Here is a 57,671-nt window from a genome sequence, read left to right on the forward strand (position 1 = left end):
ATAGCGTCCCAAGCTTCGAGTTGAAGAATATACGGGCTTACTACCTGCTCTCTACGCAAACTTATAAAATTGTTTGAAAACTACTTGCTTTTAAACGGTATAACTCTCTGCTGCGCAAAGAAGGGGAGACATTGAGGTTATTATTTTACTGTTTTTTACCCTCTTTACTCTTCACCCTCTTTGCGGAGCAGAGAGGGTCGACGCCCGCGCATGCGGGCCGTCGGGGTGAGTCAATCTGCGAGCGACAATACCGATTCAAAGGTTGCGAACGCTTATGGCTCCAATCCTCAATTATCCTCTCCCCAAAAAAACAATTAGCCATTTTTAAGATTTAACCTACATTTACATTGCCATGCTAAAAAAACGCCTAGCTTATACGCTATTATTTGCCGCCATTTTATTTGCCGATTGCGCCTTTGCACAAACGCCTCAGTTGATAGATGCCTTATCGCGCCAGAACCATTGGGTAGATTCTGTCTATAATAAAATGAACAGGCGCAAGCGCGTTGGGCAGCTGTTCTTCGTCCGGGCGCACACCAACCGCGGACAGGCCTATTCCGATTCGGTGAGGAAAGTCATCAAGAAACAGCACATTGGCGGACTGGTGTTTTTCCAGGGCGGGCCGGGCAGGCAGGCCATTTTGGTGAACCAATACCAAAAAGTTGCCAAAGTGCCGTTGCTCATAGCCATGGATGGCGAATGGGGACTGGGCATGCGGCTGGATTCTACCATATCTTACCCCTACCAAATGGCCCTCGGTGCTATACAGGACAACACGCTCATTTACAAAATGGGGCAGATGGTGGCCTATGATTTTAAACGATTGGGCGTACATATCAATTTCGCGCCCGATTTTGATGTAAACAACAACCCCAATAACCCTGTTATCAACTATCGCTCCTTCGGCGATAACAAGTATAACGTGGCGCGTAAAGGCATAGCCTACGCCAAGGGCATGCAAGATGCAGGCCTCATCGCCATAGCCAAGCACTTCCCCGGTCATGGCGATACCAATGTAGATTCGCACTTCGATTTACCTCTGCTGCCCTTTTCCCGCGAGCGGCTTGATTCCTTAGAACTCTACCCCTTCCGCGAGGCAGTAAATGCCGGCATTGGCGGGGTGATGATAGCGCACATGAGCATACCGGTGCTGGATACCACCAAAAACCTGCCCTCTACCTTGTCTAAACCCATCATCACAGGGCTTTTGAAAGATTCACTGGCTTTTAAAGGGCTGATTGCCTCCGATGCTATGGAGATGAAAGGCGTAACCAAATATTTCCCAAAAGGCGAGGCCGACCTGTTGGCATTCCTGGCGGGTATGGATCTGATCGAACTATCCGAAGATTCTAAAAACGCTGCCAAGCTGATACGCAAAGCCGTGCGCCAAAAGCATATCGACTCTGGAGAGTTTGAGGCGAAAGTGAAGAAGATATTGGCCGCTAAATACTGGGCCGGACTGAACAATTATACCCCGGTTGTAACCGATGGCCTGCTGGCCGATCTTAACCGCCCTGCTGCAACCCAATTGGTACAGCAGCTAAGCGATGCCGCCGTAACGCTTATACAAGGCGACAGCCGCACGCTCAAACAGGATACCACCAAAAAAACAGCCATCATCAGCATAGGTGTAACCGAGCAAACTGTTTTTCAGCAGGAGCTGGTTAAGCATTACCCTAACAGCACGCAGTTTTTAGTCGGCAAGAATACCCCTGTGCCGGACCTGAACAAGCTATTGGCATCGCTAAAGCAATACGATCAGGTTTTTGTGGGCGTACATGACACCCGTATACGCCCCGCCAGCAAACTTGATTACAGCAGCGACGTAAGACTGCTGATAGCTGATTTGGCCGCAAAACCAAATTCAGTCATCAGCGTTTTTGCCAACGCCTACGCCATTGCTGGCTTGCCCGGCATTGAAAAGGCCGGTGCCATACTGGTATGTTACCAAAAGGATGAAGCTATGCAGCGCGCCGCGGTTAAGGCCATCAGCGGGCAAATTAAACCAACGGGCAAACTACCGGTAAGCGTAAATACTTTTTATACTACCGGGGCTGGCTCAAATCTTTAATTGATAGCGCATTATCGAAAAATACAGGGAGGATTTTGTAGCACAATTGCCTGTGCGGGCGTAACGGTACTATAAACCTCTTCCATCATGAAAAAAGCTTTACTGTTTTTGCTGCTGCCGGCCATGCTTGCGCTGGCTGCTTGCAACAAAGCCGTTTTGCAGGATAACGGCTGCGTTACAGAATACATTCGTCCGCTGAACCCGGTTGGCGATGCCGCTTACGCCAAAATCAAAACACTGTTCCAGAATAACGGCATCAGTTACCAGGGACTAAGTTTCTATCGGGCTGATTTCAACGACAACATCCCGTTGAATGGCGTAATAAACGTTTACCAGCACACCGTCGCCATGCAATATTTTAACGGCCTGCCCTTGCTTAATGGCGATATTGGGTATCATTTTATGAACGGCGTATTCACTACAACCATTAGCCCCCGTTACAGTAGCATCAACATAGGCACGGGCAAACACTTGCAGCTAAGCCAGGTGCGTAAGCTTTTTTTGGATGAGATACAGAAGGATGGTTTCTATGCCAATCGCTCCTACAAAGATTCGTGCATGTCGGCAGAGTTTGGGTATTACAACGTAACGCCTGATGGGCCCACCCCAACGCCACAATTCATCAAAGCCTGGAAAATCACCCCCTCGGGTTCGGATTACCCGGTAGCGTACTTCAGGGATGATGATGCCGCAATGCTATCGTACTTCAACGGAATATTTACGGTGAATTGATTACTCCTCCAACGCTTTTTTAAACGTGCTATCGTTTTGGTTGATCACACGGTAAAAGGCGCTGTTGCCCCATCTAAAGCGCGCCGCATGGGCCTTCAGCAAAGTTTTTATCAACGCAGCAGATTGCTGCAACTCGCGCGGGTCAACCTGCTCTAAAGATTTGGCCGCGTATTGTACAAAGGCATCGTATTCGGCATTGCTCAGCTGATAATTGTTGAAGAATTTATCTTCGGTGCCATACTTGCTAATAGTGGGCTGCATTTTATCGATAATATAGGCGGTAAACAGTTGCTTATCGCTTATATCTCCCAAAAGCTGCGTGCTTTGGGTAGTATCCGCAGCAACAAAAACATCGGGCATAATGCCGCCCGAACTGAACACCTTCCGGCCGTTGCTGGTATGGTAGGTTGAGGCACCCACGAAGGCGCTATCGGCCAGGCTGTTGCCTGCAGAGAGCAACTCCCCTTTGCGCACCCGGTTGGCTAATTCGTTCCGGTAGCTTTGCACACCGTTTTTATATGATTTCTGTATCGACCGGCCCGAGGGCGTGTAATACCGTGCTACGGTAAGGTTTATGGCCGTTCCATCCCCAAAGGGAAATTGTTGCTGTACCAGACCTTTTCCGAACGACCGCCTGCCTACAATGGTGGCCCGGTCCAAATCCTGCAATGCACCTGCCAATATCTCGCTGGCACTGGCCGAGTATTCATCTATCATTACGGTTAGCTTGCCATGCTCGTAATTGCCAGAGTCGGTTGCAAAGTAATCTGTACGTGGTTCGTGCGCGCCTTTGGTGTACACGATGAGTTTGTTTTTCGGCAAAAACTCGTCGGCCATGGCGGTAGCGGTATTGAGGTAACCGCCGCCGTTTCCGCGCAGGTCTAAAATCAATTTTTGCATGCCATCGGCTTTTAAAGCGCTAAGGGCGCGCCTGAAATCTGCATCGGTGGTAGACGCAAATTTGCTTATCTTGATATAGCCGGTGGTGCCGGTAAGGTAATATGCGTCCAGGCTGCTCTGGGCAACTCGCCCACGTTTGATGCGGTAATCTTTATGCTCTCCGGTATTGGTAATCACATTGAGGGTTATCTCCGAATCCTTTTCGCCGCGGAAAGTTTGGCTGATGCGACTTTGCGTGAGCTTGGTGCCTGAGAATGGTTTGCCGTTTACCGATATGACGCGGTAGCCCGTATTAAGCCCAGCCCTTGCCGCCGGGCCGCCGGGATACATTTGGGTGATCACCAGTGTATCGCGCAGTACCTGGTATTCTACCCCGATGCCGTTGAAGCCGGCACCCAAACGTTCGCTGATGGATTGCGCCTGCTGGGCGGGCAGGTACACGGAATGTGGATCGAGGTTTTGCAGCATATCGTTCACGGTTATGCCCGCTATACTATCGATATCTACCGAATCTACATAATTTTGGTTCACCAGATCGAGCACTTTAGAAATTTTATCGTCGCTGCGCGAAAAACTGAAGCCGAGCTTGCGCCCCGCAACATTGTCTTCGCTAATAAAAATGCCAATGAGGATGCCTATCAGTAGTAAGATGATAGCCCGGAAAATAATACCCGCAGTTTGTTTCATGTAGTGATGCCTGGCAAATTTAAGCAATAAGCTTTATAGCCTATAATTTATGTGTTGTTGTTTGATACCGTTATATACGTATTTATACGGGTTGGGGATGAAAGCCGCGACACCTTTAAACGGGTCTCAGACGCATGACTGCTATGTCCGCGTCGCTAGTGGACTCACCCCCAACCCCTCTCTGCTGCGCAAAGAGGGACATCTTTTATTTCTACTTTTAACCTTCTTTCCGCTTGCGGAGAGAGGGTCGGGCAGCGTAGCGTACCCGGGTCTGCCTGTCGGCAGACAGGGTGAGTCAAATATACGAGCAATAAGAACCGCCGCCAACGATCGTCCCCCGAACCCGTCACGCGAAATAATTTGAAGGCATATCGATGCATCTTCTTTGCTTTGATGTTTTTTATTCAATTTTGTTAAAATTATTCTTGCCCCGCATGGAAATAACAACCGAAAAGGATTCTAAATATAACAACCTGGAGAAAATGCCTTTGCTGGATATCCTCCAAAACATTAATAACGAAGATAAAAGCGTACCATTGGCAGTAGAAAAAGCGATGGAGCAGATAGAAGATCTGGCCACCATCGTAACCGAAAAGATGCGCATCGGCGGCCGGCTGTTTTACATCGGCGCAGGTACCAGCGGCAGGCTGGGCGTGGTTGATGCATCGGAATGCCCGCCAACCTTTGGCGTGCCCTTCGATTGGGTGGTAGGTATTATTGCCGGCGGTGATACCGCGATTAGAAAGGCGGTAGAGTTTGCCGAAGACGATCGCCAGCAAGCCTGGAAGGATCTGTTGGAATTCAACATTAATGAGAACGACGTGGTGGTAGGCATAGCGGCATCGGGCACTACGCCTTATGTTATCGGCGGCTTGCAGATGGCCAACGAGCATAATATCGCCACGGGCTGTATCGTTTGCAATAGCAAAAGCCCTGTAGCGGCAGAAGCGCAGTACCCGGTAGAAGTTATCGTAGGCCCCGAATTTGTTACCGGCAGCACCCGTATGAAAGCCGGCACCGCGCAAAAGCTGGTTTTGAATATGCTAAGCACCAGCGTTATGATACAGCTGGGCCGCGTAAAGGGTAATAAAATGGTGGATATGCAGTTAAGCAACAATAAACTGGTACACCGCGGCACCCGCATGGTAATGGCCGAAACCGGCCTCGACGAGAAAACGGCAGCCAAACTTTTAACGGAAAACGGCAGCGTGAGGAAAGCCGTGGAAGCGAGTAAAAAATAATGTTCAAATTTCAGATGTGCAGATTTCAAATGAAAAGAATTAAACTAGATAATCAAAAAGTCTCCCCTTCCCGGGGAGGTTGGAGGGGGCTGTGCACGAGATAGAACCATATTACAAATGGCGCGATGATTATGTAGCATCAGAAGACGAGTACTCGCCTTTTTATGCTACGCAATACAACGAGTTTGAATTTGATAAACAGATATACAATTACCTGCTGCATCCGCAATGGGATTCGTTCGGATCTAACACGCTTTACTTGAAAGTGCTCTTTGTTGATTACGACCGGGGGTACAGCATCATAGAATTCATTGGCGAATGGAACGATGCCATCAATAACGATATCATGCTGCTGAAGCGCGAGATACTGGAGCTGATGATAGACCAGGGCATCAACAAATTCGTACTGATTGGCGAGAACGTGCTTAACTACCACCATTCAGACGATAGCTACTACGAGGAATGGTTTCAGGATGTGGAGGATGGCTGGATAGCGGGCGTAAATTTCCAGGAGCATGTGATCAAGGAATTCAAGAACAGCAATATCGATTACTATATCAACTTTGGCGGCCAGTTGGATGAGCTGAATTGGCGCACCCTAAAACCCGTGCAGGTTTATAAAAAGGTAGAAGAGCAGCTGATGAAAAGATTGAACTAAGATGGGGAAACCGGTAAAAATTCCAGGCATTATATTTATCGGTTTTTGCGCTGGTAAGCATCGTGTGTTATGTAACCGGTTATACTTTAGTTATCCCGTTATCGCAAAATAACTTAGATAAAACAGCAGGGGCGGTGAAAGCCGGTCAGCAATTAAACCCCTTTGCAGGTTTTGATTTTACAAAGGGCAATTGGCAGGCATTTATTGTAGTTTCCCCTTCAGACTTTACCGACCTGCATCCCTCAATTCAACATCATGGATGCATCAAAACCGGGGACAGGAAAGTTTTGATGCGCATGAAAAAGGACTGGAAGTTCAGGGCTATCGGGGGCGATATGGCCACCTTTCAAAGTACATTCTATGTGGTTAGAAACCATAAGGTGATGTTCGAATCGGGCATCGTGTTAGATAAGCAAAGACAGGGGCTTCAAAACCCACAATACGGCTGGATGGAACCTGTGGATGCAGCTGAAATAATAAGCACTTGTAAGCAATTCAAAGCGGTGTATTGGCCAATTGTATTTTTATAGCCATAAACTACACCTGTTGTTATCAAATTTATAACAATCATATCTTTTGTATCGTTACAACTTTACTACATTCGTATTAAATATATTATAATAAAAAAATGGAAACCAAAACTTCTAATTACTCTTATACAAGCATTAACCATACGGATGATAACGAAACAACATCCCGCAGATATTTGGCGCAAGTGTTTATCTGGATGTTTATCGCAATGGGTGTTTCGGCTGCCGTGGCTTTTACGTTTTACCTCAATTTAAACCTGATGGCGCTTATTATTAGCCCTACAGGTTTTACCCCGCTGGGATATGTAGCTGTATTTGCGCCGCTTGTTTTTTCGCTGGTGATAAACTTCGGGTTTAATAAAATATCGTATCCGGTAATGGTGGTAATATTTCTTACTTATGCAGCAACCATAGGGATTACTTTCAGTATTTTCGGGCTTATCTATACCGGGGCCTCGATATTCGCCATGTTCGTAAGTTCGGCCCTGTTATTTGCTGCAATGGCGGTTGGCGGTTATAAAACTTCGATGGACCTAACCAAGTTTGGTTCTATCATGTACATGATGTTTGTCGGCGCGTTTATTGCCAGTTTTGTAAACTTCTTTTTAGGCAGCGCGCAGTTTGATTATATTGTAAGCTATGTATGGGTTGCTGCCATGATAGGCCTTACCGCCTATTACATGCAAATGTTGAAACGGATTGGTGCCGGCCTTGAGTTTGGCAATGAGGAATCAAAAAAATTGGTGATTATAGGAGCGTTTATACTATACACTACGTTTATAAACTTGTTTATGTCGATGCTGCGCCTTTTTGGCAGAAGGAGATAAATTCCCTCCATACTATCTTAAAGAGCCGCCTTGTGCGGCTTTTTTTTTATTTTATATGTAGTACCCCCTAAGAGAATAAACCCGCACTGTTTCTCCAAATACTTCGTAAATTAAGCGGTGTTCTGATCGATTCGCCTGGACCATTTACCCGAGAGATTGTATTTGAGGGCTTCCGGTTTTCCAATACCTTCAAAAGGATGAGCCCTTATATCTGTAAGCAGCCGATGTATTTTTTTCTGGACAACCTTATTGCCCGATTTCTGCCAGTATTTAAGGTCGTCCTCAGCGTCCCCAAACAATTCTATTTCCATAGATTGTCGAGGTCGACTTTAACGCCTTTACCTTCCTTTGCTGCTTTTTCTCCGCGCTTTATTTTCTCTACAAACGCTTGATTATACGGGCCATTGCCTTCTTTCTCGAAAGAAACTTTAAGAGATTTTAAAAACGCCTTAACAGCCATTGCCTGTTCTTTGCTTTCAGGATATACGATGAGTGTTTCCATATACAAATTTAATACTTTCAGTTGTCAAATTCCTAAAACCGCTTTATAGTCTCCGTTAAATGCGCCAGGTGGTGCCTGCTGTGCCAGGCGTAAAGGGCCAATGCTTTTTTCAGTGTCACGGCCTCGCCCGATGCCGGGTGGTAAAAGGTCATATCCCATTGCTCTTCGGTAAAGCTCTCGAAAAGGGCAACCATATGCATGTGTATGCCCTCCAGCATACGCAAAGATGGTTCTACGGGCATGCGGTAGTCGGGCAGCAGCGCCCAATCACCCTCTTCGTAGGGTTTTATGGTGGGGTTTTCTTCGGTAAGCGCCAGTTTGAAACGGATGAGCGAGTTCATGTGGCTATCTGCCAGGTGGTGTACAACCTGGCGCAGTGTCCACCCGCCGGTGCGGTATTGGGTATCCAGTTGCCGATCGGCAAGGGGCATAATTGCATTACGCACCTTGCCGGGCAGGTTACGTATTTCGCTTATCCATTTACGTTTATCTTCGGGGATATAGGAAAGCGGGGCTACAAATTTGCCTACTGGGTAACGCATCTGCTCGTCTGTCATGGCTTATAAAATTTAGTTTTGGGCAATAATAATTTGATGCATCCATAAGGATTTGCCCTAAATTAGCGTTTTGTACTTGTTTTGTAAACTGATGATAAAAAAATTATTAACACTGCTATTCGTACTAACCTCTGCCACCACTCTTGCCGATACGATAAAAACCGACGTGCTGGTGGTGGGCGGCGGCGCAAGCGGCGTAGCAGCAGCTATACAAAGTGCACGAAGCAACGTTAAAACCATGCTGATAGAGCAAGGGCCATGGTTGGGCGGCAGTATGACGGCCGGCGGCATGTGCATACTGGAGGCCAACCGCAACCTGCCCAACGGCTTTTACGGCGAATTCAGGGAGCGCGTCAAAAACTTTTACAAAGTAAGATTAGGTTACGATACCACCTTTAACGCCGTGCTCAACTTTGAGCCATCGGTTGGGGCATCTATCCTCAAAAAACTGACCGATACTGTCAAAAACCTTACCGTGCGGTTAAGCACGCCATTCACCGCCATTAAAAAAGACGGCACAGGCTGGGAGGTAAGCATTTCCGTAAACGGCACAACCGATGTGATCAAAGCCAAAGCCGTGGTTGATGCTACCGAATTTGGCGATGTGGCCACTCTGGCAGGCGCCTTATTCAATACCGGTTTTGATAGCCGTAAAGAAACGGGCGAGGCGCAGGCCCCGGATAATGCCACCAACCAGATACAGGACATCAGCATGATTGCCATACTGAAGGATTATGGCCGAGCGGCCGACAAAACCATTGCCCGGCCCGAGGGCTACGAGCCATCGCTCTATGCCTGCCTCAAAAAAATCGACATCAAAAAAATGCTGAAGGCCGGCGCACTCATAAACGATAAGTTCATGATGAACTGGAACGATTGCGCAAACCAATACTCGGTAACCTCAGACGACCTCTCGCCCGAAAAACGTGGCGAAACCTTCCGCAAGGCCCGCCTGCATACCTTGGGGGCTATCTACTACCTGCAAGCCGAACTGGGTTACAAAAACCTAGGCCTTGCCGATGAATTCCCCACCCGCGACCACCTGCCGCTTATCCCCCACATCCGAGAAAACAAACGTGCCTACGGCGAAGTGCGCATGGTGCTGGATGATATTTACACACCGTACGACAGGGGTTCACGCCTGTACCGCACCTCTATAGGCATTGGCGACGCTTTACCCGGACAGCATTACATTATACCCGGCGCGCCAAAAATAAAGTACCCGCCTTTCCCGCCGTACTCGGTGCCACTGGGTGCCATCGTGGTAAAAGACGCGGTTAATCTATTTGTAACGGAGAAGGCGATGTCGGTAACGCATTTGGTAAACGGCAGCATTACCGACCCGGCCGTGCAGATGGCCCTGGGGCAGGGCGTGGGCGCCTCGGCAGCCTGGTGCGCGTTCTTCGGCAAGACCACCAAGGAACTGGATGTACGCAAGATACAAGACGAGGTGCTCATTTACGGTGGCTCGGTAATGCCTTTCAGCGATATCCCCAAATCCGACCCGGCCTACCGCGCCGTACAACAAGTGGGTTGTACCGGCATGCTGAAAGGTTTCCGCACGGTAACCGGCACTACCGCACAAATGCTGTTTAAGCCCGATACTACCGTTTATACAGACGAAGTAAAACCTTACCTCAATGAGATATACACCCGCTCGTTCCTGTGGTTCAACAAAACGCAACCGGGTGATGATTTCACCGTTGGCAACCTGTTATCTTACATCAGCGAGATGTCGCTTACCGACCCGGAAACGCTGGAACGTATTATGCGCGCCAACTGGAAAAGCAAGTACAACTTCACGGTAGCATTCGATACCAAACGCCCTGTTACACGCCGCGAGTTTGTAGTGTTGGCCAATAAATACCTTAACCCCTTTGCACGCAAGGTGGATTTGGCAGGGAAGATGATTAATTAATACGCCCCTAAACCGCACTAGGGCGCGAATTTACCATCCATATAGTACCCATCGCCTGGCCGCGTTGTACGAACCCAATATACTTTACGAAATGCAAGGCAGTCGCCTGGATTCTTGCGCGGCTTTGGGCGGGAGTATTACTGACGCTCGGTCGGTTTACCAACCCTAACTAAGTGCTGTACGCGTGTTGCGATGGGTATAAGAGCCAAATACATAAGAGCGCCTGTAGCAACTGCCGCATTCGTATCGCCTAATTGGTAGCCAAAATAAAAAAAATTTCATCCAAAGGGGGCGTTTTGCCCGGTGGGCTAAAATGCCGTTAGCACATTTGGGGCATTTAAGTTTGTTGTGTTTTGTTTCCATAAGGGGTCTTAGTAAACAGTTAAAATTTTGTTCGGATTTGCAGGTAATCAAGACAGCCAAATGCTGTTTGCAGTAGGTGCAGGAATAGTCATCATCCCCGCAGTTTTTTTAATACGTTAACCGTATTTGTTCACAACTGAAGCTGTAGGTCCGGGCACTATAAATATACGCATTTTTCATAATAAGTAATTTATAGCGCATTAATTAATTGTAAACAAATGGTTACACACCATTAATATATTGTGCGATAGGCAAATATTGCGCTTGTTTTGCGCAAAAAAAGAATGTTTATGGGGACAAAAGGAGGACAAATAGCTAAAATGAGTAAAGCGCGGCTATAATGCCGCTACGGCATCTTCTATTTCGCTGCCTTGTTCAACCTCCATTTTTTTGCGCAGGCGTTGCTTGGCTTTTTTTACGCCATCGGTGGTGATGCCCAGCATACCGGCCATCTCGCGGTTGTTAAGGTTTAGCTTAAGCAGGGTAAGCAGGCGTATATCGGTATCGGTAAGGTGCGGGAATTTATTGCGCAGGCGGTAAAAAAAAGCCGGGTGCACCTTGCTAAACAATTTCCTGAATTCGGCCCAGTTCTCATCCGTCATGATATGGGCTTTCATCATATGCTCCAGTTCGCGGGCGTCCACCTCGCTTACAGATCGTAGCTTAAGTTTTTCAAGCTCGCTCTTAAACTCATCTATGAGCAGGTTCTTCTGCATCAGGTTTTCGGTGTAGCCGTGCAGGGCGGCTTTGGCGTTCTTCAGTTCTTCGTCCAGCCTTAATTTTTCTGATGCCAGCAGTGCTTTGTCTTTATTGGCCTTTAGGCGTTGGCGGTTATATATCAGCCCCAGTATCACCATCAATAGCATCAATACGATGATAACAGTATTGCGTTTGTATGCCCCCAATTCGGCCCTGCTTTTAAGGTGCTTTAGTTGCGTCTTACTTTTATCTACTTCCCATTGCAGCTGCACGCGTTCAACTGCGGCCAGGTTGCCGCGTTTCTCCAGGCTATCTTTAGCCAGCACATACTTTTGCTGGTATTGCAAGCCTGTGGCTTTGTTGCCAAGCTTTTCGTTCAGCAAGGCCTTCAGCTTAAAATAATCGGCACGGTACTTTAGCTCGTCGTTACCGGCGCTTAGTAGCAAGGTATCGGCAGTGTTAAGCTGTTGGGTGGCTAATGCAAGGTTGGCACTTTCTATATTTATCCGCACCAAACGCAGCAGCGCAATGGCGGCATTAGGCTTTTGGTTATATTTTAACGATACCGCATAATCTGTTTGTACCAACGGCAAGGCTTTTGCGTATTGCCGCTGCATGAAATACACCGAACCTATATTGCCCGTAGTTATGCCAATCCATGCGCTATCGCGGGCCGCTTTGGCCATGCCCAAAGCTTTTTGGAAATACTGCATCCCCATTGCCTGATGCCCGGTGTTACGGTAAGTAAGGCCGATGGTATTCAACACGTCTATCCGCTCGCGGGATTTGGGCTGCTGGTATTTAAGGGCAAGCATCAGATTTTCACGCGTGGTTTCATAATCGCCTATGCTATAGTAAAAATTGGCTACCTGGTTAAAATAAATGCTTATGCCCGGCACTTTGCCAAAACCAATCGCCCGGAATTTTTCTTGCGAGAACAAGAAGTTGCGGCAGGCAGGGATGTTCTGTTCATATTTACCCAGGTAAACTGCAAAGCGATGCTGGTAAACGGCAGCCTCCAACGGCAAATCGTGTTCCTCTGCAAAATGGATAGCCTTATCGTAATAGCTATTGCTTATGGTGTTGTGCCTGCGTTTTGTAGCGTAATAATCGGCGCGCAAATCCAATACGGCGCACTGCAAAGGCAAATCGGCTGTTTGCCGGGCAATATCGTTAAGCTGGTCCAGGTTTTGCATGGCTGCTGCTTCGGCCAGCATAAGGCAATTGGCCTGGTACAATTCGCGGGCGGTTGCGATGCGCTTATTGGCAGGGGTAGTTTTTATGGATGCGAATAGTTTTAGCCCATCGATGTTGGATTTGCTTTGGGCAAAGGAATGGGCCGCAGGTATCAGCAGCATGCCCGGTATTAGCATCCAAAGCAATAAAATACGTGGCGATAACGTCAACATTATAACTCAAAGAATCAGGGCTTAAATATAGCTATTGTGCTATATCCCTAAAATTAGATTATCGTTAGAATAATACCCCCCTGTGCAATGTCTGGCTTTATACCGTTTCTTTGGGCACTTCGGGCGCATGTATCTGGCTAAGCGATAGTGGTATGAGCACTTTGGTTTTAAGGTAGGTGATGCTTACGATAAGCAACGTCATGCTACCACCGAATATTACTGCAGGTACCGTACCCAGCAGCCTGGCCGCCGTGCCCGATTCAAAGGCACCGATCTCGTTAGAGGAACCGATGAACATAGCATTCACTGCCGATACCCGCCCGCGCATATGATCTGGTGTGAGCAGTTGCATGATGGTTCCGCGGATAATTACACTCACGCTATCGAAGGCTCCTTCGGTAAACAGGAAGAACAACGACAGGTAGAAGCTTTTTGAAAAGCCGAAACCGATAATGGATAGCCCGAAACCGGCAACAGCAATAAGCAGGTTGCGCCATGGCTTGCCCATAGGCGAGAACCGGGCCATGGCCAGCATGGTAAGCACCGCACCCGCCGACGACGTGGCACGCATAATGCCCAGCCCTTCGGGCCCAACCTTCAATATCTCGTTGGCAAAAACCGGCAGCAAGGCTACAGCCCCACCGAAGAAAACCGAGAATAAGTCCAGACTCATGGCACCTACCATCATCTTGCTATTAAACACAAAACGTATCCCTTCTGAAAGGCTTTTTCCGATGCTTTCCTTCGGCACGAACACCGGCGGATAGGACCGTAACAGGTAAACCAATACTAAAGATATCAGCAAGAAAGTTAATATGGCTACAAACGTAACCGTTATGCCCAGGTAGCCATAAATAAGGCCACCCGCTGCCGGACCCAAAATAGAGGCTATTTGCCAGCTACTGCTGCTCCAGGTAGCGGCGTTAGGGTAAATTTCTTTAGGTACGCTTTGCGTGTAGATGACGAACGTGGCCGGGCCGTAAAACGCACGGGCAACGCCATTGCAGAATATCATCAGGTAAATGACGGGTACTATCCAATTTACATCAATGTACTTATCGGCATCTTTAAGCGTAATCAGGAACATTACCAGCGAGGAGAAGAATACGCCAACAAATACCCACAAAAGCATCTTTCGCTTTTCAGATTTATCGGCAATGTAGCCGCCATATAAAGCAGCGCCCACTGCGGGGATGGCCTCGCAAAGGCCCACCAGGCCAAGTTTAAAAGGATCTTTGGTGAGGTGGTAAATATAAAAGCCGATGATAACGGCTTGCATTTGGTAGGCGAACGTAAAGCAGAAACGCATGCCTACGTATGAGCGGAAATCTTTGTACCGCAAGGCGGCGAATGAGTCTATCCGGGGGCTTGTACTATCTCCTTCGGGCATAGATGGGGTGTTTTGATTGAAAGCCGCAAGTTACGAACCTCTGTATTAATAAGGTTAATGTAGCGGGCTTTGTTACTTTATTATAACAAAAAAGGCGCGGTGTGTGCCGCGCCTATCTATTCGTTTTTACAATCCGTGCTGATCTATCAGGTAAACCAGCGAGGCTATGGCTGCTGCACCAAGCTCCAGCTCGCGTTTGTTCACGTTTTCGAAAACATCGTTTGATGAGTGATGAAGATCAAAATACCGTTGTGAATCGGGCCGAAAGCCGATCAGGACAATGGCAGGCCTGGTATCTTTCAGCGGCCCGATATCCGTACCGCCGCCGCCGGCAATAAGGTGATCGGCCTCGTAAGGCTCGAATAAGGATTTATATTTTTCATTAATAGCTTTCAACTGGGTTGCAGGGATGCCCTGGAAACTGAAGCCGCGCGGAGTGAAGCCGCCCTCGTCGGTCTCAATAGCTGCGATATGGTCCTCGTTGTTTTGGGCCGCTACCTCGGCATATTTAAGGCCACCTTTATGTCCGTTCTCCTCGTTCATGAAGAACACCGCGCGTACCGAGTTTTTGGGCTTGTAGCCAACGGCTTTGAATATCCTTAGCACTTCTACAGATTGCATTACGCCGGTGCCATCGTCATGCGCGCCCTCGGCCAGGTCCCACGAATCCAGGTGCCCGCCTACGGTAATGAATTTATTAGGGTTTTCGCTACCGGTGATTTCGCCGATAACATTGTATGATTTTACATCGGGCAAAGTCTGGCAACTTTGTTTAAAGTAGAATTTGATCAGGGGAAGCTTGCGCAACCTAAGCATATTACTCAGCTTATTGGCCGCCATTGTTGATATAGCTGCTGCAGGAATCTTTACACCGCCTTCGGCATAAACGGTGCCGCCGGTATGCGGGAAATCGTCCAATGCCGAACTGATGGAGCGAACGATAGCACCAACCGCGCCGTATTTGGCGGCTGCAGATGGCCCTGCGAAACGCTGAACGCCTGCCGCGCCGTAGCCTGCACCGGTTTCAATAAAACGCTGATCGAATGGGCCATTGAAGAAAACGATCTTGCCTTTGATGACACTTTCACCCAATTGGTCAAGTTCTTTGAGGCTTTTTACTTCGACAATGTTGGCGGTGATGCCTGCTGCGGGCGTACCAACCGACATACCCAACGCCGCGATGGGTACCTTGATGCGGGTTTTGCCATCGATGATATAAGCCTCTTCTTTTGCGCCGCGTACCCAATGCGGCACCATGCACTCCTGCAGGTACACCTTATCAAAACCGTAGGTGTCCATGAGCTTTTTGCTCCATTCTACCGATTTTTGCGCACCTACAGAGCCGCTTAAACGCGGACCGATCTTTTTACACAGGTAGCGCAGGTTTTCGTAACACTGGCCGTTTACCAGGGCTTCATCGTAAAGTTTGCGCAGCATCAACGAATCTTGCTGTGCCTGAGAAGCCGTGGCGGAAGCCAATAAAGCAAAGAGGAGTAATAATTTCTTCATGTGGATGGGTGTTTAATATTTTATATTGATAGATAATTAAGCAACCTGGGGTTGCCAAAAAACAGTTACTTGCTTAATATCCACTTTTTTGCGGGCTTGCGCAAGGTCATAATTTTCCTGGGCGTGCAGCCAAAATTCGGGCGTAGTGTTAAAAGCGGCACTTAGCCGCAGGGCCATTTCCGGAGTAATTCCCTGCTTGCCATTAATTATAGCAGATAGTGTTTTACGGGTAGTGCCTAAACCTGTGGCAACTTGCTCAACTGTAAGTTTTTTTCCTGTCTCTTCATGTAAACCATCTAAAGTTTCCCTGATCAATTCTCCTGGATGCGCCGGATCGAACATATGCATTTCAAAAATCTCCTATATTACTGGTAATCCAAATAATCAACTTCGTGCGCATCTTCATTTATAAACTGAAATATGATGCGGTAATTTTTATCAACTTTAATTGCCCAAAATCCTTTCAGTTCGCCGCTTAGCTGATGCAAGCCATACCCCGGTATATTTACATCCGTGATGGATTTCGCAGCCTGTAATCGGGTTAAGATAAGCCTAATCTTACTCACATGCTGCGGCTGTAATTTTGATGAGTCTCCTCTTTCGTAATAAAGTCTTAGCCCTTTGTGACGTATGGTTACGATCATAAAACAAATGTAACATGAAACGTGTCAGGTGTCAAATAATTTGACGAATTATTTATGATATTTTATCCCAGCTTAACCCGCCGTTTTTTTCCTGTGGCGATTGGTGGAGTATCTGGTGCTCGGGCAGGGCCAGTTGCGGATCGGCGGCCAGGAGATCTTCTACGCATTTGCGTACTTTTGTCAGCAGTTCCTGATCGGTGGTGAGGTCGGCTATTTTTAGGTCGAGCACGCCGCTTTGCTGCGTACCTTCTATATTGCCGGGGCCGCGCAGCTGCATATCTATCTCGGCTATCTCGAAACCGTTATTGGTTTTTACCATGGTGTTGATACGCACGCGGCCATCAGCACTCAGTTTTTGCCCTGTCATCAATATACAGTACGATTGCTCGGCACCTCGGCCCACGCGGCCACGCAGTTGGTGCAGTTGCGAAAGGCCAAAACGCTCGGCGTTCTCGATGATCATTACCGATGCATTGGGTACGTTTACGCCCACCTCTATTACGGTAGTGGCCACCATTATCTGCGTTTCGCCTTTGATGAAGCGCTGCATCTCAAAATCTTTATCGGCGGCAGCCATTTTGCCATGCACCACGCTGATGCGGAACTGCGGCAGCGGGAACTCGCGGCTCATCACCTCGGTTCCGTCTATCAGGTTCTTCAGGTCAAGCTTTTCGCTCTCCTGTATCAGCGGATACACCACATAAACCTGTCTGCCTTTGGCTATCTCCTGTTTCATAAAGCCGAACATGCGCAAGCGTTGGGCATCGTAAAAGTGCTTGGTTTCTATCGGCTTGCGCCCCGCAGGCAACTGGTCTATTACCGATACATCCAGATCCCCGTAAAGCGTCATAGCCAGGGTGCGCGGGATTGGCGTGGCTGTCATCACCAAAACATGCGGTGGGATGATGTTTTTGCGCCAAAGCTTAGCGCGCTGCTCCACGCCGAAACGATGCTGCTCATCTATCACTACCAGCCCCAGGTTTTTGTATTGTACTTTATCTTCAATCAGCGCATGCGTGCCTATAAGTATCTTCAGTGTGCCGTCTTCCAGTTGCTCGTGTATTACGCGCCGTTTTTTTTGCGGTACCGAGCCGGTAAGCAGGGCCAACTCAACAAAATCATCACCCACCAGGCTTTTGATGGTTTGGTAATGCTGGTTGGCCAGAATTTCGGTTGGGGCCATAATGCAGGTTTGAAAACCATTATCAATGGCTATCAGCATGCTCATTAAGGCCACAACGGTTTTGCCGCTACCAACATCGCCTTGTAGCAGACGGTTCATTTGCACGCCGCGCTGGGTATCTACACGGATTTCTTTCAGCACCTTTTTTTGCGGGTCGGTAAGCTCAAAGGGTAGTTTATGGTGGTAAAACTCGTTAAAGTAATGCCCAACCGTGCCAAATACATTACCCTTGAATTTGGCTGTACGGGTAAGCTTGTTCTTAAGCAGCTTTAGTTGCAGGAAAAATAATTCTTCGAACTTTAACCTTAAGACAGCTTCATGCAGTTGCGCGGCATCGTTAGGAAAATGGATGTTGCGGTAACTTTCTGCACGACCGGCCAGCTTAAAGCGGTTGAGCACGTATGCCGGCAGATTCTCGTGGATCTCTCGCGCGTACTGGTCCAGCAATGCTGCGATGAGTTTTTGCAGGCCCTTGCTATCCAGGCTAAACTGCTTTAATTTCTCGGTTGAGTTGTAAGCCGGTTGCAGGGTGAGCGCCCCGCGTTGTTGTGGCGCTTTTGGGTTGTAGGGCTCAATCTCGGGATGGGCCATTTGGGCTTTACCGTTAAAAAAGCCGGGCTTGCCAAACAGCACGTAAACCTGGCCGGGTACCAGACTTTTTTCCACCCATTTTATCCCCTGAAACCACACCAGTTCTATGATGCCCGTATCATCCTTCGCCTGGGCAACCAGGCGTTTGGTATGTTTTTCGCCCATCATTTCTTTCGAAACAAGGCGGGCCAGTACCTGCACATAAGGCAGGTCGGGCTGTATGTCTTTTATCTTGTAAAACCGCGTGCGGTCGATATACTTATACGGGAAATGCTTCAGCAGATCCGCAAACGTATGGATATTCAGCTCCTTTTTCAGCACCTCGGCCCGAGTTAGCCCCACGCCTTTTAAGTATTCGATAGGTGTTTGAAAGTGCTGGCTATTCAATGTTTAGCTGGTTCAGGGTTTCAGGGCAATAACCGATATCTCCACATTAACGCCTTTTGGCAATGCCGATACCTGCACAGTTTCGCGCGCGGGGAAGTTGGCGGTAAAGTAAGCGCCGTAAACTTCGTTTACCTGTGCAAAAGTTTGCATATCGGTAAGGAAGATATTGGTTTTGATCACGCTCTCAAAACCCAGGCCGGCCTCTGTCAATATCGCTTTCAGGTTTTCCATTACCAGTTTGGCTTCATCGATAATGCCGGTGGTAACCACTTCGCCGGTGGCCGGGTTGATAGGCACCTGGCCAGATACGAATAAGAACCCGCTTGCGGCAACAGCCTGGCTGTAAGGGCCTATAGGAGCAGGGGCATTAGTGGTATTGATGATCGTTTTCATTGCGATGTTATATGGGTAATTAATTAGGGGAAAAGGCTATTTCTTGAGGATGTACCATTTAATAAGGATATAGATGATACCCAGCAAAAACATGATGATGGCGATAGCATTAATGGTATGCATCACCTTTAAATTAAAACTGGTTGGCCGGTTAGGGTCTTTTTTCCTGAAGAAATACATGCACAAAATTAATAAAAAAAAGAAAGCTCCGGGTTATCCGGAGCTTTCGCTTAATAATATTATGCTAAAGGAATATTATTTTTTGATGAAAGACACACGACGGTTCTGCACGCGGCCTTCTTCAGTGCTGTTATCAGCAATTGGGTTGGTTTCGCCGTAAGCTTTTACTTTTACGTTAGAAGCAGCAACACCAGAGTTAACTAAGTAAGTTTTTACAGAGTTAGCACGATCACGTGATAATGACATGTTGTGAGCAGGAGTACCTTCAGATGAAGCGTAACCGTTTATCTGTACAGTTGCACCTTTTGCACGCAGGTCAGCAGAAGTAGCATCTAACACCGGGTATGAAGATGTACGTAATACTGAGCTATCAAATTCAAACTGGATATTGCTGTAAGGAATAACGGGATCTGGTACAGGAATAGGAGGAATCGGGTTTATTACGAGAACGCAACCAGAACCATCAACTACGCTACCAGCAGGAGTGTTAGGGCATTTGTCGAACTGATCAGATACACCGTCACCATCAGAATCTTTCTTCAGGTCGTTAACAGCGTTTTCAACGTTAGTTACACGTACTTTCAAAGCAGCAACTTCCTGACGTAAGGTCTCGTCGTACAACTCATCGTACATCATAGCTACAGGGTTAACCCAGTCTAAGTTTGGTTTGCCTTTGCCACCTAAAGTGAACTCTAAACCACCGTAACCGTAAGAGTATTTATCACGGGCTTGTGGTTTTGCTGCTGAGTAAGAAGCATCGAAATTGTTACCATCCAAGAAGTTCATGGTGTAACCTAAGTTAAGGGCAACCGCATCAGTAAGTTTGAATTTAACGCCTACGCCAATTGGGATAACCAATTCTTTAACGGTACGTTTTTTGTTGGTTGCATCAGGAATACCTATCGAAGTAGGGTTTCCGTTAGCATCCGAACGGTAAAACTGGTAGGTGCCTGAATTGTAATCAGCTAATGAAGTAGCAACGCTTGGTTGGTAGAAAGATAAACCACCACCAGCGGTAATGAAGAAGTTGATAGCGTTTTTACGACGGATATAATCGATAGTAGCAACGTTAACCACACCGCTTAAAGTAGCAGAGTAGAATTTGGTTGAATAACCGGCCCTGTTACCAAACGCAGTTGGGTTACCTGCTGCATCTTCGTTGTGCGCACGTACTTTACCGCCATGCAAATCTAACTGCAAGCCGAAAGAATGAGCCAATTGAGACCTGAAAGATAAGCCGTAGCCTAAAGAAACGTCGGCATTGGTCCACTCGTTGGTGCCGCCAATCGCCAAAAATGGCGAAGTAACGCCAGCGTTAACGCCGATGCTAAAGGTTTTGTACTGTCCCCTGCCACCAAATACCTTGGCGGTGGTTGTTCCAGATGACATAGTTGAGTCTGCCGACGTGGTAGTGGTAGTGGTTTGCGCACTCACCATCCCAGCAGTCAACAAAGCAGCAACTGATAATGCAGCTGTTTTCTTTAATGTAGAATAATTCATAGTTTTAAGATTAAACGATTTAATTGTGATTTTTTTCAAAATTAGTAATTATGTTTGAAACGATTACCAAACTTTGTTCCAAAATTCACAATTACTACTACAAATAATAAAAATAAATTGTTTTTATTAAAATAAACATTTTAAAATAATGAAATATATACCTGTAAATGAGCGGCTATTTACAATAAATAGAAAAAGTTTCGTTTCGCGACTAAAGCCCAACGCTATAGCTATTTTCCACTCAACTGACGAATATCCGCGTAGTGGAGATCAGAGCTTCCTGTTTAAACAAAATCCCGATTTTTTTTACCTCTCGGGTATAGATCAGGAGCAAAGTATTTTGGTTTTGTTTCCGGATTGTCCTAATCCGTTATACAAAGAAGTACTGTTTTTAAGACAAACCAGCGAACACATTGCCATTTGGGAAGGACACAAATACACCAAGGAAGAGGCGCGCGCCACATCGGGCATTCAAACGGTGCTATGGCTGCAGGATTATGATTCGGTTTTGCACAGTATTATTAACTATGCCGAAAGCATTTATATCAATACCAACGAGAACGACCGCTACGTGCACACCGTGCCTTATCGCGATTTGCGGATGTACGAAGCGTTGCGTTTAAAATATCCGCTGCACCGTTACGAACGCTCGGCACCCATACTGCGCGACTTGCGTGTAGTAAAATCAGACATTGAAATAGAGCTTACCGCCAAAGCCTGCGGCATTACCCGCGATGCTTTCATAAGAGTACTCAAGTTTACCAAACCCGGCGTTACCGAGTACGAGATAGAGGCCGAGATTATCCACGAATTTGTGCGCCAGCGTGCAACCGGGCATGCATACAACCCTATCATAGCATCGGGCAATAACGCCAATGTGCTGCACTACGTAGAAAACAACCAGCCTTGTAAAGATGGCGACGTAATATTGCTTGATTTTGGTGCCGAATACGCCAACTACAACGCCGATATGACGCGCTCTATACCCATTAATGGCCGCTTTAGCAAACGCCAGCGCGATGTGTACAATGCCGTGTTACGCGTAATGAAAGCCGCCACCGCCATGCTTGTTGAAGGCACCATTTGGAACGAGTACCACGATGAAGTAGGCAAGGTAATGGAAAGCGAACTGATAGGCCTTGGCTTGTTGGATAAGCATGACGTAGCCAAGCAGGACCCTAAAGCACCATTATACAAAAAGTACTTTATGCACGGCACATCGCACCATTTAGGGTTGGATGTGCACGATTATGCCAGCCGCTACAAACCTTTCGAGGTGGGCAATATACTTACCTGCGAGCCTGGTATCTATATCCCGGCAGAGGGCCTGGGCGTAAGGTTAGAGAACAACATCCTCATTACTAAAGGTGGTAATATAGACCTGATGGCCGACATACCGGTAGAGGCGGAGCATATTGAAGAGATAATGAATTCTTAAGTTAAAAAAGGTTAGAAAGGTTAAAAAAGTTAGAATGGTTGGAGTTGTGAAACTTAGTTGATTTTTAACCTTTCTAACTTCTCCAACCTTTTTAACCCTTGTAACCTTTCTCAACAAAAGTATACAGGTTAAACCCTTCCACTTTCAAAGCTTCGGCAATATCTTGTTGGAGCTTTTTTTTGTCTACCCCGGCCATTCGGTTTTGCTGGATAAGGTTGTAGGCTTTTTGGGTCAGTAATAATTCGCGGCGGGCGTTTGTTATGTTGGTACCTGAGTTTATCAGGCCAGCTATGGCGTCTATTCCTTCATCCTTCGTAGCAACTGCGCGTATGATGGGTATAGCCTCGCCTTCCTTTTGATGGATGATTTTTTTGAGGTTGTTGATGAAGAGGTCGGCGCCGTCGCGATCTGCTTTGTTGATGATAAAGGCATCGGCAATCTCCATCAGGCCTGCTTTGATGTTCTGTATCTCGTCGCCCGCTTCGGGCACCAACACTACAAAGGTTGTATCGGCAAGGCCTGCAATCTCTACTTCAGATTGGCCTACCCCTACAGTTTCTACAATGATATGGTCGAAGCCGGCCGCCCGCAGCACATCCGTCATTTCGATAGTTTTTGCGGAGAGGCCCCCAAGCGAGCCGCGCGTAGCCAGCGAGCGGATAAAAACATCCGGGTGATTAAAATGAGGGGCCATGCGTATTCTATCGCCCAGCAGCGAACCGAAGTTGAAAGGCGATGAAGGGTCGATAGCCAAAACAGCTACTTTTTTGCCTTTACCCAGCAGTTTGCTAATGATGGCGTTCACCAGCGTACTTTTGCCTGCGCCCGGCGGGCCGGTAATGCCGGTAACCGGCACACTGGCGTAGTGCAGGGATTTCAGCAAGTCACCAGCACCCGGCAGGTTATTTTCAACCACGGTAAGCTGGCGCGCAACCTTGCGGAAATCGATACTGATTGGAGCGCTATGTTCAATTGCTTTTGCCATGTTAAGCCTTAGCTGTAAAGCAACAAAAATAGATTTAATTAAACAGCTTATATTTGCGCCGATGAAAGTTTCCGGGTTTACATTTATCCGCAATGCCGTAAAGAATGATTACCCCATTGTAGAGGGCATTACGTCGGCGTTGCCCCTGTGCGATGAATTCATCGTAGCCCTGGGCGATAGCGACGACGGCACCGGAGAACTGATAGCGGCCATCAATTCGGCCAAGATAAAAGTAATCGACACCGTTTGGGATACCAGCGAACGCAACGGCGGCAAAGTATTTGCCGACCAAACCGATATTGCCTACAAAGCCATAGCACCCGATGCCGACTGGGCCTTTTACATACAAGGCGACGAATGCGTGCACGAAAAATACCTTCCCACCATTAAAAAGGAAATGGAGGCCTGCCTCAATGATAAAAGCATAGAGGGACTACTTTTTAAATACCTGCACTTTTATGGTTCGTATGATTATTACGGCCAATCGCGCAGGTGGTACCGCCGCGAAATACGCATTCTGCGACACAACCCGGGCGTACAGTCTTACCGCGATGCGCAAGGCTTCCGGCTGGAGGGGCGCAAGCTGAACGTGAAACTGATAGATGCCTATATTTACCACTACGGCTGGGCAAAACCACCTAAGGGGCTCAATAATAAGGTGCGCAACTTTAACCGCTTTTACCACGACGACAACTGGCTGGAGCAGAACGTGCCCGAAACCTTCGAGTTTGATTATTCTAACGCCGACAGGTTGCTTAAGTTCGAAGGCACGCACCCTGCAGTAATGCAAAAACGCATTGCTGCCACGCGCTGGGATATCAATTTCGACAAAAAACAACTGCGCAAAGGCATGGATACCCGCCGCCGGGTACTGCAATGGATAGAAAATGTGTTTGGCTGGCGCATAGGCGAGTATCGAAACTATAAAATCGTAAAATAAATTGAAGTACCTGCTCATCAGCCGTACCGATGCCATTGGCGATGTAATACTCACCCTGCCCATGGCCGCCTACTTAAAGGAGTTGTACCCGCAGGCAAAAGTTTCTTTCCTTGGGCGTGCTTATACGGGGCCGGTTATCAGATGCAACACTTTTGTTGATGAGTTTATAGATTATACGGCGCTTTTGCAGCTGACCGATAAAGAACAACAAGCTTTTTTGCGCGATAAGCACATCGATGCTATTATCCATGTATTCCCAAACAAGCATGTGGCCGCATTGGCTAAACAAGCAGGAATAGGCATGCGGATTGGGACGACCAACCGGATCTTCCATTGGCATACCTGCAATAAGCTGGTAAGGCTTAGCCGCAAAAAATCTAACCTGCACGAGGCGCAATTGAACCTGTCGCTTTTAAGACCGCTCGGGTTCACTCAAGTTCCAACGCTGGCGCAAATTATCAGCCTTAACAATTTTACCCCAACTATCGCCTTACCCACCCGCTTGCAAAACTTGCTGGCAAAAGATAAATTAAACCTGATACTGCACCCCAAATCACACGGCAGCGCTATGGAATGGGGGCTGGATAAATTCAAAGCACTGGCCGAAGCATTGGATGCAGATCAATTCAACATCTTCATCACCGGTTCTGATAAAGAGCAAGCCCTGCTTGCGCCGTGGATTAAAACCCTGCCCGCAAACGTTAACGATGTAACCGGGCAGATGACTCTCGATGAACTGATTGCCTTTATAGCCGCAGCAGATGGCTTGATAGCCGCAAGCACCGGGCCTTTGCATATCGCTGCAGCCAGCGGCGTGCGCGCCATGGGCCTGTACCCGGGCGTTAGGCCCATGAAAGCCCAACGCTGGGGCCCTTTAGGCAAACAGGCCGAATACCTGGAAAGCGCAGGGGCGGGTTTGGAATATATTACAGTAGATGCGGTTGCCGCTAAAATCAGCCGGTGGATATGAGCAGGCCGAAAGTATTAGTGGCTTTTGACTCTATGCGGTACCCCAATACCGGGCTGTTCCATTTTGGGAAGAGCCTGGGGCGGGCGCTGTTGCGGAAGAATGCCGATAAGTTCGACCTGAACTTTTTCCTGCACCCCAAAACTACCGAGTTCGATGCTGATAATGTGCCCATAATACGCCTGCGCAAATACCACAAGCTGTTTTATTTCAATACCCATAAAATCGAGCTTTTCCACTTTACCGATCAGCTACCAAGATTGGCTCCGGCAAAAGTTGGCGGCAAAAAAATACTGACCATACACGATATTAACCCCGTGCACGAAGCGCCGGGCAGCAAAGCCGAAGCCTATTACTTAAAGAAGCTGAGCAGCCACATCCGCCATTGCGATAGGGTGGTAGCCATATCGCAATTTGCTGCCAACGATGTGCTGAAGTATTTCCCGAAGATTAAAGATAAACTAAGCGTGATATACAACGGGGCAGATAAACTACAGGTAACGCCTGGTCATAGCCCGGCGTACGTTCCCAATAAGCCGTTTTTGTTCGCCATCGGTATCGTATCAGCAAAAAAGAATTTTGCTGTGCTGCCCGCCTTGCTTGCCGGAAACGATAGGGAACTTGTAATAGCAGGCATTAAAACACCATACGAAGCGGAGATTATGGCCGAGGCAATAAAGCACGGCTGCGCAGATAGGGTAACCATTACCGGCCCGGTAAGCGAGGCCGATAAAGCCTGGTATTACAGCAATTGCGAAGCCTTTGTGTTCCCCTCGATAGCCGAAGGTTTTGGCCTGCCCGTGATAGAAGCCATGCATTTTGGCAAGCCGGTATTTTGCTCCAATTACACTTCCTTGCCCGAAGTTGCCGGCGATGCAGCCTATTATTTCGATAGCTTCCGGGCAGAAGCAATGCGAAAGGTTTTTAACAAAGGCATGCAGCACTTCCACCAAAACAACGGCGCCGAAAAAGCCATAGCCCATGCCGCCAAATACAATTGGGACTATACCGCGAAACAATATCTCGCCCTATATACCGAATGTTTGGCGGGTAGGTAACCTCCTGTCATCAGACCCGAGCCTGCCTGGTAATTATTATCTAAAGGCCCCACTATCTCAAGAAACCCGGTATCGAAGCGCATCGTCCGGCGAGCGGGTAACGGTAGTGGCACCAGGTGCCTGAACAAGAATTAGCCGGACAGCAAACAGAAATGCTTCAGCAAACAACCAATTCATCATGTTGAATAATGCATTTATGCACCAAAATATATGGCTAAAATGCCTTGGATTACCGGGGGGGAACGGTTTAATGCATGCTCGCGCCATGGCAAGTAAATTTCTAAATAATATAATTTCTTGCATTTCATACCGTGTTTTCACCCTAAATTTAGGGTGAAAACAGGTATTACTACGTATTTTTTTTTCGGAATCGGTGGCCTATCTTTATTGCGCCCCTAGACCTTATCGCAATAATAGATTGCTTAGCAGCAGCGTGCGGTAACAAAACAAAATGGTTATTCGTATTTTAATCGTCCTCATCCTTCTGTTATCCGTTTTAAATATCATTGGCCAACCGGCTAGCGACAAGGTTGCTTCGCAAATAGGAAAGCAACGCTTCACCAATAAAGATGCACCCGCCAGTTTGAGGCCTGTTATAGAAATCTTATCCGGCTTTACCCTTTTGTTGCTCAGCCAAAGTTATCTTAACCGAAGGCTAAAAAAAATAAAAGCAGCATCCGCAAGGTACCGAAACAGCAAACAATTCCTACTCCGCCAAGCCGTAACTGCTACGCCTGTTTTTCCTAATTCCTGGCAACAGGCATAATCACTCTATTGTTACTTTAATTTTTCATAAAACACATCTTTTTACTTGATAAATAAATGAACATTCATTTATATTTGTTGCGAACCATAATATATGCGCATAAGAGACAACAACAAAGAACAACTGGTTAAGGAAAAAGCCATTGCGCTCATCGTAACGGGCGGACTCGAGGGCTTCAGTATGAACAAGTTGGCCAAGGCCTGCGGCATCTCTGTGGCTACGCTTTATATTTATTATAAAGACCGCGACGATCTCATTATCAACATCGCATCAGAAAGCGGCAAGCTATTCAGCGATGCGCTTATCCGGGATTTCGACCCGGACGCTTCTTTTGAGGACGGCCTGCGTGTACAGTGGAAAAACCGTTACCGGTTTATGAAAGAACACCCCCTACTGAATATGTTTTTTGATCAATTGCGGAGTTCGAGCTACCAGGAGAAGTTTCTTGCCGGTTTCCTTACAGAATTCAAGCAGCTAATGGGCAAATTCATGCACAACGTAATAGCGCGGGGCGAGATAGAATTGGTTTCTTTTGAAACCTACTGGTCGGTAGCGTTTTCGCCCCTTTATGCCCTCATCCGATTCGATAATGAAGGTAAAAGTTTGGATGGCAAACCCTTTAAACTTACCGACGACGTGCTATGGGAAACTTTTAGACTGGTTGTGAAAGCCCTTAAAAAATAATTCGGCAGGCTGATACAACGTTTTGCGGCATCAATCGTCAACAGGGGTAAGCGGGAGGAAAAAAGAAAAGAGCATCGTTGTCCAATTGTGAGCGAGACGATAGTTAAAACATAAACTGAATACAATGGAAGATTTTTACCACATACTGCTCTTTAAAACCAATATCAGCAGCGAGGCGGATAAGGCTTCGGTATGCGCCATGCTGGGCAATACGCCCGGCCTGGAAAAATGGAGCGTAGATATTGAGGATGAAGACTGCGTGCTGCGGGTGATATCGCGCACCCTGCGGCACGCGCAAATCATAGAACTGATAACCCAACACGGCTATAATTGCTGTGAATTACTATAGCAACCATGCAAGCACAACAGCCCCCGGTGCCTTTTACAGGCTACCAAAAATTCGTGATATTTGTTTTAGCCATCACCCAGTTTACCGTGATACTGGATTTTATGGTGATGAGCCCACTCGGCGATATGCTGATGAAATCGTTAAGCCTACAGCCGCGGGCCTTCGGCATAGCGGTATCGGCATACGCGTTCAGCGCGGGCATATCAGGCTTACTCACCGCAGGCTTTGCCGATAGGTTCGACCGTAAGAAACTCCTGCTATTCTTTTATTGTGGTTTCATCGTAGGCACCGTATTTTGCGGCATGGCGCATTCCTATGTGGCCTTGGTAGCTGCGCGCATCATCACCGGGCTGTTCGGCGGGGTTATCGGCTCGGTTTCTATGGCCATTATTACCGATATCTTCAGTCTGCAGCAACGCGGCCGCGTAATGGGTTTTATACAGATGGGCTTTGGTGCCAGTCAGGTTTTAGGCATACCTATCGCCCTATACCTGGCCAACCTGTTTCGCTGGGAGGCACCCTTCTGGATGGTGGCGGCCATAGGCACGGCCGCAGTTACAGCCATTGCCATATACCTAAAACCGATAACGGCGCACCTGGCCATTCAGAAAGATAAATCGGCCCTGTTGCACTTGTGGCATACCGCCGCCAAGCGCGATTACCAGGTAGGCTTTGCGGCTACGGCCCTGCTATCTATCGGCGGCTTCATGATGATGCCCTTCGGTACCGCCTTTGCAGTGAATAACCTGAAGATACCCAATGCGGATTTGTTCAAACTGTTCATGGTATCTGGCCTTAGCACACTGGTAATTATGCCCGTTGTGGGTAAGTTGAGCGACAGGATAGACAAGTTTAAGATCTTCATGGCAGCATCGGTATGGACCATGATCATGTGTGTAGTGTACACCAACCTTGGTCCTACCCCGCTTTGGCTGGTAATGATACTGAACGTGCTGATGATGATGGGCGTAATGAGCCGCATGGTACCATCCAGCGCACTCACCAGCGCCATCCCCGATATGGCCGACCGCGGCGCGTTCATGAGCATCAATTCCTCATTGCAGCAAATTGCCGGCGGCATAGCAGCCGTGGTGGCCGGAATGATCGTAACCAAAAAAACAAATTACAGCCCGCTGGTGCACTACGACGTAGTGGGCTACGTCATCGTAGTGATATCGGTATTGAGCATCTTAGGCATGCTGCGCGTGGATAAACTGACCAAGAAAAAGATGGCAAGCAAAAATGTAGTGATGCCAGAGGCGGAAGCGGTGCTGAGCGAGGGGATGTAGTTAAGTAGGAAGTATATAAATCATCCGTCATGCCGAACTTGTTTCGGTACCCCATCATAAGAGTAACCACGATGCTTAACCGCTTTGCATCCCGCCTACCTGCCGTGTGGGGTTCTGAAACAAGTTCAGAATGACGGGAGAGTTTATTTTACGTCTCCGCAGGGACTCTTTGAAAAAGGACCCTGCGGCGGTGGTACATTCGACTTAGTTTGTCTTGGGGCTTTTTTCAGTAATTCACCCGGTACCAATTCGTATCCAATTTATTGTAGCCTTCGCTTTTACCAGCGGCAATCCGTTCTTCTATTTCTTTTATTTTATCGGGATCGTTGGTATACAGAAATGCAGAGTAATGGTCGAGGTATCCGGCGTTAATCAAAAACTCAACAGACACAGTTTTATCGTCTGATTTTTCTACACCAAGGTAATTATTACCGTTTGAGATTGGCGGAAAATACCGAGCCGATAAACGCCCTCCTTCAAGGCTTCCCTTTTTTACCTGCTCCACTATTTCGTTTCTCGTACCCCTTCTTAATTTCCAGTCGAGATATTCGATTAAATCTTCGCTAAGCAATGCTGCTATGCCCAAACCTATACCTACAAAGCAACCAACTCTGATGAATGGCGTATTTGATTCTTTGTGCCGAAGTTTGATGACAAGATAAACGGATAAGGCAAACCCCACCGCCATGTACGGAGGCAGGAATAACATCGCCCGGAAGCCGCTACAATAATAATAGATGAACGGCCCCTGTAGCAGCCCCATCAATAGAATAATACAAGTGATAATGGTTTTGGTTGTTTTCACGCCCTAAGTTACGTTTCTGCCTGCCAAGCATGTCGTAAATTTTAAACTCTTTGCGCGCTCTTTGTGCCAATCCGTTTGCAAATCTTTGCGCCCATTGTGTTTAAAAACCCTTATATTCACGTTTCATAACCTCTATCGCCGCACAATGAAAAAAATACTTATCCTCACCCTTACTATATCTGCCGCTATGGCCGCAAACGCACAGCAAAAATTCGATCCGCCAAAAACAAACGCTATACCCGTTACCGATACCCTGCACAACGTTATCCTTACCGATAACTACCGCTGGCTGGAAGATAAAAAAGATGCCCAGGTTATCGATTGGACCAAAAAACAGCACGATTACGGCGTAGACTACCTGGCGAAAACCCAAAAGGTGCACCCCGACTTAAAGGAGAAGATTGCTGCCTACCTCAATATGGATTACGAAGGCCCGCTGAACAACGTGGGCAAACGCGTTTTCCAAACCGTTAAGCTGAAGGGGGATAAGCAAGGCCGCACCTACACCATCCTCAACGGCAAAAAGATTTTGATATGGGATCCTGTAGTACTTGATAGCACCGGGAAAACATCAACCAGCGGCATCAATTATACTTACGATGGCGAACGTGCGGCCATCAGTGCGCAAAAAAGCGGTGCCGAGGTAAACACTGTTTACTTTATTGATACCCGCACCGGCAAGCAAATACACCCGCCGCTGAACAACGTATTCGGTTTCCAATGGACCAAAGACCAGCAGCACGCCTACATTACCCTGCGCAGCCAGGAAGACGTAGACAAGCAGGCGCCCCTTAAAACCTACCTGCTGAAAATTGGCGACCCGATAGATAAAGCCGTGTTTATAGGTACCACCAAAGATGCTAAGGACAACTACTTTATTTACGATAACCGCTACAGCGATGTTACCTTTAGCGGAGATGGCGACTTCTACTCCAACAGCCTCAAGATACGCCCTACCGGCAGCCTGAAAGATGGCCGCCTGATTTACAGCAGCAAGAAATTCTCTGCCTACCCAGAAGCCATTGGCGATAAGCTGTACATGCTCACCAACGATAACGCGCCCAACTACCGCCTGATGGTGGCCGATAAAGCAAAGCCCGACTACAAATACTGGAAAACCCTTATCCCCGAAGGCAAAACCGTGATAGAGAACTGCGTTTTCACCAAGAACAGCATCATTGTACAGGACAAGCACGACCTGGTGAGCCGCCTCACCATTTACGACCTTAACGGCAAAAAGCTGCGCGCCATGCCCCTGCCCGAGCAAGGCAGCATAGGCAGCGTAAGTTACGACCGCGACCTGGATTCGGTTTATATATCGCTGGTTACTTTTACTTCTACCCCAAAAACCTACGTCGCATCACCCGCCGACTACAAATGGCGTTTGTTTTACCAAAGGCACCTGCCGGTAGATATGAGCAACATTGTAGGCGAGATAAAATTTTACACGGGTAAAGATGGCAGCCGCGTGTCGGCATTCGTAATACACCGCAAGGACATTAAGCTCGATGGCAACAACCCGGTTTTACTCACCGCTTATGGCGGTTTTCAGTCGGGTATAAAACCGCGATACTATGGCTTTTATGCACCTTTCGTAAACGCGGGCGGTATCGTTGTAGAGCCGGGCATCCGCGGTGGCGACGAGTTTGGCGAGCAATGGCACCTGGACGGCATGCTGGCCAAAAAACAAAACAGCTTCGACGATTTTTACGCTTGCGCCGAGTGGCTCGTGCGCGAGAAATACACCAACACCACCAAAATTGTGGCCCTTGGTGGCAGCAACGGTGGCCTGCTGATGGGCGCAGCCGCAACCCAACGGCCCGACCTGTTCAAAGCCATCGTTTGCGAAGTGCCCCTGCTGGATATGCTGCGCTACCATAAATTCCTGATAGCCCGTTACTGGATACCCGAATACGGCGCAGCCGAGAATGCGGAGCAGTTTCAATGGTTGCTGCGTTACTCGCCTTACCATAACATCCGCGCGGGCGTAAACGTACCACCTATGCTGGTAACCGCCGGCGCCAACGATACACGGGTTGACCCTATGAACGCCAAAAAATTCGTAGCTGCCCTGCAAAACAACCCCGGCCAGGTAAGTCCCATCATCCTCCACATGGATTTCGATAGCGGCCACGGCAGCGGCCAAAGCACCCAGCAATCCATAGATAACTGGACGTTTATTTTTGAGTATGTGATGAACCAGTTGGGGATGTAAGAAACGCACGTCCTGCCGAATTTATTTCGGTATCCCATCAGAAAAGTGGCCGGCTTGCAATGTGAGTTAGCACAGTGGCTACTCTTCTGATGGGGTCTTGAAACAAGTTCAAGATGACGAATTTTGATTTGCAAACTGCCACTCCAAACTGCCACTTTTCTCCCCTACTTATACCCCGCCGCCTGCAAATTAAACAACTCTGCATACCTGCCGCCTTTGGCCAATAGCACTTCGTGGCTGCCTGTTTCGGCAATTTCTCCGTTTTGGAGTACGAGGATACGGTCGGCCATGCGGACGGTGGAGAAGCGGTGCGATATCAATACCGCCATGCGGCCCTTGGTGAGTTCGGCAAAGCGTTGGAACACTTCGTATTCGGCGCGGGCATCCAGTGCGGAGGTAGGCTCGTCCAGTATCAGCAGTTGCGCATCGCGCATGTAGGCGCGGGCAATGGCTACTTTTTGCCATTCGCCGCCGGAGAGTTCGGCACCATCAAAAAAGCGTTTGCCCAGCATTTGCCCGTAGCCGCCGGGCAGCCTTTGCGCCAATTCATCGGCGAGGCTTTGTTTAGCTGCTGCCTGTATCAGTTCGATATTATCCTTTTCGGCAATGTTGCCTGCGGCGATGTTTTGCGAAAAGGTCATCTGGTAACGCAGGTAATCCTGGAAGATGATGCCCGTGTTGAGCCGTAACTCGGTGAGGTCATATTCCTTCAGGTCGTGCCCGTCCAGCAATATGCGGCCTTCGGTTGGGTCGTACAAGCGCGAGAGCAGTTTCACCAGGGTGGTTTTGCCTGCTCCGTTTTCGCCTACCAAAGCCAGCTTTTCGCCGGGGAAGAGCGTAAAGTTTAAATGGCGGTTTGCCCAGCGGTCGGAGTGGATGTATTTGAACCCCACATCCTCAAATACAAAGCCCTGCATCACCGGATTGGGGAAGGGCAAAGGCTTTGCGGGCGGATGGATGCGCGGCTTGATCTCGAAGAACTCGAAAAAATCGCGCAGGTAAACCGCGCCTTGCGATACCGCCGTAAAACGGGTGAGGATAGCCTCCAGCAAGGTGCGCAACTGCCGGAACGAGCCCGCCAAAAACGTCAGTTCGCCAATGGTGATATTGCCGGCAATGGTACGGGCGATGATAAAAACGTAAGCGCCGTAATAGCCTGCACTACCCAGCAAGGCAAAAAAAGTACCCCAACCGGCCCGTTTGATCACGATGCGCCGGTTATCCCGGTAAAACATATCCGACAGCGTTTTGAACCGGGCGATGATGAATGCCGATAAATCGAACATCTTGATCTCCTTGGCGGTTTCATCGCTTGCGCCGAGGTAACGCAGGTAATCCAGTTCGCGCCGTTCGGGTGTTTGGCTGCGGCTAAGCGCGTAAGTCTGGTCGTTAAAGTACGATTCGCCCAAAAACGCGGGTAGGATAGTTACCAGCAGCAACAGGATAAGCCAGGGGTTAAAGGCCATTAAGCCTGCCGCCAAAAAGCCCATCGTAATGAGGTCCTGCAATTGGCTCAGCACCTGCGACAGCAATACGGTACGGCCTACGGTTTGCTGCCGGGCGCGTTCCAACTTGTCATAAAAAACGGCATCTTCAAATTGGTCAAGGTCCAGAGTTGCTGCGTGGTTCATGATCTTTACGGAGGTGTGGTTAGCGAACAGGTCGCCCAGCAGGCTATCCATCAGCGTAATGCCCCGGCTCAGCATGTCAGACAGTATCACCAGCCCAAACTCAAGCCCCAGCAATTCCCATACGCGGGTATGCGGCAGGGTATTGTGCGCATTGTTCAGCAGCATAACCTGGTCTATAATTAGCTTGCCTACGTACAAAATCAACAGCGGCAATGCCGATTTGATGAAACGCAGCAATATGTTGGCCAGCATCATGGCCGGGCCGGTTTCATAAACCAGCTTAAAAAAAGCAGGCAAATTGTTTAAGGCGGCTAATCGCTCCTTAAGGGTTAATGTGGGTATTTTCTTTACGGGTGGGCGCTCTTTCAAATATCGATGGATTTACTCGCTTAAATTGACGATAATGATGCCATAAAATTTACTCATCCCGCCATTTTAACATTCCGAAGACACTACATCTATTCACAAAGCTGGAATTTCCTGGAAATCCACAGCGGACAAACACAACTACTCACTATTGTCCACTCACTATTCACCATCACCTACCTCCCCATCATTGCCCGCACCTCATTTTCCGTCCCGGTAAAAGGCCCGGCGATTTCTATCTTCAATCCTGCCATGGCCGAGGCGAATTTGCCTGCATCTTCTACGCTGTCGCCTTTTACGCGGCGGTAAAGGTAACCGGCCATATAGGTATCGCCGCAGCCGGTGGCATCTACCACCTCGGTGGGTTTATAGGCAGGAATCTCGTAAAACTCTCTGTCGTATAAAATCACAGAGCCCATACTGCCCAGGGTTACCACCACTTCTTTTACGCCCCACTCGGCCAGCACTTTGGCACCCTCGCGAATATCGGCTATGCCGGTTAGTACTTCCAGTTCGTGCTCGTTTACCTTCAATACGTCGATGTATTGCAGGGCCTCTTTCTTGTCGGCCCAGTCTATGGCGTGCACGCCTTTATCAACCACTTCGCGCAGGTAGCCTTGCGCATCGCAGGAAACATTGCCCCGGCTAAACAGGTTCTTGATGAGGTCGGTAGGGATATCATCGGCCAGCAGCGGGCCGAGGTGGAAGATAATGGCTTCGGTATCGGCCAGGTCGGCAACGGTAAAAGCATCGGCTTTTTGCAGCACGCGCTGGGTGCGGTTGTCCTGGTTCTCGCCGTAAATATTTTCGAAATATACCGTGTGCTTGCTGGGCAGGGCTTTCACTGCGATACCTAAATCGCGCAGGGCGGTAACGCTTTTCATCTCGGTTTCGGCAAGGGCGGTAACCAGGCTGTACTTCACATCCATATTGCGCATGGCGTGCGAAAAGTAAAAAGCCGTGCCACCGGCCATGTGCATTACGGCGCGCGGGGTTATAACTTTATCGAGGGTGATGTGGCCTATGCAGCAAATATCAAGCATAAAAATATTCAAAAATTGAGGCTTGCAATTTAGGCAATTAGGCGTGGTTATAATATTTAAGTTTTGTCAGCTTTAAAATGTATCTTGAAGCGGCCTAAAAATCTGCTTTTGAAACACCCGTTACCCTTTTTAATCACCTGTTCAGTATTGCTTTATGTAGCGTTTAGCATGCCGTACAGGCTAAAAGCTGCAGCAAGCACTTATGCAGACAGCCTTGCCCGTACAAAAATACCGGCCACGGCCTCCTGCCCGGGTATTGACTGGGCCACCTGGGGCAATATCAACAGCAGTTTTGCTGATGGTAAAATTAACAGCACAAGCGGCCAGGTAACCGTAACGATAGCGGCTGGTTCTAATATAGGCGCAACTGATCAGATATACGATTACCCAAAATTCGCCGCATCACCTGTTCAGGCACCGAACAGCAGAGTTCCAAAAACCAATTGGGGAACCGGCAGTAATGCACGCACCGATGTGTGTTTTTCAAATAAAGTAAATAACCCGGTAATGCTTATCGCCTCTCTGGGCAGCAATGTCAACAACAACCATGTTTCCTTACAGTTCTCCGCACCCTATATTGTTTTGTACGATGGTGGCGGCATGACTTATGATAACAACCTGGGGCTTACCGGTTTTGAAGGCTATGCTATTATTGTTTTCCCGGGCGAACACGATTGCATTGCTATTACATCAAACAATGAGGAAGTTTATTCTAATATTACCTGGGGCTTAAGTCCGGTTACATCACCCGTTACGCTAAATCTCCTTAGCTCTCCCTGTGGTAGCGCTACTTTACAGGCCGTTGGTGGCAATGGCGTAACCTACCAATGGTACGGTGGCGGTGCAACACCAAACGCCGCCACAAACACGGCGTACCAAAGCGGCTATTATGCCGTTGCGGTAACCGATGCCAATGGCTGTACTAATTATGCCGGGCGTGCAATAGCTTTGGCGCAGGCAGGCCCGCAGGCAACCATCAGCGGTAACCCCATAGGCTGTGCCGGTGTTATCCTAAATGCCAGCGCCGGGCAAAGTTTTAAATGGAGCGGCGGACTCAGCCCCACCAGCCAGGAAAATACATTTACGGTAAGCGGTAAGTATTCGGTAGTGATAACACAGGCAGATGGCTGTGTATCCTACGCCGAGCAAGAGGTAATTGTAGGGCCACCCAACTCGCTGATCACCGGCAATAGCACCGGTTGCGGTAGCTTAACGCTCATGGCAAGCGGCGGGCAAACCTACCTTTGGGATGGCGGCAATAACCCAAATTCGGCAAGTAACACCTTTACGCGAAGCGGCACTTATAGCGTATTGATAACCGATGCAGCCGGTTGTACCGCCAAGCTCTCAAAAACCATTACCATACAGGCGCCCGTGGTTGCGATAACCGGGGAAACAACAGGCTGCGACAACGTTACCTTAACTGCCAGCGGGGCAACCTACTATTTATGGGGCGGCGGCTTAACGCCAACCAATGCCACCAATACTTTTACCAAAAGCGGTACCTATACCCTGTTTGCCACCGATGCCAATGGCTGCGGCACCCAAATCACTAAAACCGTTACTGTTGCGAATTCGGGTGTGGAAATAACAGGTAATACACTCAGTTGCGAAAGAGTTACTTTAACCGCAAGCGGCGGCACCTCTTATTCATGGAACGGGGGCGAATCGCCACACAGTGCTGTAAATACTTTTATAGTTGGCGGCTTGTACACCGTTACCATTACCACTGCAAACGGCTGCGAAACCAAACTCACAAAAACGGTTACCATTAGCCCGCCCTACCCCACTTTAATAACCATCAGCGATTGTGGCTCTACTAAAATAACCGCTGGCGGATGGGAAAAATATGTTTGGGACGGCGGCGAAACCCCCATCGGCCCAACCAATACCTTTAGAGACAATGGCATATACCACCTCACCCTCACAGATGCTACAGGCTGCACCACTACCGTCCCCGTTTTAGTTAATGTAGAACCGCCGCTAAACCCTAAAGTGACTATCACAAGCGATACCCAAGTAGCAGTATGCGCAGGTACGCTCATCCGCTTTACGGCAACGGGTATAGATGAGGGCAGAGTGCCGCTTTATGAATGGTTTAGGAACGACACCAAGGTTGGCGAAGGCAAAACTTACAGCGCAACCAACCTAAGCAATGGCGACCGCATTACCTGCCACCTTACGGCCACACGGCAGTGCACCGTACCACCTTTGGGTACCAGCGATCCAATCTTTGTGCAAATTACGCCTACCCCAACCATTGCCTTTAATACGGAGTTTGCTGCGCTTGACGGCAAGGCTGTGCAGCTGGAGCCGGTGGTGACGGGGAACATTGTCAGTTACCTTTGGTCGCCAGCAACGGGACTAAGCGATGCGACGATTAAAAACCCCTTAGCCAATCCCGATGTGGCTACCCTTTACCGGTTAACGGTTGTGGGCACAAGCGGTTGCGAGACATCTGCAGAAGTAACCGTGAATATTGCCCAAAGCATGAATATACCTAACACCTTTACGCCCAATGCTGATGGGGTTAACGATGTTTGGTCGCTCACGTTTATGCCCGCTTTCCCCCGGGCGCAGGTAACCGTATATAGCCGCTACGGGCAACAGGTTTTCCATTCGGTTGGTTACAAAAAACCGTTTGACGGAACATCCGGAGGTAAGCAGCTACCGGCAGGCGTGTATTATTACATCATCGACCTGAAAACCGAAGGCCGAAAGCCACAAACAGGTTACATTACGGTATTGCGCTAATAGTTCTTTAATCATTAATTTAGCCCGTCAACCACATCCGCCGCTAATGAATACCACCATAAAACAGTTCTTGTTAGTTTTTGCTATCGCGATATGCACATTCACGGCAGCTAAAGCGCACCCCCCCGCCGAAGATCCAAACATGGGCATCATCCCCGCCCCCGCATCATTAAAGAAGACCGCAGGGATGTTCCGCTTTAACGGGCTTACCCAGATAAAAGCCGATAAACCTAACGACAAAACCGTTTTGTTCCTGAAAGATTTCCTTAAAAACAACCGGCATTTTAATAATAAAATCTCCAAGTACAACCATAAAACCAAAGCGGCTACCGGGCTGATATTAACCTCTTTTGGTGCCGATAAACTACCTGCCGAAGGTTACAAACTCACCATCACCCCAAAAAAGATAACCATTATTGGCAAGGGTGCAGGCTTGTTTTACGGCGTGCAAACGCTGATACAATTGCTGCCGGTAGCGGTATCAAATACCGAGTTGCTGCCCTGCGTAACCATAGAAGATGCGCCGAGGTTCGGTTATCGCGGCATGATGCTGGATGTGTCGCGGCATTTCTTTACCGTTCCGCAGGTAAAACAGGTGATAGAGATGCTAGCGGCCTATAAGCTCAACACTTTCCACTGGCATCTGGTTGATGGGCAGGGCTGGCGCATCCAAATCAAAAAATACCCCAAACTTACCGAAGTGGGCGCATACCGCTTGCAAACGATGTACGGCAACAACCGCGACTGGCCCGACAGCCTCAGCTATGGCGGTTTTTACACGCAGGATGATATCCGCGACGTGGTAAAATTTGCTGCCGACCGATACATCAACGTTATCCCAGAAATTGAGATGCCCGCCCACTCAGATGCCGCCCTGCGCGCCTATCCCGAACTGCGCTGCGAAGCCGCCGACGCGAAAAACCCGGCCCGCAGCATCAACGGCATCTACTGCCCTACCGAAGCAACTTTTACTTTCTTACAAGATGTCCTTACCGAAGTGATGGCACTCTTTCCCTCCAAGTATATCCACGTGGGCGGCGACGAAGCCAACAAGCAGCCCTGGAAAGAATCGGCATTTGTGCAGGCTTTGATGAAAGAAAAAGGGCTGAAAGATGAGAAGGAGGTGCAAAGCTATTTCATACAGCGGATGGAGAAATTCATCAACAGCAAGGGCCGCATCATGATCGGCTGGGACGAAATACTGGAGGGCGGCCTGGCACCCAATGCTGTGGTGATGAGTTGGCAGGGCGAGGAAGGCGGCATAGCAGCAGCGCGCCAGCACCATAACGTGATTATGACACCGCAAACCACGGGTAACTACTTCGACCATTACCAAAGCGGCTCGCCGCAGGAACCGGCATCATTCGGCAGGTACGCGGTATTGAAAGAAACTTACGATTACGACCCTGTATCCAAACAACTCACACCCGAAGAGCAGAAATATGTAATGGGCACCCAGGGCAACCTGTGGACGGAGTACGTACCCACCATGGCCAAGCTGCAGTACCAGATATTCCCGCGCTTGTTTGCCCTGGCAGAAGTAGCCTGGACCAAACCCGAGAATAAAAACTACGACAACTTTGCCAATGTGCGCCTGGCCAAACATTTCGGCAGGTTGGAGGCGATGGGCTATAATTACCGCGTGCCAACACCTTTCGCGGTTATTGATACCATCCTGTTCGGCAATAAATTTACGTACACGCCAACATCTGTAGTACCCGGCGCACGTATCTACTATACCCTTAACGGCCGCGACCCGCTGGATACGGATTGGGAATACACCACGCCTGTAACCATTACCATCCCCGCCGGCGAAAAGCGGGAATTTAAGGCCCGGGTTATCACTCCAACGGGCAGGCGCAGTATTGCCACCCGCGTGCTGATGGTCAACCGCCCACTTATCCCTGCGACAGCTTATACAAATGGCAAACCAGGCTTAAAATACAAAATGGTAAAAGGCCGCTTCACCTCCCCCGACCAACTGGATTATGTGACTTTGACGGATTCTGCAACCACAGATAAGCTGAATGCCGAGGCCTTGAAGAAGGACAATCCTTACTTTGGTGTAGTATATGAGGGCTATGTAGATATCCCGGAAGATGGGGCATACAACTTCTCGCAGGCATCTTACACCGATACCGAGCTTTTCATCGACGGTGAAAAAATCACCGAAACCGAATACATGTTGCCATTAGCCAAAGGCCTGCACAAAATTAAAGTGAAATATATTTACCAGGCACCCATACAAGCGCCGGGTAGTCGCGCCAGGCAAACGCCGCTGCACATCTACATCATAGAGCCGGGCGATTCAAAAAAAGGAGAATTTGAAGCAGGGAATTTGTTTTATTAAGAGATTTGATAATATTCAAATAAGTGATACGTCGCCGATTAATATTTTTAAGCCTATTAAGCAGCTTGCTATTAAATGCTTGTGGCGGAACAAACGCATTGGATATCCGGTTTGGCAAGGGCGTTAATAAGAGTGATGTAAAAATTAAAATGGAAGTATTGGGCGATGCAGAAATACCGCTAACGCAAATTTACACTGGTGAAAAAGAATTTAAAATTCCAAACGGATATGGGGAAAACGAATGGTACTTTACATACAAAGACTCGTTGAAAGGTTATTTCCGCCATTTCAAAACAAATGCTAATAACACGCATACTTATCGCTTTTCAATTCGCAAAGCAAACAACCATTATTATGTTGATGCGGACATAATAGGGGTTAACGATTTAAAAAAATCTGTACAATTGAAATAATTCAGGCCATTTAGAGCACCTCAATTTTTACACTGAAGCGTGATACACATTGGGGTAAAATAGGTTTCACTATTTTGCCCCGATGCGGTATATGCGGCCTACGGTTTGGTCGGTAAGTGCGTATAAAGCACCATCTGGTCCCTGTATAACTTTACGGAAACGTTGGCCTTCCGCAGCCAGAAGTCTTTCTTCGCCAAACACCTGGTTGCCATAAAGCACCAATCGTACGATGTGTTTGCCCTTTAGTGCCGCCACAAATAAGTTGTTTTTCCATTCGGGTACCTGCGTGCCGGTATAAAAAGCAATACCACTTGGGGCAATGGCCGGGTCCCAATAGTAAACGGGCTGTTTCATGCCCTCTTGTTTGGTGCCGTTGCCAACGGTTTTGCCTACTAGCGGCCCGCTGTTTTCATAGCCGTAAGCAATTACAGGCCAGCCGTAGTTATAGCCCGGGCGGATAAGGTTTATTTCGTCGCCCGCCATAGGGCCGTGTTCGCTCTCCCATAAGTCGCCTGTTACGGGGTTAAAGGCCAGGCCTTGCGGGTCGCGGTGCCCCAGGCTCCATATTTCGGGTAATGCCCCGGGCGTAGCAGCAAAGGGACCGCCGGGCGCAGCTGTACCGTCTTTTTTGATGCGTACTATTTTACCCAATGGCGATGAAAGGTACTGCGCCTGTATCCTTATCACGTCATCATAGCGTTCGCCAAAGCAAGCAAACAGATAGCCGTTTTTGCAGAACAGTAATTGCGAACCCGGATGCTGGTAACCGGTATAAGAAGGATTGGCACGGTAGATAATGGTGACGTCTTCGAATTTTGTTTCGTTGGCAGAGAGCTTTACGCGGGCTATACTGGTTACAAAGCTAGTTGGCGTAATGGGCTCAACAAATGACCAGAACACCAGCCGTGTGCTGGCAAAATCAGGATCGAGCACGATGTCCTGCAAACCGCTATTGCTACGATATTTTACGGGAGGTACCCCATCTATTGCGGCACTAACCACGCCCGCCGTGGTAACGATGCGTATGGTTCCGGGTTTTTCGGTTACCAGCATCCGGCAAAAACGCCATCGACCATGGGAACTTGAGTGAAGAGGTAATGATCTTTATATCCAGAGGTGTAGTAGTATGTACAGCACCCACCCGCGTTTGCAATGGCAAAAACGGCACCTGGTCGGCAGCCACCTTTGGCAATATTTCTACGGATGGTTGGTAGATGCCAAAGGCGGGGCATCAACTTGCACGCGCTCGAATTTTTTAGAGCACGAAGCAAAAGATAGAAAAAGAGTAATTAATACTATTGCTTTTGATAGCTTAATCATAGCGTGATTTTGGCAGGGTTGTGGCGTTTAAGATACACATTATGATTGAATTATCAAAAAATGGATTGCCTAAAATACTAAGCGTAATTAAGCTAATTAATTTGCCTCCTCGCCTGCTTCGCCTTTTCATCCAGTTCCCTTAGGTTCGTATCTATAGGGTGCTCTTTTAGCAACTTCGCGAAGAACATCAGATTGGCAACTAAATACCGTACCGTTTGGTTGGTGAAATAATGCTTTTCGCCGTCGGCTTCCACGTAGTTTTTACCGCGACCGGCAAGACCTACCCAGTAGGCGTTTACGTTTGGCGGTATAGTGAAACCGAACTCCTGCATAGCCCAAAGCACCTGGGCAGCACAGGAATGCGCGCCATCTTCATTGCCGGTAATTAAACAGCCCGCTACCTTATTGTAAGTGAAATATTGCCCGGTTTCTTCATCGGCAAAGCCCTCTTCGTGGAAAATGGCATCCAACCGCTCTATAACCAATTGCGCTGTAGATGCCAGGCGGCCCATCCAGATGGGAGTAGCCAGGATGAAGATATTGCAGTCCTGTATTTTTTTGAGTAGGATAGGCCATTGGTCGCCATCGCCCAAATCGCTTTCGTTGCCAAATTTTACGTTGTAATCCACCAGCCGCAAAACTTCGGTTTCGGCACCCTGCTCCTGCAGTTGGGCCACAGCCTTTTTAATGAGGGCATCGGTATTAGAAAATTTCGGCGATGGTTTTAGGGTGCAGTTAAGGATGAACGCTTTCATAATTATCCGGATTGATGTATTTAAACAACACCTGCCGGATAATTATGTTGGTTGCATCCCGCTAAAACTTATTCGAAATACGACTAAGCCATCCGCCCGGCTTTTTCTACCGGATTTTTGGTGGCGATGGTTAAGTTTTCTGATGATTGGCTTAAGGAAATTGATTAACAATTGGCAGACAACAGTGTATTATTTAGTAAAAACTACTAAATAAATTTTTCAGGCACTATTTCATCAAGGGAATGTTAATTTTAGCACATGGTAACACAAGCACAGGTAGAAGATTTTATACTGAACGGGCATAAGGAATACATACCCCATGTGTCACTGGATTGCGCCATATTCGGCTACCACGAGCAACAATTAAAGCTACTGCTTATACGGCATAAGGCCGTAGATGGCTGGTGCCTGCCCGGCGGTTATATTAAACGTACCGAAAAGCTTGTGGAAGCAGCCGCCCGCAACGTAAAGGAACGCACAGGGGTAGATAACCTGTTTTTGCAGCAGTTTAAAACCTTTGGTGACCCAAACCGGGCCAAATTTGAAGAGTTTGACGAAGACAGGTGGTACGAGGTATTAGGCGTGCGCGTTGGCCGGGGCAACTGGCTGATAGACCAAACCATCTCTGTAGGTTTTTATTCGATAACTGATTTTTCGCGCACGGTTTTGCAGCCCGATATGATGAGCATCGAATGCGATTGGTTTGATATCGACAGCCTGCCGCCCTTGGAGTTCGACCATAATGAGATGGTGCGCGAGGCCTTGCACACCATGCGCATACACCTGTACCATTACCCCATAGGCTATAATATGTTGCCCGAGAAATTTACCCTTACAGAGATACACGCTCTATACGAAACCCTGCTGGGCAAGAAACTCGACATTAGTAATTTCCCCAAGAAGCTGATAGCACTTGGCTTGCTCATAAAGCTGGACGAGAAACGCAGCATAGGCCCGCACCGCTCGCCGCATTTATACCAGTTTAATAAAGAGCGTTACCACGAAGCATTAAGGAATGGTGTTGTGCTGAGCTAACCGTGTTTAAAAAGCCGGTAACGCAAAGCACAAATAAAAGGCAAAGTGCAATCTTTAATCTATCAGCACCAGTATTTTTTGATGAACAACTCATCGGGCGAATCTACGGCCATTTCAGTAGAACTGGCATCTACGCGTTTTTGATAGGTTTTGCGCATGTTCCTGCTGGCTCAGGATGTTCTTTATTTTGGATGCCAGTATTTCGAATTTGAAGGGCTTGGTCATGTAATCGCTGGTGCCTGTACCTAGCCCCTTTATCTGCCTTCATAAATGCAGACGTTATAAACCCGGCAATCGCTCAAGCTATTTTAACGTTTTAAGATAACTAAGCATGTTGCCCGATAGGGGCGCGCCGATGCTTTTGAGTTTGTTGAGGTAATATTTTTTCACCTCGGGCCAGGCATAAAAGTTGGGGTAAACGGGTTTGAGGCCAGCAATAGCGGCATCCTTTTCGTTCAGCAGGCAGCGTAGCAGGTAACCGCCGGTGTTGTTTTTATACAATATCCACTGCACGTTGGCGCTCAGCGGTATCACCTTGGCCGATTCCCAGTTTTTGTTGATGAGCTGGATGTAAGTACCCACTTTATCCGAGCGGTTTAAGCCAAGCAGCGCGGCAAAAGGCGATATGGTTTCGGCATGGGAGAAACGCAGGTTAGCGACGATTTTTTTGCCTGCGACAAAACTATCGGTGGTTTTGAGAAAGTCGGCCAGCAGGGGCGCGGCAATTTTCACCTGTATGCCGTTAATATCGGCACCGGGGCCTTTGGTAAAAAAGTCTTCGGCAACATCAATACGGCTAAGCGTTGCCAATTCATCGCAGGTAAAAAAGCTTTGGAAGCTGAGATCATGATTGGAAAAGCCTGCTTGTTTTACTTCCTGGTTCAATGAATAAACAATGGTAGCAAAGCCAAAAAAATCATTCACAAACTGGCTTTGATTAGCCGCGCTTATGGTTTTCGTGAAATCGGCAGTAAAAAAACGGGCGGTAACGCGTGTATTCAGTTCGGCTATGCTGAGGTAGTTCTTTAAATCGTCTACTATCTTTATCCAACTGCCGTTCTTTTCAAAATCGAGGTAGCCGGGCGAGAGGTCGTAAAAGCGGAGGGTGGTATCATTGATGCCTTTCTCAATGATCGTTTGATTTCTTAGCAATGGCTGCAGGCCTTTCAAAAAAGCATCGGCGCTTTGGCGGGTGCGTATCTCTTTGGTAACAGTTACGGTAACCCTGGGCCTATCGGCAAAAACGGCTGAGTTGTTTTGATACAGGCGCGATGCAATACCCATGAGTTCGGTTACGCCCTCTGTAGAAATATTTTTGGTGTTGCCTTTTTCAACTTTATCCAACGCGAGTACCATTTTCTTTAATTGCTGCCCTAAAACGGTCAGTGCCTTTGCGCTATCGGCCTTTGCAATCAACTGGTAAACATACGCCGAAGAAGGTGCCTTGGTTAAGTGCCGTGCACCATGCCTGCCTACATAATTTACAAATACAGCCTTATAGCCATCCGGTATTTTTACGGTTGTGTTTTTAGGCTGCGTGTATAGTGTTTTCGTTCCTAAAAACACGCTGTCGCATTGCTGGGCAGTAGCGGTGTTGGCTATCAAAAACAATAGCAGCAGTAAGGGTAATCGGATAGTCATAGGGTTTAGCAAATATAAACACAGGGGCAATAAAAAGAGCGGTTTATTCTTCAAATATATAGTGTTTGTTTCAGGAAATATTGTTCATTCCTCTTTAAATAATCGGATTTTATAATCAGTTCCCTCCCCCCTATAAACACCAATGCCCGGCAAAAAGCCAGGCATTGGGTTATGGTTAAATTTTGTTTTTGTTTAGAATGCGTAACGCAAGCCAAACTGCATCTGCCAGCGTGAAGCAAACAGGTCAACAGAGTAAGGCACGCCCGGATCGCTAAAGGTGTATTTAGGATACGTTGTTGATGCCGAACCAAAGGCAGGGGTCGTTTTCGGAGTTAAGCCTATACTCGATGTTGAGTTGAAGGTGTTTGCCGAGAAGTAGTACTGGCCCCAGTGCTTGTTAAGCAGGTTGGTTAAGTTTACGATATCGTATGTGAAAGTAATTACTTGTTTACGTTTGCCGCTGCCGAACTTAAAGTCTTGTGAGAAACGGAAATCTAAGTTATTGTTCCATGGCGTAAACGCAGCGTTACGCTGGGTGAACTGGCCACGACGGGTAGACAGGTATTTATCTTTATCAATAAATGCATCAAATGCTGCTGCCTGCTGCACGGCGGTTGCGCCACCGGCAACATCGCTAAAGAAGTTTACGGTTTCGCCAACCTTTGGTATGTAGGCTAAGCTAACCTGCTGACCTGTACCATCGATAGCATTTGGCAGGAAGCCGTAAGAATACGGGTTGCCCGATTGTGCGCTAAAGAAGAAAGCGAAATTAGAGGTTAAGTTGCGGTTGTTACCCCAGTTAATGTTATAGTTAACTGTTGATACGATACGGTTACGGATATCAAAGTTTGAGTTAGCTAAACCCGGATTGTTTGGGTTAAGCGCCTGGTTTAACTGCCAGTTACTTTCCATGGAGTTACGGATACCGTTGGTGATATCTTTAGAATGGCCATAGGTATAAGCTACCGAAGCATTTAAACCACCAATTTGTTTAGCCACCTGTGCTGTTAAGCTGTAGCGGTAACCCTGGTTGGTGTTTGATAACAGGTAAGCGTTGGTGTATGATGAATTAACTGCCGTATTCACATATATCGGCTGCTGTTTGTTTACATCGTACGGGTAATAGGTTACCTGGTCGGTAGTGTTTACCTGTTGGAATTTCAAATCGCGGATAACTTTGGTATAAATACCTTCCACGGTGAATTTCCATTTATCGGCAGTGCTATAATCGTAAGCAAGGTTACTGCGCCATACCTGCGGCATTTTAAAGTTGTTGTCAATTAAATCTACCTGGGTTGGGCCTGTAGATGCAGTACTAACCGGGTTTAATGTTTGCTGGTTAACAAAATTTAAACCACCGTTGTTAGGCGCTTGCACAGGGTTTGTACCCGGAGTAAATACGTATTTGTTTGAACGTTTATCAAATGCACCGTAAGTGTTACCATTATTATAAAACGCATAACCAAACCATGCAAACGGAACACGACCTGTAAACAAACCGCTACCACCGCGTAATATGGCTGTTTGATCGCCATTGATATCATAATTAAATGATACCCTTGGGTTAATTTGCACATTACCTAAGTAATTGTTTTTGATATCAGCCGGTTTGGTGTAGGTAAAGGTAGTACCGTAGTTAGGGTCTACAGTTGCACCGGTTGTTTTGCTGCTCAATGGCTGTTTAGTAGGTACGTCTGCATAATCAAAACGTACACCTGCAGTTAATTTAAAATTATCTGTCAGCTGTATCTCGTCCTGGCCATAAAGGCTCAACAAGTTAACTTTAAACCTGGCCGATGGATTGGCCATGATATAATCGCGGGTGTTGTTGGTATAGTTATAATTGGCACGTACACGCGATGGGTTGTTGGCCAAGAAGTTTTCAATGCTGCTGTAAGCAACACGGCCGTTCCAGGCGTTTACAAAGTTGTAAGTGATATTATAAAATTCGTTGTGTGTACCGAAGGTAAACGTGTGCTTACCTTTTGCATAGGTAAGGTTATCGGTAAACTCGGTAGTTTTCTGGCGCATATCAAATATGGAGGCCTCCCTATCGGTACCCAGGAAAATGGTGGTACCAGGCGTGCGGCCCGTGATCTCTATCTGCGGCAAAGCAGGGTTAGAAGTTGGGTCGCGGAAATCATGTACGTTTGAATATCCTAATACCAAACTATTGCTCACGCTATTGCTAAACCTCGATTTTAATTCGGCAACAGTTGATGATGAGTTGTTGTGCGATACGTAATCGATACCGCCGAAACGGAAGTTCTGCTGATCGCGCTCTAAGTTGGTTGCGGTAGAGCTAATGGTGTTGTTACGTAAAGTCAACTGGTTTTTATCATTGATGTTCCAATCGATACGGTTAAAGTATTTGTTCGATTTTGAGTAGATCGACGTGTTGTTGTAAGTACCCGGATCAAAGCCGTAGCTGATCATCTTGGCAGAAATGTTCTGCGCATCTGTAAGGCTAAGTATATTGGCCGAACCTGCAGTACCTGCACCGGCGATAACCGGATCCTGGCGGCGGGCAATCTCTTCGTTGGTGAAGAAGAACAATTTGTTTTTGATGAGCGGGAAACCTAAACGGATACCGGTCTGATAATCATGAAACGATGATGGCAAGCTTGAGCCGTCGCCGCCCGATGCTGCTTTAGCGTTGTTTGGGCCTACTAAGAAAGCACCACGGCCGTAACCATAAATAGAACCGGTAACATCGTTGGTACCGCTGCGTGTTACAGCGTTAATACTACCACCCAATACGTTACCAATTTTGATATCGTAAGGGGCAACCAATACCTGTATATCCTGTATAGCATCTAACGATACCGGGCTGGTGCGTGTGCTGCTACCTACCTGGCCCGATGCATTCGACTGGCCGCCTAATGATGGGCTGAAACCGATAGCATCGTTGTTGATAGCACCATCCAGCGTTACGTTGTTGTAGCGATAATTGGTACCCTGAAATGAGTTATTGTTGCTTTGTGGCGTAGTGCGGGTAAGATCCTGCAAACTGCGGTTAATGGTTGGCATGTTGCGTATCTGGCTTTGGCTGATACGGGTAGAAGCGCCTGTCTTGGTAGCACCGCCGTTTGCTACAACCTTAACCTCTTTAAGCGAGGTGGTTTCGTCAATCAGCAAAAAGTTGAAGCTGGCACTTCCCAGTTGCAGGGTAATATCGGTGCGCTCATCTTTTTTGTAACCTATAAATGTAGCAGTTATAACGTACGGACCACCGGCATTAACGTTGGCAATGGTATAACGGCCATCGGTATTGGTTTGCGATCCATAGCGTGTACCAGTACTGGTGTTTACCAATGAAATGGAAACGCCCGGCATCGATAGGCCTTTTTGGTCTACAACCTTTCCGCTAACCACAGCAGTGGTTATTTGCGCGTTTGCCGCAAGGGCAAAAAGTAATGTAATTAATAAAAAGTATAGCTTTTTCATGTGTGTTATTTAAACAGCACAAAGGTTCGGCTATAATGTTACCATAGTGTTAAGAATGAATTAACATTTAACACGTTGTGTAATCCAAAACAGCATATTTGTGTTAAGCCGGTGTTAAATGAGCGTTATTGCTGCAAAATACTCCTGAAAGTGTTATGCAATTGTTAGGCAAACTTAGTTAGGTGGAGGCAATTGTGCAAATGCATGTTGTGTATCGTCCAGGCTCAGGTACAGGGCTTTGGCCAATAGCGGTAACTGCTGCGCATTCAATGCTTTTTTTCCGCATTCAATACGGCTCAGCAGTGCCCTGTCTATCACAATCTTTTCGGCCAGGGTGGCCTGCGAGAGGTTCAGCTCCAGCCGGTGCTCTTTTATATATGCACCAAAATGAGGGTAGTGGCTCAAATCGGGCTTGGTTTGCGGCCCGTCTTCGGCGGTTGCCGATATGCCGGTCGGCATTGGCGGCAATAGCAGGTTGTTATCAAAAAAATGGCTAAAGTTTACCGACATCTGCTCAAACAGCTTCTCATCTATGCAGTACGTCGCTTCAGCGCGCACGTTGCGTACTTTTATTATACCCAAGCCGCGCAGTTCCTGTATGTGTTTGTTGATGGTTTTTGCATTAAGGTTGCTTGCATAAACGGCTTGCTTGGTAAGGCAGTTGCCGTTCTCGGCTATCATGCGCAGAATAAAAACCCGTATGGGCAAAGCAATAGCGCGGGCAAAAGCCGAAATCTGGGTATCTATTTCGCTGAAATGGGCATGCAATAAACTCATTGGGTAGATAGTGGTATTCGGCAACATTAAAAAAAGCTGCCCCATGGTTATCCCGGGGCAGCTTCTTTAAATAATTAGTATTATTATTTTACAGCACCCGGGGTTTCGTAAGGCAACGTTTGCGGGTTGAAATGAGCCCAGCCGGCTGTCCAATCGGTAGTGCCGAAAGCGCCTTTGAAAGTAACTTGCTCAAAGAAAGCATCAGCAACTTTAGCGTTGGTGAAAGCAGCGCCGGTTAAAGCCGGAGAAGCAGCAATCTGTATAAAGTTAGGAACACCAGCCCTGGCAGCAGGAGCTATATCAGCACCGAATTTGTAAGCATCGGTATAAATACCTGCTGCGTAAAGATCAGGAGAGAAAGTGTTTACGGCGGTAAGCAACGGGGTAACAACACCTAAAGCGGTTGCATTAGAGGCTTTGATCTGGTTGCCTTTGCTGTTGCTGCCTGCAATAAGGTTGTTAGCAAATACCGAAGTACCGGCTACTAAGTTACCCGACGCGTTTGCTGGGGCAGTACCGGCTGCATCATCATAAAATACACCTTCGGTATAACCAGCGATAACAGAGTTTAAGATGCTGATAGATGAATTACGACGGATTTGCGCGCCATGCTGAAAGTTAGCATTGATTGATGTAAAATCTGATTTTTCCTTCGGGCCTAAAATAGTCATGTTAGAGAAAACTGCAGAAGTTTGCGGGGTGATGTTTGCACCGGCACCGTTGTTGTCAGATTCGAAACCGTTTGAACCGGAGAAATCTGCAGTTGCAGCTAAGCGCTGTGCTAAACCAAACTGAACTTTACCCGAGAAACCGAAATCTGTATCGAAATCATCATCCCAGCTATCTATAGCTAATAAGTGTTTTGCATTTACAGTACCGCCAAACCATTCGAAAGCGTCGTCGCCAGAGCGATAAACCTCAACGTAATCAATAGTGGTACCAGAGCCAACGCTGCCAAAAGTAAGGCCGTTGATTTCGTTATCGGGGCCCAATGGGATACCGGCGTACTCTATACGTACATATTTTAAAGTACCTGAGTTATCAGCAGCGTTAGTGCCGCCGTATTTACCTTTATCGGTTGCATCAGATATACCTTCTATAGATACCGAAGCACCTGCGTTGTTTGGTGCATTACCCAAAAGGATAATACCGCCCCAATCGCCCTGAGAACGGCCACCGGCTGCAACATTAGACGTAAATACGATTGGTTTATCAACTGTACCAACGGCCTCTATTTTAGAGCCTCGGGTGATGATTAAAGCGCCTTTAGTTGCTTTATCGCCTTTGATTAGGGTGCCTGCCTGTATAGTTAAGGTAACGTTACCAGTAACAAATACATTGCCTTTTAATAAGTAGATCTTATCTGCCGACCAAGTGGTAGCAGTAGTAATATCGCCGGTTACGGTAACAACATTAGATGTTACAGGCGGGTTTACTATCGGTTCGTCATCTACTGTTTTTTTGGAGCAGCTTGTGAAGGCTATGCTTAAGCTTAAGGCTGCCAAGAAAAATACTTTTTTCATTTCTGTTTTTGTTTATAGAATATATTTATTACTGATTTAGGCTTTTAGAAGGTGTAATTGAACGCGAACGAATACGTACTGCCCGGTTTGTAGCTGCTTTGCGGGCCATCGCCGGCATCGTAAACTTTGTTCTTGTTAAAGTCATAGTAGAAGGTGGCACGTTGATTGAAGATATCGCCGGCGTTGAATTTGATCTCGCCTTTGCTCTTCAACACTTTTATGCTCAATTGCGCATCAACCACATCTCTTGGCGCTTCCCAAACGCTTTGGTACTGGGCGCCCGCAGCTACAGAAAGTCTGCGTCCAACACGGTTATAAAGTGCATTGAAGCTCATTTTATTATCCAGGAAGGTGTGCTGCAAACCGGCGTTTATTACATATGGTGCCTGGCCAACCAAAGGGCGTTCACTCTCTAAGAAGTTAAGACGGCCATCGGTTGGGTTTATCGCTGTAGATTTAATAACCGATAAGTTTGCGTAGGCCGATGTGTTTTTAAAGAAATTACTTGCGTTTATAAAATCAAGGGTCTTGCGTATCTCTAACTCGGCGCCATAAACATTGGCTTTATCGGAGTTGAAGTACGTAATTGTGCGGGTTGAGGCAGCATCGTCGTTATAAGCCTCGATAGCGTGGGTGAACTTTTTATAGAAACCCGATACCGAGATAATTTGGCCGGCAGAAGGATATAGCTCAAAACGGACATCAAAGTTGTTGATGCTCGCTTTTTTAAGCAGCGGGTTACCTTGCTGAAAAGCAAGCAACTCGTAATCGTAATACCTTGATGTGGCAAGCTCCCTAAACTCGGGGCGGGCCAAAGTGCGCGAGTAAGAAGCACGCAGGTTTATTTTAGAGGTAAGGGCGTAGGTTAAGTTAGCCGATGGCAACACGTCAACATAATCTTGTTTAACATTGTCTGATGCATTTGCGGCAAGCTTCGGCGTAACTTCTACATTAAATTGTTCTACGCGGGCTCCCCAAACCAACCTCAGTTTGCTACTCAGCTTATTATCCAGCATAGCGTAACCTGCGTTGGTTAACGAGTTGGCGTTGTATGAATCGGGCCGGCCATCAATTTCTTGCAGTTGGTACACATTAGCGTTTATCAAATCGCGGCCGAACAAAGTACTTAGCGGCCTTTGTTTGATGGCATCGGCTGTAGTGGGGTCGTTATCTCTTATTACCGCGCCTAAAAAGCGTGCGTCGTATTCCCTGTTGCGGTACAAAGAACTAAAACCGGCTTTAAAAGTACCTTTTTGCTTAACCATTTTAACCGGCAGCGAGTAGTTCAACGCACCGTTGTAAGAGTCTTCGTTCAGCTTAGCAAATAGGGTAGCATTCTCTTTACCTAAAGAAGAAACGTTGGCCTGGAAAGGGTCGCCGCTGCCAATATTGCGCGAATAACTTGTTTTACGCTGGCCGGGCTGGTCGTTAAGTACGTTGGCGTAACTCGCCTCCCAGTTAATTTTTGAGCCTTTATCGCCTATTGGATGGTTACCTTCTAAAGTTGATTTCAGCAAGGCTTTCTGCAAAAGGTCGAAAGCGTAGTATTTCAGATCTACACCCGAGCCTGTATTGCTACCTGTACGGTACAGAAACTGGTCGTCGTATATCCTGTTGTAAACGTTTTTAAAGGTTATTTTATTCTTACCGTAGGTGTAACCAACGTTCAGCAATGCCCCAATGTTGGTAGAGAATTTGTAGATATCATCGTTATAATGATTATCGTAATAATCGCGTTTTATATCGTTGCCGATAGTTTGCGTATTACGGTAGGTTAAGGCCAATATAGCGCCAAAACGGTTGCCGCTTTTCAGGTCTTTCACCTTGCCGATGGTAAACTGGTAATTTTGGGTTGGCAGTGCCTTGTTGCTGTAGATATTATAGTCGGATGGCAAACTTCTTAACAAACGGATGTTGCGATCTGTAGTTAAACCGTTCACGATGCTGTTATAAGAGGAGAAGCCACTAGCCAATTGCCTGTTACCGTCATCAAAACCTAAATAATCGGTTGCGTTACGCGGGCCGCTCAGGAAATCTTTAAAGGTAGAAGCTGTGTTGTAACTGCCGCCTATGCCAAAAGAAACGAAATTCTGATCGGGCAGGTCTTTCGTAGAAATATGTATCAAACCGCCTGCGAAATCGCTTGGCTGATCTGGCGTGGCTGTTTTAGTAATGGTAAGGTTCTCTACCAGGTTTGATGGTACGATATCGAACGAGAATGCTTTCCTGTTAGGCTCGGTGCTTGGCAACGCAGCCCCATCAAGCATTGCGCTGTTATACCTATCGCTCAAACCACGGATAACCACGAATTTGTTATCCTGTATAGTGGCACCGCTTACGCGTTTCAACACATCGGCGGTGTTCCTATCCGGCGAGCGGCGTATAACTTCAGACGATACGCCGTCTGAGATAGAAACGCTGTTCTTTTGCTGGGCATAAAGCGCCGTTACCGACTCCTGGCGGTAGGTTGCTTTAATAACAACCTCGTTCAGCGCCGTGCTTACCGATGGTGCCAGGGCAACATCAAGCGGGGTTGCTGCGTTGGCTTTAACTTCGATATCCGATATCGACTTGGTTTGGTAGCCTATATAACGCACCAATATGGTGTAACGGCCCGGCGCTATGCCGTTTAACGAGTATCGGCCCTCTACATCGGTAGCAACGCCTTTGGTAGTACCCTCTATGCTCACAGTTGCCCCTATGAGGGTTTCGCTGTTTTTCTGATCTATTATCTTGCCGACGATTTTACCGGTATTCTGGGCTTTAGCCGTTAGGCCTGCACATGCAAACACAAGTATCAAGCCTAGGAAATGTATAACTTTTTTCACCATTAATATTTTGATGCAAAGCTATTTCACACATCTCTTCCCGACGATTTTTGGCCGTTATCAAACCATTATATGTTATTGTGCTTATGGTTACCAATGGTTCAATATTATAACCATTTATACTTAAGGCATCTGCTCCAATGTTAAATTTACGCCCGTATATGCACAAACGGGGACTAAACCGAACACATTTTTGTGCTTAATTACCTGCTACCAGCATATCGTTAAGCTTGCCGTTTACCTTATTGAGCACCCTGATGCAATTGTACATTTCCTGCCAGGTGAGGTCCTCGGCCATCTGCTCTTCAAATACGTTGAACAGGTTGTTCATTATCCCTACGGTATCCTGCGCCTTTGCGGTAAGCGATACCAGCTTACTTCTGCGGTCTTTATGGTTTACGGTTTTATATACGTAACCTTTCTCTTCCAGGGCGGCAATAATGGCCACCATGTTCGATTTTTCTATCAACAGCGTATCGCCAATAAATTTTTGTGTGCTGCGGCCGCCCTGGCGGCTCAATAGCAGTATTATCTGGTAGTGTTGATAAACGTCTATCTCTTTTAAAACGGTAAATAAATACTGATGATAAGATTTATTGGCCAGCATCAACTGCAGGCTTAAGTCTTCTCCGAAATTCATAATAAAAAGTTGAGGCCCGGGCCCCTGCGAAGAACAGGCCGACGGGCAAATTGCCGATTGCGTTAATTATTGAAGAATGGGCTTAACAGCCGGCAAGGAAATCAAATAAGCAGGGTTTGCAGCTGAAGGTATTTCTGCGAAACGAGCAAGGGCGCTTTGCGGGAGAGGAAGCGCGAATAAAAATCTTTAAGCGGATACTGGCAGGCACAAAAAAACAAGCCGAATACCAGGAAAATTGCAAATATAGGGCGCAGTTTTAAATGTACCGGCGGCGAGGAAATGTGCTTTTTTTTGATGAACTCCCAACTTGCATCATGTATGCCATGATCCACAACGGGTTGAGATGATACTTTTTGTTTTACAATTAAATGTTTGGGGTGGCTTGCCCGGTAGCCATAAAGCGCAACAGCCGCAGGCAGCACGTTGATGAACAACGTTATTGCCAGGAACAGGAACGTCGAAAACGCTTTTAACATTCGGATAGTTGATACACGGGTAACAATCAAAGTTCAGCATCCTGCAGCTCGCAATCAACAAAACTAAATTTGTTAACCAAAGCTTAATGTTAATTAAACATTGGTAAGCGGGCGCTGTGTGTTACCCGGCAACTTCAAGTTCCGTTTCAGCTAAGGGGTTCAAGGCCAACTCCCGCAGGCAGTCGAAGTAATCGGCAGCAAGGTCGTCCCAATTAAGGCGGCCACTATATTCAAGCCCCTTCTGTGCAAACTGTGCGGCAAGCAGGGGGTTAGCAAGCGTGAGGGAAATTTTTTCTATATAATCAGCCGCATCATAAGGCCTGCATTTAAACCCGTTGATGCCTTGCTCAATAAAATCGGCGGATCCTCCCCCATCGGCTATTACGCAGGGCAAGCCCGATGCCATGGCCTCCAGCACTACATTGCCATAGGTTTCTGATACAGAAGGGAACAGGAAAATATCTGCCGAGGCATACAGCACAGATAGCTGGCCATGGCCCACCTTACCGGTAAAAACGGCGTGGGGCATACGCGTCTTACATGCTTTCAATGCGCTGCCATCGCCGGCAATTACAAAGTTTACTACAGGGTTTTGGTTCTGCATGCCATCGTAAACCTCAAAAAGGGTTTCAAGGTTCTTTTCCCACACCAGCCGGCTGGCAAATAATACGGTAGGGTTATCGTTACAGGTAAGTTCGCGCAGGGCTTTTTTATTCCTCTTTTGCGGAGAGAAAAGACCGGCATCCATGCCGCGCTTCCATATCTGCATACGGTGGGCTTGTACGCCCATTTCTGCAAGCTCTACCTTCATGCTTTCCGATGGTACGTATATTCTATCGCACTGGTTGTAAAAAAGCTTATGCCGGGCCACTACCAGTTGCCGGGTGCTGTTTATTAAAAATGGCAGGTGCTTAAAATAATAATCTATGTAGGAGATAAAGTGCGTGTGGTAGATAGTCATTACCGGCAGGCCGTTTTGGCGCGCGTAATTTAGCCCGAAGTTACCCAGTAACGATGGCGTGGCAATGTGCACCACATCGGGCGCAAACTTGCGCAACGCGTGTTTCATGCGGCTCTCTGCCAATACCGGCAGGGCCAGCGAATACCCCGAATTAACAAACAAGGATACATGCGGCACGCTCATGCTTTGATGGCCCTTGATGTTCTCGGGCCCTTCGCCGTATATAAACAGGAACTCGAACCGGCTATCGTCTATCCGGTCAATCAGCTGGTACATGGTGCGTATGGCGCCATCCAGTCCTTCGGTCAATATCTCGGCAAAAAAGGCAACCCGCACCCTTGGACCGGTGTAACCCGGCGCAATAACACCCCACTCGTTCATCATATAATCCCCTCCTGTTCAGAACGGTACCGGCGCGCTGCGGCGCCCTTTACGCCTCATTTTGGCGCGTTGCCTTATCTCTGTTAAAGCGCTTTTATCTTTTGGCGTGCGCATGGCCACCCAAATTACGAATGCTGCTATCGCCAGCATCACCAGGTCGATTGTAGTATATCCCGCTTCCATAATAGCCTTAATTTGATAATAATAAAGCTACGGGCTTAGTTTAACCGGGGTGTTAAGTTTATATTATGATACGTTCTTTATCAAAGAAGGCATGATGGCTTTGGGCATATGGCCGCCTATGGTTATTATACTGTTGCAGGAATCTACGGGGGAAGTATTTATCCTAATCAGGGCTGGTGGGGATTTTGCCGCTGATTTTTGATTTATTGATTAAGCCGGCGGGCATGCCAGGTAATCAATAAATCAGTACATCAAGTATCCGTTTCCCTCTATCATATCGAGGGCGGGCGGCGTGGCTTATCCGGCCAGGCAGTGGCGTTCGCGGGTGGCCAGGCTGTTCAACTTTTCTTTTAAGATCGCGCGTGCACGGTGCAGGGTAGTGCGCGATAACAGTTCGCTCATACCCAAACTACTGCCAATCTCCTGGTGCGAGTAGCCCTCAATGGCGTACATGTTAAAAACCGAGCGGTAGGTTTTTGGTAATGCCTGGACCATCTTCATCAGTTCCTGCGCTTCCAGGCCGTTGGCGTTGTAGCTGCTGCTCACCGGTATGTTCTGCTCGGTAAAGTCATCAACCAAAACCATGGTTTTTGCCTTACGGTAGCGCGATATGGCACTGTGTACCATTATACGGCGTATCCAACCTTCCAGGCTGCCTTCGCCGCGGTAGTTGTGCATGTTTTTGAACATTTTGATAAAGCCCTCCTGTAGTATATCCTGGGCTTCGTCTTTATCTTTGGCGTAGCGCATGCAAACGGCCAGCATTTTTGGCGCAAGCAT

General features: G+C 47.6%; 49 protein-coding genes (1 of these 49 running past the window's edge). 20 read left to right on the top strand and 29 right to left on the bottom strand.

Annotated elements, in window-relative coordinates; all coding sequences use genetic code 11:
• The first annotated feature begins 352 nt into the window (after positions 1–352).
• Together E2R66_RS20660 and E2R66_RS20665 are read left to right on the top strand one after the other, a co-directional pair.
• Positions 353–2,071: a glycoside hydrolase family 3 protein gene (locus E2R66_RS20660; RefSeq protein WP_133234300.1), complete on the top strand. Its 1,719-nt coding sequence runs from the start codon at positions 353–355 to the stop codon at positions 2,069–2,071.
• 87 nt (positions 2,072–2,158) lie between these two features.
• On the top strand, positions 2,159–2,803 hold the full coding sequence (locus tag E2R66_RS20665) for a hypothetical protein (protein WP_133234302.1): 645 nt from the start codon (positions 2,159–2,161) through the stop codon (positions 2,801–2,803).
• On the opposite strand, the gene E2R66_RS20670 is transcribed toward E2R66_RS20665, so the two are convergent.
• Positions 2,804–4,390, bottom strand: a complete 1,587-nt coding sequence (locus E2R66_RS20670) for a S41 family peptidase (protein ID WP_133234304.1) — start codon at positions 4,388–4,390, stop codon at positions 2,804–2,806.
• A gap of 434 nt (positions 4,391–4,824) precedes the next feature.
• On the opposite strand from E2R66_RS20670, the gene murQ reads away from it, so the two are divergent.
• The 4 genes from murQ (at position 4,825) to E2R66_RS20690 (ending at position 7,646) form a co-directional block, all read left to right on the top strand.
• Positions 4,825–5,631: an N-acetylmuramic acid 6-phosphate etherase gene (gene murQ, locus E2R66_RS20675; RefSeq protein WP_133234307.1), complete on the top strand. Its 807-nt coding sequence runs from the start codon at positions 4,825–4,827 to the stop codon at positions 5,629–5,631.
• Between the two features lie 91 nt (positions 5,632–5,722).
• The gene (locus E2R66_RS20680; protein ID WP_133234309.1) at positions 5,723–6,289 is read left to right on the top strand and encodes a hypothetical protein; all 567 of its coding nucleotides are present in this window, start codon (positions 5,723–5,725) and stop codon (positions 6,287–6,289) included.
• Between the two features lie 62 nt (positions 6,290–6,351).
• Positions 6,352–6,819, top strand: a complete 468-nt coding sequence (locus tag E2R66_RS20685) for a hypothetical protein (RefSeq protein WP_133234311.1) — start codon at positions 6,352–6,354, stop codon at positions 6,817–6,819.
• Positions 6,820–6,917: 98 nt separating this feature from the next.
• Complete coding sequence (locus tag E2R66_RS20690) at positions 6,918–7,646, top strand: Bax inhibitor-1/YccA family protein (protein WP_133234313.1); 729 nt, start codon at positions 6,918–6,920, stop codon at positions 7,644–7,646.
• 110 nt (positions 7,647–7,756) lie between these two features.
• On the opposite strand, the gene E2R66_RS20695 is transcribed toward E2R66_RS20690, so the two are convergent.
• The 3 genes from E2R66_RS20695 to E2R66_RS20705 are packed head-to-tail and all read right to left on the bottom strand — an operon-like array spanning position 7,757 to position 8,705.
• On the bottom strand, positions 7,757–7,957 hold the full coding sequence (locus E2R66_RS20695; RefSeq protein WP_240049361.1) for a Txe/YoeB family addiction module toxin: 201 nt from the start codon (positions 7,955–7,957) through the stop codon (positions 7,757–7,759).
• Entirely contained in the window at positions 7,948–8,148 is a 201-nt protein-coding gene (locus E2R66_RS20700) for a DUF2683 family protein (RefSeq protein ID WP_133234315.1), read from the bottom strand. The genes E2R66_RS20695 and E2R66_RS20700 overlap by 10 nt, the downstream gene beginning before the upstream one ends.
• A gap of 32 nt (positions 8,149–8,180) precedes the next feature.
• The gene (locus E2R66_RS20705; protein ID WP_133234317.1) at positions 8,181–8,705 is read right to left on the bottom strand and encodes a YfiT family bacillithiol transferase; all 525 of its coding nucleotides are present in this window, start codon (positions 8,703–8,705) and stop codon (positions 8,181–8,183) included.
• Between the two features lie 91 nt (positions 8,706–8,796).
• Between E2R66_RS20705 and E2R66_RS20710 the strand changes: the two genes are divergently transcribed.
• The gene (locus E2R66_RS20710; RefSeq protein ID WP_133234319.1) at positions 8,797–10,623 is read left to right on the top strand and encodes an FAD-dependent oxidoreductase; all 1,827 of its coding nucleotides are present in this window, start codon (positions 8,797–8,799) and stop codon (positions 10,621–10,623) included.
• Positions 10,624–11,321: 698 nt separating this feature from the next.
• Here E2R66_RS20710 and E2R66_RS20715 read toward each other — a convergent pair.
• The 9 genes from E2R66_RS20715 to E2R66_RS20750 form a co-directional block, all read right to left on the bottom strand.
• Positions 11,322–13,094, bottom strand: a complete 1,773-nt coding sequence (locus E2R66_RS20715; RefSeq protein ID WP_133234321.1) for a hypothetical protein — start codon at positions 13,092–13,094, stop codon at positions 11,322–11,324.
• A gap of 97 nt (positions 13,095–13,191) precedes the next feature.
• Entirely contained in the window at positions 13,192–14,484 is a 1,293-nt protein-coding gene (locus tag E2R66_RS20720) for an MFS transporter (protein ID WP_133234323.1), read from the bottom strand.
• 126 nt (positions 14,485–14,610) lie between these two features.
• Entirely contained in the window at positions 14,611–15,993 is a 1,383-nt protein-coding gene (locus E2R66_RS20725; RefSeq protein ID WP_133234325.1) for a M20/M25/M40 family metallo-hydrolase, read from the bottom strand.
• A gap of 36 nt (positions 15,994–16,029) precedes the next feature.
• On the bottom strand, positions 16,030–16,341 hold the full coding sequence (locus E2R66_RS20730; protein WP_133234327.1) for a HigA family addiction module antitoxin: 312 nt from the start codon (positions 16,339–16,341) through the stop codon (positions 16,030–16,032).
• A 17-nt stretch (positions 16,342–16,358) separates the two neighbouring features.
• Complete coding sequence (locus E2R66_RS20735; protein WP_133234329.1) at positions 16,359–16,637, bottom strand: type II toxin-antitoxin system RelE/ParE family toxin; 279 nt, start codon at positions 16,635–16,637, stop codon at positions 16,359–16,361.
• Positions 16,638–16,689: 52 nt separating this feature from the next.
• Positions 16,690–18,798, bottom strand: coding sequence for an ATP-dependent DNA helicase RecG (recG, locus tag E2R66_RS20740; protein WP_133234331.1), 2,109 nt, complete (start codon positions 18,796–18,798; stop codon positions 16,690–16,692).
• A gap of 12 nt (positions 18,799–18,810) precedes the next feature.
• A complete protein-coding gene (locus tag E2R66_RS20745; RefSeq protein WP_133234333.1) occupies positions 18,811–19,191 on the bottom strand; it encodes a RidA family protein in 381 nt (126 codons plus the stop codon).
• Between the two features lie 36 nt (positions 19,192–19,227).
• A complete protein-coding gene (locus tag E2R66_RS28705) occupies positions 19,228–19,371 on the bottom strand; it encodes a DUF6728 family protein (RefSeq protein WP_192901998.1) in 144 nt (47 codons plus the stop codon).
• Between the two features lie 75 nt (positions 19,372–19,446).
• Positions 19,447–20,871: an OmpA family protein gene (locus E2R66_RS20750; RefSeq protein WP_133234335.1), complete on the bottom strand. Its 1,425-nt coding sequence runs from the start codon at positions 20,869–20,871 to the stop codon at positions 19,447–19,449.
• A gap of 148 nt (positions 20,872–21,019) precedes the next feature.
• Between E2R66_RS20750 and E2R66_RS20755 the strand changes: the two genes are divergently transcribed.
• On the top strand, positions 21,020–22,309 hold the full coding sequence (locus E2R66_RS20755) for an aminopeptidase P family protein (RefSeq protein WP_133234337.1): 1,290 nt from the start codon (positions 21,020–21,022) through the stop codon (positions 22,307–22,309).
• Positions 22,310–22,400: 91 nt separating this feature from the next.
• Here the strand turns inward: E2R66_RS20755 and meaB are convergent, their stop codons facing one another.
• Positions 22,401–23,294: a methylmalonyl Co-A mutase-associated GTPase MeaB gene (meaB, locus tag E2R66_RS20760; RefSeq protein ID WP_133234339.1), complete on the bottom strand. Its 894-nt coding sequence runs from the start codon at positions 23,292–23,294 to the stop codon at positions 22,401–22,403.
• A gap of 61 nt (positions 23,295–23,355) precedes the next feature.
• Here meaB and E2R66_RS20765 point away from each other — a divergent pair, with 61 nt between their 5' ends.
• The 6 genes from E2R66_RS20765 to E2R66_RS20790 all read left to right on the top strand — a co-directional run bounded on the left by E2R66_RS20765 (position 23,356) and on the right by E2R66_RS20790 (position 29,347).
• A complete protein-coding gene (locus tag E2R66_RS20765; protein ID WP_133234341.1) occupies positions 23,356–24,234 on the top strand; it encodes a glycosyltransferase family 2 protein in 879 nt (292 codons plus the stop codon).
• Position 24,235: 1 nt separating this feature from the next.
• Positions 24,236–25,204: a glycosyltransferase family 9 protein gene (locus E2R66_RS20770; RefSeq protein ID WP_133234343.1), complete on the top strand. Its 969-nt coding sequence runs from the start codon at positions 24,236–24,238 to the stop codon at positions 25,202–25,204.
• Positions 25,201–26,259 carry a glycosyltransferase family 4 protein gene (locus E2R66_RS20775; RefSeq protein ID WP_133234345.1) on the top strand — a complete coding sequence of 353 codons (1,059 nt, stop codon included), beginning with the start codon at positions 25,201–25,203 and terminating at the stop codon, positions 26,257–26,259. The genes E2R66_RS20770 and E2R66_RS20775 overlap by 4 nt, the downstream gene beginning before the upstream one ends.
• Before the next feature lie 859 nt (positions 26,260–27,118).
• Positions 27,119–27,709 (top strand): TetR/AcrR family transcriptional regulator, encoded by a 591-nt coding sequence (locus E2R66_RS20780; RefSeq protein WP_133234347.1) that lies wholly within the window; start codon positions 27,119–27,121, stop codon positions 27,707–27,709.
• A 124-nt stretch (positions 27,710–27,833) separates the two neighbouring features.
• Positions 27,834–28,058: a hypothetical protein gene (locus tag E2R66_RS20785; RefSeq protein ID WP_133234349.1), complete on the top strand. Its 225-nt coding sequence runs from the start codon at positions 27,834–27,836 to the stop codon at positions 28,056–28,058.
• Between the two features lie 5 nt (positions 28,059–28,063).
• Positions 28,064–29,347 (top strand): MFS transporter, encoded by a 1,284-nt coding sequence (locus tag E2R66_RS20790; RefSeq protein ID WP_133234351.1) that lies wholly within the window; start codon positions 28,064–28,066, stop codon positions 29,345–29,347.
• Positions 29,348–29,573: 226 nt separating this feature from the next.
• Here E2R66_RS20790 and E2R66_RS20795 read toward each other — a convergent pair whose 3' ends face one another.
• A complete protein-coding gene (locus E2R66_RS20795; protein WP_133234353.1) occupies positions 29,574–30,152 on the bottom strand; it encodes a hypothetical protein in 579 nt (192 codons plus the stop codon).
• 145 nt (positions 30,153–30,297) lie between these two features.
• On the opposite strand from E2R66_RS20795, the gene E2R66_RS20800 reads away from it, so the two are divergent.
• Positions 30,298–32,367: a prolyl oligopeptidase family serine peptidase gene (locus tag E2R66_RS20800; RefSeq protein WP_133234355.1), complete on the top strand. Its 2,070-nt coding sequence runs from the start codon at positions 30,298–30,300 to the stop codon at positions 32,365–32,367.
• A gap of 164 nt (positions 32,368–32,531) precedes the next feature.
• Here the strand turns inward: E2R66_RS20800 and E2R66_RS20805 are convergent, their stop codons facing one another.
• Together E2R66_RS20805 and E2R66_RS20810 are read right to left on the bottom strand one after the other, a co-directional pair.
• Entirely contained in the window at positions 32,532–34,367 is a 1,836-nt protein-coding gene (locus E2R66_RS20805; RefSeq protein WP_240049362.1) for an ABC transporter ATP-binding protein, read from the bottom strand.
• Positions 34,368–34,540: 173 nt separating this feature from the next.
• Positions 34,541–35,407 carry a PfkB family carbohydrate kinase gene (locus E2R66_RS20810; protein ID WP_133234357.1) on the bottom strand — a complete coding sequence of 289 codons (867 nt, stop codon included), beginning with the start codon at positions 35,405–35,407 and terminating at the stop codon, positions 34,541–34,543.
• A 108-nt stretch (positions 35,408–35,515) separates the two neighbouring features.
• On the opposite strand from E2R66_RS20810, the gene E2R66_RS20815 reads away from it, so the two are divergent.
• The 3 genes from E2R66_RS20815 to E2R66_RS20825 are packed head-to-tail and all read left to right on the top strand — an operon-like array spanning position 35,516 to position 40,924.
• Positions 35,516–38,161 (top strand): T9SS type B sorting domain-containing protein, encoded by a 2,646-nt coding sequence (locus E2R66_RS20815; RefSeq protein WP_133234359.1) that lies wholly within the window; start codon positions 35,516–35,518, stop codon positions 38,159–38,161.
• Between the two features lie 46 nt (positions 38,162–38,207).
• Positions 38,208–40,511: a family 20 glycosylhydrolase gene (locus E2R66_RS20820; protein WP_133234361.1), complete on the top strand. Its 2,304-nt coding sequence runs from the start codon at positions 38,208–38,210 to the stop codon at positions 40,509–40,511.
• Between the two features lie 23 nt (positions 40,512–40,534).
• Positions 40,535–40,924 carry a hypothetical protein gene (locus E2R66_RS20825; RefSeq protein ID WP_133234363.1) on the top strand — a complete coding sequence of 130 codons (390 nt, stop codon included), beginning with the start codon at positions 40,535–40,537 and terminating at the stop codon, positions 40,922–40,924.
• Between the two features lie 69 nt (positions 40,925–40,993).
• On the opposite strand, the gene E2R66_RS20830 is transcribed toward E2R66_RS20825, so the two are convergent.
• Positions 40,994–41,977 carry a PQQ-dependent sugar dehydrogenase gene (locus E2R66_RS20830; protein ID WP_204985968.1) on the bottom strand — a complete coding sequence of 328 codons (984 nt, stop codon included), beginning with the start codon at positions 41,975–41,977 and terminating at the stop codon, positions 40,994–40,996.
• A gap of 29 nt (positions 41,978–42,006) precedes the next feature.
• Between E2R66_RS20830 and E2R66_RS29160 the strand changes: the two genes are divergently transcribed.
• Entirely contained in the window at positions 42,007–42,138 is a 132-nt protein-coding gene (locus E2R66_RS29160) for a hypothetical protein (protein WP_262710315.1), read from the top strand.
• A gap of 198 nt (positions 42,139–42,336) precedes the next feature.
• Here E2R66_RS29160 and E2R66_RS20835 read toward each other — a convergent pair whose 3' ends face one another.
• Positions 42,337–42,999, bottom strand: coding sequence for a flavodoxin family protein (locus E2R66_RS20835; protein WP_204985969.1), 663 nt, complete (start codon positions 42,997–42,999; stop codon positions 42,337–42,339).
• 258 nt (positions 43,000–43,257) lie between these two features.
• On the opposite strand from E2R66_RS20835, the gene E2R66_RS20840 reads away from it, so the two are divergent.
• Complete coding sequence (locus tag E2R66_RS20840) at positions 43,258–44,034, top strand: NUDIX hydrolase (RefSeq protein ID WP_133234367.1); 777 nt, start codon at positions 43,258–43,260, stop codon at positions 44,032–44,034.
• Positions 44,035–44,337: 303 nt separating this feature from the next.
• Here the strand turns inward: E2R66_RS20840 and E2R66_RS20845 are convergent, their stop codons facing one another.
• From E2R66_RS20845 to E2R66_RS20885, 10 genes are all read right to left on the bottom strand, one after another.
• Positions 44,338–45,675, bottom strand: coding sequence for a histidine-type phosphatase (locus E2R66_RS20845; protein ID WP_133234369.1), 1,338 nt, complete (start codon positions 45,673–45,675; stop codon positions 44,338–44,340).
• 192 nt (positions 45,676–45,867) lie between these two features.
• Positions 45,868–49,122: a TonB-dependent receptor gene (locus E2R66_RS20850; protein ID WP_133234371.1), complete on the bottom strand. Its 3,255-nt coding sequence runs from the start codon at positions 49,120–49,122 to the stop codon at positions 45,868–45,870.
• 174 nt (positions 49,123–49,296) lie between these two features.
• Positions 49,297–49,899 carry a helix-turn-helix domain-containing protein gene (locus E2R66_RS20855; RefSeq protein ID WP_158288466.1) on the bottom strand — a complete coding sequence of 201 codons (603 nt, stop codon included), beginning with the start codon at positions 49,897–49,899 and terminating at the stop codon, positions 49,297–49,299.
• An 83-nt stretch (positions 49,900–49,982) separates the two neighbouring features.
• Positions 49,983–51,422 carry a hypothetical protein gene (locus E2R66_RS20860; RefSeq protein WP_133234375.1) on the bottom strand — a complete coding sequence of 480 codons (1,440 nt, stop codon included), beginning with the start codon at positions 51,420–51,422 and terminating at the stop codon, positions 49,983–49,985.
• Positions 51,423–51,466: 44 nt separating this feature from the next.
• Complete coding sequence (locus E2R66_RS20865) at positions 51,467–54,214, bottom strand: TonB-dependent receptor (protein ID WP_240049366.1); 2,748 nt, start codon at positions 54,212–54,214, stop codon at positions 51,467–51,469.
• Between the two features lie 235 nt (positions 54,215–54,449).
• Positions 54,450–54,890, bottom strand: coding sequence for a MarR family winged helix-turn-helix transcriptional regulator (locus tag E2R66_RS20870; protein ID WP_133234379.1), 441 nt, complete (start codon positions 54,888–54,890; stop codon positions 54,450–54,452).
• Positions 54,891–54,991: 101 nt separating this feature from the next.
• Positions 54,992–55,366: a hypothetical protein gene (locus tag E2R66_RS20875; protein ID WP_133234381.1), complete on the bottom strand. Its 375-nt coding sequence runs from the start codon at positions 55,364–55,366 to the stop codon at positions 54,992–54,994.
• Positions 55,367–55,487: 121 nt separating this feature from the next.
• Positions 55,488–56,711, bottom strand: coding sequence for a glycosyltransferase family 4 protein (locus E2R66_RS20880; RefSeq protein ID WP_240049363.1), 1,224 nt, complete (start codon positions 56,709–56,711; stop codon positions 55,488–55,490).
• 15 nt (positions 56,712–56,726) lie between these two features.
• Positions 56,727–56,891, bottom strand: a complete 165-nt coding sequence (locus tag E2R66_RS28460; RefSeq protein WP_158288467.1) for a hypothetical protein — start codon at positions 56,889–56,891, stop codon at positions 56,727–56,729.
• A 297-nt stretch (positions 56,892–57,188) separates the two neighbouring features.
• A protein-coding gene (locus tag E2R66_RS20885) for an RNA polymerase sigma factor (RefSeq protein WP_133234383.1) crosses the window boundary here: on the bottom strand, positions 57,189–57,671 show its 3' portion. The gene runs 87 nt beyond the window's last position; the window shows 483 of its 570 coding nt (coding positions 88–570); its start codon lies beyond the right edge, outside the window — the gene reads right to left on this strand; its stop codon occupies positions 57,189–57,191.

This window comes from Mucilaginibacter psychrotolerans, assembly GCF_004519315.1.
In the GTDB taxonomy this organism is placed as follows: Bacteria; Bacteroidota; Bacteroidia; order Sphingobacteriales; family Sphingobacteriaceae; genus Mucilaginibacter; species Mucilaginibacter psychrotolerans.

Coding starts and splice junctions, on each gene's coding strand:
- E2R66_RS20660 (WP_133234300.1), top strand. CDS start 353: ATGCTAAAAAAACGCCTAGCTTATACGCTATTATTTGCCGCCATTTTA.
- E2R66_RS20665 (WP_133234302.1), top strand. CDS start 2,159: ATGAAAAAAGCTTTACTGTTTTTGCTGCTGCCGGCCATGCTTGCGCTG.
- E2R66_RS20670 (WP_133234304.1), bottom strand. CDS start 4,390: ATGAAACAAACTGCGGGTATTATTTTCCGGGCTATCATCTTACTACTG.
- murQ (WP_133234307.1), top strand. CDS start 4,825: ATGGAAATAACAACCGAAAAGGATTCTAAATATAACAACCTGGAGAAA.
- E2R66_RS20690 (WP_133234313.1), top strand. CDS start 6,918: ATGGAAACCAAAACTTCTAATTACTCTTATACAAGCATTAACCATACG.
- E2R66_RS20695 (WP_240049361.1), bottom strand. CDS start 7,957: ATGGAAATAGAATTGTTTGGGGACGCTGAGGACGACCTTAAATACTGG.
- E2R66_RS20700 (WP_133234315.1), bottom strand. CDS start 8,148: ATGGAAACACTCATCGTATATCCTGAAAGCAAAGAACAGGCAATGGCT.
- E2R66_RS20705 (WP_133234317.1), bottom strand. CDS start 8,705: ATGACAGACGAGCAGATGCGTTACCCAGTAGGCAAATTTGTAGCCCCG.
- E2R66_RS20710 (WP_133234319.1), top strand. CDS start 8,797: ATGATAAAAAAATTATTAACACTGCTATTCGTACTAACCTCTGCCACC.
- E2R66_RS20715 (WP_133234321.1), bottom strand. CDS start 13,094: ATGTTGACGTTATCGCCACGTATTTTATTGCTTTGGATGCTAATACCG.
- E2R66_RS20720 (WP_133234323.1), bottom strand. CDS start 14,484: ATGCCCGAAGGAGATAGTACAAGCCCCCGGATAGACTCATTCGCCGCC.
- E2R66_RS20725 (WP_133234325.1), bottom strand. CDS start 15,993: ATGAAGAAATTATTACTCCTCTTTGCTTTATTGGCTTCCGCCACGGCT.
- E2R66_RS20730 (WP_133234327.1), bottom strand. CDS start 16,341: ATGCATATGTTCGATCCGGCGCATCCAGGAGAATTGATCAGGGAAACT.
- E2R66_RS20735 (WP_133234329.1), bottom strand. CDS start 16,637: ATGATCGTAACCATACGTCACAAAGGGCTAAGACTTTATTACGAAAGA.
- E2R66_RS20745 (WP_133234333.1), bottom strand. CDS start 19,191: ATGAAAACGATCATCAATACCACTAATGCCCCTGCTCCTATAGGCCCT.
- E2R66_RS28705 (WP_192901998.1), bottom strand. CDS start 19,371: ATGTATTTCTTCAGGAAAAAAGACCCTAACCGGCCAACCAGTTTTAAT.
- E2R66_RS20750 (WP_133234335.1), bottom strand. CDS start 20,871: ATGAATTATTCTACATTAAAGAAAACAGCTGCATTATCAGTTGCTGCT.
- E2R66_RS20755 (WP_133234337.1), top strand. CDS start 21,020: ATGAAATATATACCTGTAAATGAGCGGCTATTTACAATAAATAGAAAA.
- meaB (WP_133234339.1), bottom strand. CDS start 23,294: ATGGCAAAAGCAATTGAACATAGCGCTCCAATCAGTATCGATTTCCGC.
- E2R66_RS20765 (WP_133234341.1), top strand. CDS start 23,356: ATGAAAGTTTCCGGGTTTACATTTATCCGCAATGCCGTAAAGAATGAT.
- E2R66_RS20775 (WP_133234345.1), top strand. CDS start 25,201: ATGAGCAGGCCGAAAGTATTAGTGGCTTTTGACTCTATGCGGTACCCC.
- E2R66_RS20780 (WP_133234347.1), top strand. CDS start 27,119: ATGCGCATAAGAGACAACAACAAAGAACAACTGGTTAAGGAAAAAGCC.
- E2R66_RS20785 (WP_133234349.1), top strand. CDS start 27,834: ATGGAAGATTTTTACCACATACTGCTCTTTAAAACCAATATCAGCAGC.
- E2R66_RS20790 (WP_133234351.1), top strand. CDS start 28,064: ATGCAAGCACAACAGCCCCCGGTGCCTTTTACAGGCTACCAAAAATTC.
- E2R66_RS20800 (WP_133234355.1), top strand. CDS start 30,298: ATGAAAAAAATACTTATCCTCACCCTTACTATATCTGCCGCTATGGCC.
- E2R66_RS20810 (WP_133234357.1), bottom strand. CDS start 35,407: ATGCTTGATATTTGCTGCATAGGCCACATCACCCTCGATAAAGTTATA.
- E2R66_RS20820 (WP_133234361.1), top strand. CDS start 38,208: ATGAATACCACCATAAAACAGTTCTTGTTAGTTTTTGCTATCGCGATA.
- E2R66_RS20830 (WP_204985968.1), bottom strand. CDS start 41,977: ATGCTGGTAACCGAAAAACCCGGAACCATACGCATCGTTACCACGGCG.
- E2R66_RS20835 (WP_204985969.1), bottom strand. CDS start 42,999: ATGAAAGCGTTCATCCTTAACTGCACCCTAAAACCATCGCCGAAATTT.
- E2R66_RS20840 (WP_133234367.1), top strand. CDS start 43,258: ATGGTAACACAAGCACAGGTAGAAGATTTTATACTGAACGGGCATAAG.
- E2R66_RS20845 (WP_133234369.1), bottom strand. CDS start 45,675: ATGACTATCCGATTACCCTTACTGCTGCTATTGTTTTTGATAGCCAAC.
- E2R66_RS20850 (WP_133234371.1), bottom strand. CDS start 49,122: ATGAAAAAGCTATACTTTTTATTAATTACATTACTTTTTGCCCTTGCG.
- E2R66_RS20855 (WP_158288466.1), bottom strand. CDS start 49,899: ATGAGTTTATTGCATGCCCATTTCAGCGAAATAGATACCCAGATTTCG.
- E2R66_RS20860 (WP_133234375.1), bottom strand. CDS start 51,422: ATGAAAAAAGTATTTTTCTTGGCAGCCTTAAGCTTAAGCATAGCCTTC.
- E2R66_RS20870 (WP_133234379.1), bottom strand. CDS start 54,890: ATGAATTTCGGAGAAGACTTAAGCCTGCAGTTGATGCTGGCCAATAAA.
- E2R66_RS20875 (WP_133234381.1), bottom strand. CDS start 55,366: ATGTTAAAAGCGTTTTCGACGTTCCTGTTCCTGGCAATAACGTTGTTC.
- E2R66_RS20880 (WP_240049363.1), bottom strand. CDS start 56,711: ATGATGAACGAGTGGGGTGTTATTGCGCCGGGTTACACCGGTCCAAGG.
- E2R66_RS28460 (WP_158288467.1), bottom strand. CDS start 56,891: ATGGAAGCGGGATATACTACAATCGACCTGGTGATGCTGGCGATAGCA.